The 52329-nt window shown below is 67.4% G+C and carries 61 protein-coding genes and 1 tRNA gene (1 of these 62 only partly in view); 25 read left to right on the top strand and 37 right to left on the bottom strand.

All coding sequences use genetic code 11. The features are described from left to right. The 5 genes from nhaA to hppD form a co-directional block, all read right to left on the bottom strand. Positions 1–854: the 5' portion of a Na+/H+ antiporter NhaA gene (nhaA, locus tag AC3A3Q_RS17870; RefSeq protein WP_487587507.1), read on the bottom strand. 388 nt of this gene lie to the left of the window's left edge; the window shows 854 of its 1242 coding nt (coding positions 1–854); the start codon lies at positions 852–854; the stop codon falls past the left edge of the window. Positions 855–908: 54 nt separating this feature from the next. Then, positions 909–1865 carry a sodium:calcium antiporter gene (locus AC3A3Q_RS17865; protein WP_487587506.1) on the bottom strand — a complete coding sequence of 319 codons (957 nt, stop codon included), beginning with the start codon at positions 1863–1865 and terminating at the stop codon, positions 909–911. A gap of 79 nt (positions 1866–1944) precedes the next feature. Beyond that, positions 1945–2574 carry a hypothetical protein gene (locus AC3A3Q_RS17860; protein ID WP_487587505.1) on the bottom strand — a complete coding sequence of 210 codons (630 nt, stop codon included), beginning with the start codon at positions 2572–2574 and terminating at the stop codon, positions 1945–1947. Between the two features lie 104 nt (positions 2575–2678). Then, entirely contained in the window at positions 2679–3977 is a 1299-nt protein-coding gene (gene hmgA / locus AC3A3Q_RS17855) for a homogentisate 1,2-dioxygenase (RefSeq protein ID WP_487587504.1), read from the bottom strand. 75 nt (positions 3978–4052) lie between these two features. Continuing rightward, positions 4053–5147 carry a 4-hydroxyphenylpyruvate dioxygenase gene (gene hppD / locus AC3A3Q_RS17850; RefSeq protein WP_487587503.1) on the bottom strand — a complete coding sequence of 365 codons (1095 nt, stop codon included), beginning with the start codon at positions 5145–5147 and terminating at the stop codon, positions 4053–4055. Positions 5148–5250: 103 nt separating this feature from the next. On the opposite strand from hppD, the gene AC3A3Q_RS17845 reads away from it, so the two are divergent. Further along, positions 5251–5778, top strand: coding sequence for a MarR family winged helix-turn-helix transcriptional regulator (locus AC3A3Q_RS17845; RefSeq protein ID WP_487587502.1), 528 nt, complete (start codon positions 5251–5253; stop codon positions 5776–5778). Positions 5779–5782: 4 nt separating this feature from the next. Here the strand turns inward: AC3A3Q_RS17845 and AC3A3Q_RS17840 are convergent, their stop codons facing one another. From AC3A3Q_RS17840 to AC3A3Q_RS17825, 4 genes are all read right to left on the bottom strand, one after another. Continuing rightward, positions 5783–7291, bottom strand: a complete 1509-nt coding sequence (locus tag AC3A3Q_RS17840) for a M14 family metallopeptidase (RefSeq protein ID WP_487587501.1) — start codon at positions 7289–7291, stop codon at positions 5783–5785. Positions 7292–7550: 259 nt separating this feature from the next. After that, a complete protein-coding gene (locus AC3A3Q_RS17835; RefSeq protein ID WP_200606972.1) occupies positions 7551–9095 on the bottom strand; it encodes a peptide MFS transporter in 1545 nt (514 codons plus the stop codon). 277 nt (positions 9096–9372) lie between these two features. Beyond that, on the bottom strand, positions 9373–9765 hold the full coding sequence (locus AC3A3Q_RS17830; protein ID WP_487587500.1) for an NUDIX domain-containing protein: 393 nt from the start codon (positions 9763–9765) through the stop codon (positions 9373–9375). A 16-nt stretch (positions 9766–9781) separates the two neighbouring features. Further along, positions 9782–10663: a tryptophan 2,3-dioxygenase gene (locus AC3A3Q_RS17825; protein ID WP_487587499.1), complete on the bottom strand. Its 882-nt coding sequence runs from the start codon at positions 10661–10663 to the stop codon at positions 9782–9784. A gap of 359 nt (positions 10664–11022) precedes the next feature. Here AC3A3Q_RS17825 and pdhA point away from each other — a divergent pair, with 359 nt between their 5' ends. From pdhA to AC3A3Q_RS17795, 6 genes are read left to right on the top strand one after another with little or no spacing between them, the layout of a single operon-like run. Further along, positions 11023–12093 carry a pyruvate dehydrogenase (acetyl-transferring) E1 component subunit alpha gene (pdhA, locus tag AC3A3Q_RS17820; protein WP_487587498.1) on the top strand — a complete coding sequence of 357 codons (1071 nt, stop codon included), beginning with the start codon at positions 11023–11025 and terminating at the stop codon, positions 12091–12093. Between the two features lie 50 nt (positions 12094–12143). After that, positions 12144–13145: an alpha-ketoacid dehydrogenase subunit beta gene (locus AC3A3Q_RS17815; RefSeq protein ID WP_487587518.1), complete on the top strand. Its 1002-nt coding sequence runs from the start codon at positions 12144–12146 to the stop codon at positions 13143–13145. Positions 13146–13159: 14 nt separating this feature from the next. Next, positions 13160–13522 (top strand): SH3 domain-containing protein, encoded by a 363-nt coding sequence (locus tag AC3A3Q_RS17810; protein WP_487587497.1) that lies wholly within the window; start codon positions 13160–13162, stop codon positions 13520–13522. Then, on the top strand, positions 13519–13911 hold the full coding sequence (locus AC3A3Q_RS17805; RefSeq protein ID WP_487587496.1) for a cupin domain-containing protein: 393 nt from the start codon (positions 13519–13521) through the stop codon (positions 13909–13911). Before AC3A3Q_RS17810 ends, AC3A3Q_RS17805 begins: the two co-directional genes overlap by 4 nt. A gap of 42 nt (positions 13912–13953) precedes the next feature. Beyond that, a complete protein-coding gene (locus tag AC3A3Q_RS17800) occupies positions 13954–15354 on the top strand; it encodes a dihydrolipoamide acetyltransferase family protein (RefSeq protein ID WP_487587495.1) in 1401 nt (466 codons plus the stop codon). Positions 15355–15371: 17 nt separating this feature from the next. Next, complete coding sequence (locus tag AC3A3Q_RS17795) at positions 15372–15758, top strand: VOC family protein (protein ID WP_487587494.1); 387 nt, start codon at positions 15372–15374, stop codon at positions 15756–15758. Positions 15759–15835: 77 nt separating this feature from the next. Here AC3A3Q_RS17795 and AC3A3Q_RS17790 read toward each other — a convergent pair whose 3' ends face one another. From AC3A3Q_RS17790 to AC3A3Q_RS17775, 4 genes are all read right to left on the bottom strand, one after another. Beyond that, positions 15836–16942, bottom strand: a complete 1107-nt coding sequence (locus tag AC3A3Q_RS17790; RefSeq protein WP_487587493.1) for a sensor domain-containing diguanylate cyclase — start codon at positions 16940–16942, stop codon at positions 15836–15838. 129 nt (positions 16943–17071) lie between these two features. Next, entirely contained in the window at positions 17072–18007 is a 936-nt protein-coding gene (locus AC3A3Q_RS17785) for an MBL fold metallo-hydrolase (protein WP_487587492.1), read from the bottom strand. Positions 18008–18013: 6 nt separating this feature from the next. Next, on the bottom strand, positions 18014–18325 hold the full coding sequence (locus AC3A3Q_RS17780) for a hypothetical protein (RefSeq protein ID WP_487587491.1): 312 nt from the start codon (positions 18323–18325) through the stop codon (positions 18014–18016). Beyond that, positions 18322–19650, bottom strand: coding sequence for a tryptophan--tRNA ligase (locus AC3A3Q_RS17775; protein ID WP_487587490.1), 1329 nt, complete (start codon positions 19648–19650; stop codon positions 18322–18324). Before AC3A3Q_RS17775 ends, AC3A3Q_RS17780 begins: the two co-directional genes overlap by 4 nt. Before the next feature lie 96 nt (positions 19651–19746). On the opposite strand from AC3A3Q_RS17775, the gene AC3A3Q_RS17770 reads away from it, so the two are divergent. Then, entirely contained in the window at positions 19747–20547 is an 801-nt protein-coding gene (locus tag AC3A3Q_RS17770; protein ID WP_487587489.1) for a hypothetical protein, read from the top strand. Positions 20548–20701: 154 nt separating this feature from the next. On the opposite strand, the gene AC3A3Q_RS17765 is transcribed toward AC3A3Q_RS17770, so the two are convergent. From AC3A3Q_RS17765 to rocF, 4 genes are all read right to left on the bottom strand, one after another. Next, positions 20702–20902, bottom strand: a complete 201-nt coding sequence (locus tag AC3A3Q_RS17765; protein WP_487587488.1) for a CsbD family protein — start codon at positions 20900–20902, stop codon at positions 20702–20704. A gap of 236 nt (positions 20903–21138) precedes the next feature. Further along, a complete protein-coding gene (locus AC3A3Q_RS17760; protein ID WP_200606995.1) occupies positions 21139–21291 on the bottom strand; it encodes an entericidin A/B family lipoprotein in 153 nt (50 codons plus the stop codon). A gap of 201 nt (positions 21292–21492) precedes the next feature. Then, positions 21493–21627: an entericidin A/B family lipoprotein gene (locus tag AC3A3Q_RS17755; protein WP_487587487.1), complete on the bottom strand. Its 135-nt coding sequence runs from the start codon at positions 21625–21627 to the stop codon at positions 21493–21495. A gap of 136 nt (positions 21628–21763) precedes the next feature. Further along, entirely contained in the window at positions 21764–22687 is a 924-nt protein-coding gene (gene rocF, locus AC3A3Q_RS17750; protein ID WP_487587486.1) for an arginase, read from the bottom strand. Positions 22688–22951: 264 nt separating this feature from the next. Between rocF and AC3A3Q_RS17745 the strand changes: the two genes are divergently transcribed. Next, positions 22952–23272 carry a hypothetical protein gene (locus AC3A3Q_RS17745; RefSeq protein WP_487587485.1) on the top strand — a complete coding sequence of 107 codons (321 nt, stop codon included), beginning with the start codon at positions 22952–22954 and terminating at the stop codon, positions 23270–23272. A gap of 48 nt (positions 23273–23320) precedes the next feature. On the opposite strand, the gene AC3A3Q_RS17740 is transcribed toward AC3A3Q_RS17745, so the two are convergent. The 4 genes from AC3A3Q_RS17740 to birA form a co-directional block, all read right to left on the bottom strand. Then, a tRNA-Thr gene (locus AC3A3Q_RS17740) sits at positions 23321–23396 on the bottom strand. Between the two features lie 50 nt (positions 23397–23446). Continuing rightward, positions 23447–24181 carry an SPOR domain-containing protein gene (locus AC3A3Q_RS17735; protein WP_487587484.1) on the bottom strand — a complete coding sequence of 245 codons (735 nt, stop codon included), beginning with the start codon at positions 24179–24181 and terminating at the stop codon, positions 23447–23449. A 10-nt stretch (positions 24182–24191) separates the two neighbouring features. After that, positions 24192–24941 carry a type III pantothenate kinase gene (locus tag AC3A3Q_RS17730; RefSeq protein WP_487587483.1) on the bottom strand — a complete coding sequence of 250 codons (750 nt, stop codon included), beginning with the start codon at positions 24939–24941 and terminating at the stop codon, positions 24192–24194. Further along, positions 24938–25942 (bottom strand): bifunctional biotin--[acetyl-CoA-carboxylase] ligase/biotin operon repressor BirA, encoded by a 1005-nt coding sequence (birA, locus tag AC3A3Q_RS17725; protein ID WP_487587482.1) that lies wholly within the window; start codon positions 25940–25942, stop codon positions 24938–24940. Before birA ends, AC3A3Q_RS17730 begins: the two co-directional genes overlap by 4 nt. 571 nt (positions 25943–26513) lie before the next feature. On the opposite strand from birA, the gene AC3A3Q_RS17720 reads away from it, so the two are divergent. Both AC3A3Q_RS17720 and AC3A3Q_RS17715 read left to right on the top strand, forming a co-directional pair. After that, positions 26514–26783 carry a hypothetical protein gene (locus tag AC3A3Q_RS17720; protein WP_487587481.1) on the top strand — a complete coding sequence of 90 codons (270 nt, stop codon included), beginning with the start codon at positions 26514–26516 and terminating at the stop codon, positions 26781–26783. 33 nt (positions 26784–26816) lie between these two features. Next, positions 26817–27566 carry a M90 family metallopeptidase gene (locus AC3A3Q_RS17715; RefSeq protein WP_487587480.1) on the top strand — a complete coding sequence of 250 codons (750 nt, stop codon included), beginning with the start codon at positions 26817–26819 and terminating at the stop codon, positions 27564–27566. A gap of 65 nt (positions 27567–27631) precedes the next feature. Here AC3A3Q_RS17715 and AC3A3Q_RS17710 read toward each other — a convergent pair whose 3' ends face one another. The 12 genes from AC3A3Q_RS17710 to AC3A3Q_RS17655 all read right to left on the bottom strand — a co-directional run bounded on the left by AC3A3Q_RS17710 (position 27632) and on the right by AC3A3Q_RS17655 (position 36862). Then, positions 27632–29029 (bottom strand): ATP-binding protein, encoded by a 1398-nt coding sequence (locus AC3A3Q_RS17710; RefSeq protein ID WP_487587479.1) that lies wholly within the window; start codon positions 29027–29029, stop codon positions 27632–27634. Positions 29030–29203: 174 nt separating this feature from the next. Then, positions 29204–29887, bottom strand: a complete 684-nt coding sequence (locus tag AC3A3Q_RS17705) for a response regulator transcription factor (protein WP_158733946.1) — start codon at positions 29885–29887, stop codon at positions 29204–29206. A gap of 64 nt (positions 29888–29951) precedes the next feature. Further along, positions 29952–30332, bottom strand: coding sequence for a hypothetical protein (locus tag AC3A3Q_RS17700; RefSeq protein WP_487587478.1), 381 nt, complete (start codon positions 30330–30332; stop codon positions 29952–29954). 144 nt (positions 30333–30476) lie between these two features. Further along, complete coding sequence (locus AC3A3Q_RS17695; RefSeq protein WP_487587477.1) at positions 30477–31388, bottom strand: arginine deiminase-related protein; 912 nt, start codon at positions 31386–31388, stop codon at positions 30477–30479. Next, positions 31385–32395: a tRNA dihydrouridine(20/20a) synthase DusA gene (gene dusA / locus AC3A3Q_RS17690; protein ID WP_487587476.1), complete on the bottom strand. Its 1011-nt coding sequence runs from the start codon at positions 32393–32395 to the stop codon at positions 31385–31387. Before dusA ends, AC3A3Q_RS17695 begins: the two co-directional genes overlap by 4 nt. Before the next feature lie 37 nt (positions 32396–32432). Further along, positions 32433–32921 carry a GNAT family N-acetyltransferase gene (locus AC3A3Q_RS17685; protein WP_487587475.1) on the bottom strand — a complete coding sequence of 163 codons (489 nt, stop codon included), beginning with the start codon at positions 32919–32921 and terminating at the stop codon, positions 32433–32435. Between the two features lie 32 nt (positions 32922–32953). Beyond that, positions 32954–33658 (bottom strand): hypothetical protein, encoded by a 705-nt coding sequence (locus tag AC3A3Q_RS17680; RefSeq protein WP_487587474.1) that lies wholly within the window; start codon positions 33656–33658, stop codon positions 32954–32956. A gap of 196 nt (positions 33659–33854) precedes the next feature. Beyond that, positions 33855–34349: a hypothetical protein gene (locus AC3A3Q_RS17675; protein WP_487587473.1), complete on the bottom strand. Its 495-nt coding sequence runs from the start codon at positions 34347–34349 to the stop codon at positions 33855–33857. 135 nt (positions 34350–34484) lie between these two features. Continuing rightward, positions 34485–35201, bottom strand: coding sequence for an HAD family hydrolase (locus AC3A3Q_RS17670; protein ID WP_487587472.1), 717 nt, complete (start codon positions 35199–35201; stop codon positions 34485–34487). A gap of 194 nt (positions 35202–35395) precedes the next feature. Then, a complete protein-coding gene (locus AC3A3Q_RS17665; protein WP_487587471.1) occupies positions 35396–35773 on the bottom strand; it encodes an EF-hand domain-containing protein in 378 nt (125 codons plus the stop codon). 383 nt (positions 35774–36156) lie between these two features. Then, positions 36157–36345, bottom strand: a complete 189-nt coding sequence (locus AC3A3Q_RS17660; RefSeq protein ID WP_487583572.1) for a CPXCG motif-containing cysteine-rich protein — start codon at positions 36343–36345, stop codon at positions 36157–36159. 43 nt (positions 36346–36388) lie between these two features. Then, complete coding sequence (locus AC3A3Q_RS17655; protein ID WP_487587470.1) at positions 36389–36862, bottom strand: hypothetical protein; 474 nt, start codon at positions 36860–36862, stop codon at positions 36389–36391. A 245-nt stretch (positions 36863–37107) separates the two neighbouring features. Between AC3A3Q_RS17655 and AC3A3Q_RS17650 the strand changes: the two genes are divergently transcribed. Then, the gene (locus AC3A3Q_RS17650) at positions 37108–37605 is read left to right on the top strand and encodes a hypothetical protein (protein ID WP_487587469.1); all 498 of its coding nucleotides are present in this window, start codon (positions 37108–37110) and stop codon (positions 37603–37605) included. A gap of 4 nt (positions 37606–37609) precedes the next feature. Here the strand turns inward: AC3A3Q_RS17650 and AC3A3Q_RS17645 are convergent, their stop codons facing one another. Beyond that, positions 37610–38413 carry a lytic transglycosylase domain-containing protein gene (locus AC3A3Q_RS17645; RefSeq protein WP_487587468.1) on the bottom strand — a complete coding sequence of 268 codons (804 nt, stop codon included), beginning with the start codon at positions 38411–38413 and terminating at the stop codon, positions 37610–37612. Between the two features lie 65 nt (positions 38414–38478). Further along, a complete protein-coding gene (locus AC3A3Q_RS17640) occupies positions 38479–39900 on the bottom strand; it encodes an aminotransferase-like domain-containing protein (protein ID WP_487587467.1) in 1422 nt (473 codons plus the stop codon). 186 nt (positions 39901–40086) lie between these two features. Between AC3A3Q_RS17640 and AC3A3Q_RS17635 the strand changes: the two genes are divergently transcribed. The 12 genes from AC3A3Q_RS17635 to AC3A3Q_RS17580 all read left to right on the top strand — a co-directional run bounded on the left by AC3A3Q_RS17635 (position 40087) and on the right by AC3A3Q_RS17580 (position 49720). Further along, on the top strand, positions 40087–40422 hold the full coding sequence (locus tag AC3A3Q_RS17635; protein WP_487587466.1) for a hypothetical protein: 336 nt from the start codon (positions 40087–40089) through the stop codon (positions 40420–40422). A gap of 13 nt (positions 40423–40435) precedes the next feature. Further along, positions 40436–40642, top strand: coding sequence for a twin transmembrane helix small protein (locus AC3A3Q_RS17630; protein ID WP_158733960.1), 207 nt, complete (start codon positions 40436–40438; stop codon positions 40640–40642). A gap of 175 nt (positions 40643–40817) precedes the next feature. Next, the gene (ccoN, locus tag AC3A3Q_RS17625) at positions 40818–42257 is read left to right on the top strand and encodes a cytochrome-c oxidase, cbb3-type subunit I (RefSeq protein ID WP_487587465.1); all 1440 of its coding nucleotides are present in this window, start codon (positions 40818–40820) and stop codon (positions 42255–42257) included. 7 nt (positions 42258–42264) lie between these two features. Next, entirely contained in the window at positions 42265–42879 is a 615-nt protein-coding gene (gene ccoO, locus AC3A3Q_RS17620) for a cytochrome-c oxidase, cbb3-type subunit II (protein ID WP_200607028.1), read from the top strand. 1 nt (position 42880) lies between these two features. Further along, positions 42881–43024: a cbb3-type cytochrome oxidase subunit 3 gene (locus AC3A3Q_RS17615; protein ID WP_487587464.1), complete on the top strand. Its 144-nt coding sequence runs from the start codon at positions 42881–42883 to the stop codon at positions 43022–43024. Beyond that, a complete protein-coding gene (gene ccoP / locus AC3A3Q_RS17610) occupies positions 43021–43953 on the top strand; it encodes a cytochrome-c oxidase, cbb3-type subunit III (protein ID WP_487587463.1) in 933 nt (310 codons plus the stop codon). The genes AC3A3Q_RS17615 and ccoP overlap by 4 nt, the downstream gene beginning before the upstream one ends. Before the next feature lie 4 nt (positions 43954–43957). Then, positions 43958–44254 carry a hypothetical protein gene (locus AC3A3Q_RS17605; RefSeq protein WP_241918321.1) on the top strand — a complete coding sequence of 99 codons (297 nt, stop codon included), beginning with the start codon at positions 43958–43960 and terminating at the stop codon, positions 44252–44254. A 15-nt stretch (positions 44255–44269) separates the two neighbouring features. Further along, entirely contained in the window at positions 44270–45829 is a 1560-nt protein-coding gene (locus AC3A3Q_RS17600; protein ID WP_487587462.1) for a 4Fe-4S dicluster domain-containing protein, read from the top strand. Continuing rightward, positions 45829–46338 carry a FixH family protein gene (locus AC3A3Q_RS17595; protein WP_487587461.1) on the top strand — a complete coding sequence of 170 codons (510 nt, stop codon included), beginning with the start codon at positions 45829–45831 and terminating at the stop codon, positions 46336–46338. Before AC3A3Q_RS17600 ends, AC3A3Q_RS17595 begins: the two co-directional genes overlap by 1 nt. 55 nt (positions 46339–46393) lie before the next feature. Further along, entirely contained in the window at positions 46394–48823 is a 2430-nt protein-coding gene (locus AC3A3Q_RS17590; protein ID WP_487587460.1) for a heavy metal translocating P-type ATPase, read from the top strand. Beyond that, complete coding sequence (gene ccoS / locus AC3A3Q_RS17585) at positions 48820–49008, top strand: cbb3-type cytochrome oxidase assembly protein CcoS (RefSeq protein WP_487587459.1); 189 nt, start codon at positions 48820–48822, stop codon at positions 49006–49008. The genes AC3A3Q_RS17590 and ccoS overlap by 4 nt, the downstream gene beginning before the upstream one ends. Further along, positions 48998–49720: a sulfite exporter TauE/SafE family protein gene (locus AC3A3Q_RS17580; protein WP_487587458.1), complete on the top strand. Its 723-nt coding sequence runs from the start codon at positions 48998–49000 to the stop codon at positions 49718–49720. Before ccoS ends, AC3A3Q_RS17580 begins: the two co-directional genes overlap by 11 nt. A 6-nt stretch (positions 49721–49726) precedes the next feature. Here the strand turns inward: AC3A3Q_RS17580 and fnr are convergent, their stop codons facing one another. Beyond that, positions 49727–50491: a fumarate/nitrate reduction transcriptional regulator Fnr gene (fnr, locus tag AC3A3Q_RS17575; RefSeq protein WP_487587457.1), complete on the bottom strand. Its 765-nt coding sequence runs from the start codon at positions 50489–50491 to the stop codon at positions 49727–49729. Positions 50492–50704: 213 nt separating this feature from the next. Then, a complete protein-coding gene (locus AC3A3Q_RS17570) occupies positions 50705–51190 on the bottom strand; it encodes a hypothetical protein (protein WP_487587456.1) in 486 nt (161 codons plus the stop codon). Positions 51191–51625: 435 nt separating this feature from the next. Between AC3A3Q_RS17570 and AC3A3Q_RS17565 the strand changes: the two genes are divergently transcribed. Then, the gene (locus AC3A3Q_RS17565) at positions 51626–52159 is read left to right on the top strand and encodes an outer membrane beta-barrel protein (RefSeq protein WP_487587455.1); all 534 of its coding nucleotides are present in this window, start codon (positions 51626–51628) and stop codon (positions 52157–52159) included. Positions 52160–52329: the final 170 nt, after the last annotated feature.

Genomic DNA, 52329 nt, shown 5'->3' with positions numbered 1-52329 from the left:
GCGTACGCCACCCACGGATGCAGCGCGTGTTCGAGCGACTCCAGCGGTGAATGCTCGACCTCGTCGTCGATGCCGTTGCCGCGGTCGACGTGCGGGATCATCAGGCCGGTGACGACGCCGGCGAGCGTGGCGTGCACGCCGGACTTGAGCACGCACACCCACAGCACCACGCCCAGCAGCAGGTACGGCGCAAGGCGGCGCACGCCACGACGGTTGAGCAGGAACATGCCGGCGATGGCCGCGCCGGCCCAGGCCAACGCCACCATCGACAGGCCGTGCGAATAGAACAGCGCGATGATGATGATCGCGATCAGGTCGTCGACCACCGCTATGGTCGACAGCAGCAGCTTCATGCCGCTGGGCACGCGTGAGCCAAGCAGGGCCAGCACGCCCAGGGCGAAGGCGATGTCGGTCGCCGTGGGCACGGCCCAGCCGCGCATGGCTTCGGCGTTGTCGTGGTTGAAGGCGGTGAACAGCAGCGCCGGCACGGCCACGCCGGCGAAGGCGCAGACCATCGGCAGGATCAGCTGCTCGCGGCTGGCGAGCTGGCCGCTCAGCGATTCGCGCTTGATCTCCAGCGCGACCAGCAGGAAGAAGATCGCCATCAGGCCGTCGTTGATCCACAGCAGCAACGGCTTGGCGATGTCGAGCTCGCCCACGCGCACCTGCACCGGCATATCGCGGAAAGCGTCATAGGCCGGGGACAGTGGCGAATTGGCCGCGATCATCGCCAGTACCGCGGCACCGATCAGCATGATGCCGCCGGCCGCTTCGAGGCGGAAGAATTCGCTCAGGGCGCGCAGCCCGCGAGGCGAATTCGCGGGGCGGGCGTGGGCGTGGGCGTTTTCGTTCATCGCGGCAGTATAGCGACCGGCGGTTTGTGCCCCGTCAGCGCCGCTCCGTGAGGATCAGCCGCGCATCACCAGCAGCTCGAAGGCCACCCAGGCCAGGAAGGCGATCATCAGCGCCGCGCCTTCGTTCTTGCTCACGCGCAGGTCGCCGCGCAGCATCGGGTAGAGCATCAGCGCGAACACGCCGGCAGCCGGCAGCTCGAAGCGGACGAACGATTCCGGCAATGCCAGTGAGCCGTCGATGACAGCCATGCCGCCAATCACGACCAACAGATTGAAAAGGCTGGCGCCGATGACGTGACCGGCAACGATGTCGCCCTGGCCGCGTCGTGCCGCGGCGATCGCGGCGGCGACTTCAGGCAGTGCCGTACCGATGGCCACCGGCAGCAGACCGGTCAGCAGCGCTGCCATGCCCAGTCCCTCGCCGATCGTCGGCGCGCTGTCCACGACCAGCTTGGAACCGAAGTACAGCAGCACGGCCGCAATCGCGAAGCGCAGCAGGTTCAGCCACAGGTCGCTGCTAGTGCGCGCGAACGCGGCGATGGCATCCTGCAACTCGGGCGCTTCGCGGCGCGTGCGCGCTGCGGCGAACGCAATCACCGCGACGAAGGCAAGGATCAGGATCAGGCCATCGACTCGCGACAGCACGCCATCCAGGCCCATCAGCACGACGGCCAGCGTACCGGCGAGCAACATCAACAGCAGCGGCGCCAGCGCGCGCCAGCGAAGCACCACCGGCGCGACCAGTGCAGCGGCGCCGAGCGTCAGACCGAAGTTAGCGACGTTGCTGCCGACGGCATTGCCCAGCGCCAGCGCCGGTTGTCCGCGCAGGATCGCCTGCAGGTTGACGGCCAGCTCCGGCAAGGAGGTACCGAATGCCACCAGCACCAGGCCGGCGACGAATGGCGAAGCCCCGATGCGCTGCGCCAGGCCAGAAGCACCCTTGACGATCGAGTCGCCTCCCAGTGCCAGCAGCACCAGCCCCAGTACAAACCAGCCCATGGCCTCAAACATCGCGTCATCCCCCCGGTGTCAACACGACTCGACCGGCGATTCTATGCCTATACGGCCTGCTCGCGTCCAGCAACGCGTCTCAGGAACAGCCTTCCACGTAATCCACCTGCGGCGGCACACCGATACGCCACGAGCTGACCACGCCTTTTGCATCGGTTTCGAAGAGCAGCACACCCGGCCCACCGCCAGCATCGGCAATGCGCAGGTAGTGGCCGCCGTCGACGTACTTGTGCGGCTGCCTGTTGATGCGACCGGCATAGAGCCGGTCGATGTCCTGGGCGCTCATGCCGACCTTGCCTCCGCCCGGCGCCTCGATGTCGACAGCGTCGACATCCACGCGCGCGAAGCGATCGTTCTCGATCATGAAACCCAATCGGTAACCGTTTGCACTGCGCGCTTGCGGCAACAGGTAGTAACAGCCGCCCGGCTCTGCGGGTTTCTCGTCACCCAGGTCAGAGCCCCACGCCATCCGCACCTGCTCGTCGCTGGCGCCGAACTGCGCCGGGCCGAATCCGGCGAAACCAATCGTGCCTGGCGCCGGCATGGCGCCCCGCACCGGGGCGACGGGATCGGGCCTGGGCGCCGCAGCGACTGTTGCCTGCGGTGCAACAGTCGCCGATGAAGCCGGCGCTGCAACGGCAGGCGCCTGCGTGGTGCGTTCGCCACACGCCGCAAGGCCGAGCACCGCCAGGGACAACCACCACTTCACCGTCACTGCTCCACAACCAAACAAGGCAAGTGGGGCAGCCTACGCGTCGGCCGTGAACGTGGCGCATAGGCGCGGCGCATCGAAGCACCGCGCACCACGCGGGATCAGTCCGCGCTGAAGTGCTTCTTCAAGCCAGCCCAGCAGGCCTGGTAATCGCGCTGGCGATGCGCGGCCTGCATGGCCTGCACGGTCGGTCGGATCACTGCACGGGTTTCGAACATGAACGCCATGGTGTCGGCGATCACATCCGGCTTGGCCAGGTCGGCGGCGCTGGCCTTCTCGAACGTCGCCGCGTCCGGGCCGTGCCCGCTCATCGAGTTGTGCAGCGAGGCGCCGCCCGGCGAGAAGCCTTCGGCCTTGGCGTCATAGGCACCGTGCACCAGGCCCATGAACTCGCTGGCGATGTTGCGGTGGAACCACGGCGGGCGAAACGTGTCCTGTGCCACCAGCCAGCGCGGCGGGAAGATCACGAAGTCCAGGTTGCTGGTCCCCGGCGTGTCGCTGGGCGAATGCAGCACCAGGAAGATGCTCGGATCCGGGTGGTCGTAGCTGATCGAACCGATGGTGTTGAAGCGGCGCAAGTCGTATTGGCACGGTGCGTAGTTGCCGTGCCATGCCACCACGTCCAGCGGCGAATGGCCGATGTCGGCGCGCCACAGGTGCCCTTGGAACTTGGCGATCAGCTCGAACTCGCCGTCGACGTCTTCATAGGCGGCGTTGGGCGTAAGGAAGTCGCGCGAATTGGCCAGGCCGTTGCTGCCGATAGGGCCCAGGTCCGGCAACTGCAGCATCGCGCCGAAGTTCTCGCAGACATAGCCGCGCGCTTCTCCGTCGGGCAGCGACACCGCGAAGCGCACACCGCGCGGAATAACCGCGATCTGCTGCGGTTCGATCTCCAGCACGCCCATCTCGGTGGCGATATGCAGGCGCCCCTGCTGCGGCACGATCAACAGCTCGCCGTCGGCGTCGTAGAAGTAGCGGCCCTGCATGTCGCGGTTGGCGGCGAACAGATGGATGCCGACGCCATTCTGCCCGGCCGGCGAGCCGTTGCCGGCCATGGTGAACAGACCGTCGATGAAGTCGACCGGCTGCTGCGGCATCGGCAGCGGACTCCAGCGCAGCTGGTCCGGCGGCACCGGGCCATCGCCGAAGTCGTTGTGGAAGCGTGGCTGCTCGTAGGCCGCAAACGTGCCGTGCATGGCCGCCGGGCGGATCCGGTACAGCCAGCTACGCCTGTTGGCATGGCGCGGCGCGGTGAATGCCGTACCCGACAACTGCTCGGCATAGAGACCGTGCGCGACGCGCTGGGGGGAGTTGCGCCCCTGCGGCAGCGAGCCGGCGACGGCCTCGCTGGCGAACTCGTTGCCGAAACCGGATTGGTAGCCGTTGCTGCGGATGGTCATGCAGGCATCGCTTGGTTGAAGCCCTTCTCCCGCTGGCGGGAGAAGGGTCGGGTTGAGGGCGTGGTCAGCCGAACCTTACAGCACGCCGCGGCGCATCTGGTCGCGTTCGATGCTCTCGAACAGCGCCTGGAAGTTGCCTTCGCCGAAGCCTTCGTTGCCCTTGCGTTGGATGATCTCGAAGAAGATCGGTCCGATCGCGTTCTGGGTGAAGATCTGCAGCAGCTTGCGCTGGTGGGTTTCCGGGTCGGCGTCGATCAGGATCTTGTTGCGCGCCAGACGCGCAACGTCCTCACCGTGGTTGGGCACGCGCTGGTCGATCACGTCGAAGTAGGTGTCGGGCGTGTCGAGGAACTGCACGCCCTGCGCGCGCATCGCTTCGACCGTGTCGTAGATGTTGTCGGTGAAGCAGGCGATGTGCTGGATGCCCTCGCCCTTGTAGGCGTCGAGGTATTCGTTGATCTGCGACTTCGGATCCGACGACTCGTTGAGCGGGATGCGGACGATGCCGTCCGGCGCCGTCATCGCCTTCGACACCAGGCCGGTCTTGGCGCCCTTGATGTCGAAGTAGCGGATCTCGCGGAAGTTGAACAGCCGCTCGTAGTAGTCCGACCACTGCTGCATGTTGCCGAAGTACAGGTTGTGGGTCAGGTGGTCGATGAAGGTCAGGCCAAAGCCCTTCGGGTCCTGGTCGGCGCCCTGCACCGGCAGGTAGTCGTCTGCATACATCGAACCGGCGCTGCCGTAGCGGTCGACCAGGTACAGCATGCAGTCGCCGATGCCCTTGACCACCGGCGCGTCGACGGCGCGGCTGTCAGCCTTGTCTGTGATCGCTTCGCCGCCGTTGCCGACGACCGCGTTGAACACATCGGCGCTGGGCTTCTTGAAGCGGATCGCGAAACCGCAGGCGCTGGGGCCGTGCTTGGCGGCGAAGTCGGCCGCGAAACTGTCCGGGTCTTCATTGACCAGGAAGTTCACCCCGCCCTGGCGGTACACGGTGATCGGACGGGTCTTGTGGTGCAGCACGGCGGTGAAGCCGAGCTTGCGGAAATAGTCGTGCAGCAGCTCGCCCTGGCCGGCCGGGGCGGCGAACTCGACGAACTCGAAGCCGTCGATGCCGAGCGGATTTTCGAACGTGGTGACTTGCATGCCGAGGTTGGGCTGCACATTCATGGCATTGTTCTCAGGTAGCGGCGACGCCCGCTTGGGGACGGCCTGGATCAGAAGAGGCCGTTATAGTTTCAATTGAAACCATAATCAAGGCCCATCGCAACAAATGAACGACCCCACGCAGAATGACCGCTGGCCCGTTCAGCGCCCGACCCGCCCCCAGGTGGGCCCGGACCATGCCCAGCTCGACCTGGAGCATTTCCTGCCGTATCGCCTGTCGGTACTGAGCAACCGCGTCAGCGGCACGATCGCGCGCATCTACACCGAGCGTTTCGCCCTGAGCATTACCGAGTGGCGGGTGATGGCCGTGCTCGGGCGCTATCCGGACCTGTCGGCCAACGAGGTCGCCCAGCGCACGGCGATGGACAAGGTCGCCGTCAGCCGCGCGGTCGCCCGCCTGCTCGAAGCCGGACGCCTGCAGCGCGAGATCCACGGTGACGACCGTCGCCGCTCGGTGCTGCGCCTGTCGGAGGCCGGCTACGGGATCTACGACGAGGTCGCGCCGTTGGCGCTGGAGTTCGAGCGCCGCCTGCTGCAGGGCATCGACGATACCGAGCGGGCACTGCTGTTCCGCCTGCTCGACCGCCTCGACGAACTGGAACTGCGCGCGGACGCGGAGCAGCCGGCGCCTTAGCCTGTCACCCGTGCTCGATCGAAATCACCCGCCACGCCGGGAACTCGCTGCCGACGTCGGGCGTATCGATCCACCCGCACGCCAGCAGCCCGTCATCGCTGCCGGCTTCGCACAGGTACACCGCGACCGCGCCGCGCTGCTGCTCGGTGCGCACGATCGCCCAGCCGGCGGGCAAGGCCCGCTTCTCGCGCCGGTACTCCACGGCCAGGAATGGGGTTGCATCGGCTTCGAGGATCTCGCGGCCCGCCGATGACTCGTGTGCGGTCACCGTGGCGATCTCGGCGTCGAGCTGCGGCGGCACCGGTGGCCGCTCGATCACCAGGCCATGCCCCTCCAGTCGCGCGGCGACCTCGCCCGGCACCGCATACGCCAGTGGCCGGCGTACCGACTGTTCGGCCACGAAGCGGCCGATGTAAGGCACCTTCACGTTGATCGGCTCGCCTTCGAGCATGTACGGCGCGCGCGTGAGCACTTCGACCTCCAGGTCCTCGAAGGCTTCCAGGCGGTAGCGCACTGCGATCTCGTCAGGCGGCATCTCGCAGTTGTCGAGCAGCACGACGATCTGCGCGCCGTTCGCAGCGACATAGGCGAGCGTTTCGCGGACGAACGCGTACGTGGTCAGCACGCGCTGTTCGAAGCTGATGTAGGCGTAGGTTTCCAGCAGCAGGTCGAGGCGGTTGCACAGGCCGCGGTAGTTGCCGCCGAAACGCGGATGGTGGGTGTAGGTGATCCAGCCGCTGCCCTCGCCGCCTTCGTCGCGCAGGAAGTTTCCGTAGTAGAACGTGTCGCGGCCGTCGTTCTCCTTCACCGCCGCGGTCACCGCCGGCAGCAACTGGTCGCGCATGAACTCGATCGGCTCGCTGCGCCCGCTCAGCGCGGTGTGCGGAATGTCGTAAGTCAGGTCGAAACGGTGGATCGACCCGTTGGTGGCGTGGCAGTCGATGCTCAGGTGCGGATTCCACGGGTGCATCACCCGCGTCTGCAGCAGCCGCATCTCCGGCGCCTGCTGGCGCATGTAGTCGCGGTTGAGGTTGATGCCGGCGGCGTTCACGCGGGTGCCGACGCCGCTGTCGGGTCCGAGCTGACCGGTGAAGTGGGCGATGTCGAGGCGGCGGTTTTCCGGATCGATGCGCTCGTTGCCATCGGCGTTGAACAGCGGCACCAGCAGCAAGGTGATGTGCGCCAGCAGATCGCCGTGCGCGCCATCGAGCAGGTCGCGCACGAACATCAGTCCGGCTTCCTTGCCTTCGACTTCGCCGGCGTGGATGCCGCACATCACCAGCACCACGGGCAAACCCAGCTTGCGCGCCTGCTCCGGCGTGGTCACGCCGGTGGCCGAGAGCACCAGCAGCGGCAGCGTGCGCCCCTCCGGGGTCTGGCCGAAGTCGGTGACGTGCAGGCGCGGGTCGTTGCGAGCGGCAAGTTCGTCGATGAACGCCATCACGTCGGCATGGCGCGAGGTGAAGGTGTAGCCGCTGCTTTCGGCGCGGGTCAGCGGGGAGGGCTGCGGCATGTCGGTCATGTCGGGGATCTGGCGGAGCGAAGGCAGCTACCTTACGCGGGTGGGGCTCAATGGGCCGTCATGGCATGGGCCCGTCATTCCCGCGAAGGCGAGAACCCATGGACGTTGTTCCCGCCAAACGAAAACGGCGGCCCGGAGGCCGCCGTTGTGTTTCAACCGCACGCCCGCTGCGCGGGCGCCTGGATCCCGGCTTTCGCCGGGATGACGATTTGGCAAAGCCGTGGCCGCGAAGCGGCCACGGGCCAAATCGTCACTTCACGCCGTGCATCAGCTTCTGCACCAGCGGTGCGATCAGGAACAGCAGCACGCCGGCGCCGACCAGGGCCCAGAAGCCGAAGGTGTAGCCGCTCAGCGCCGATGCCGTGGTCATGCCGCCTTCGCCGCTGACGTGGCCGGCGAAGATGCCCGACAGGTTGTTGCCGATGCCGGTCGAGAGGAACCAGCCGCCCATGCCGAAGCCGACCAGGCGCAGCGGGGCCAGCTTGGTCACCATCGACAGGCCGATCGGCGACAGGCACAGCTCACCCACCGACTGGATCCAGTACACCGCGAACAGCGTCCAGAACGGGATCAGGCCAGCGGCCGTCACCAGCTTCGACAGCGCGAACATCAGCAGCAGGAACGCCAGGCCGTTGAAGATCAGGCCCAGGCCGAACTTGCGCGGGATCGACGGATTGGCGCGGCCCAGCTTGACCCAGCCCCAGGCGATCAGCGGCGCCATGGTGATGATCGCCACCGAGTTGACGCTCTGGAACCAGGCCGTCGGGAACACGCGCTCGCCGCTCAGCGAGTAGACGAGGTTGGCCAGTCCGGGACCGAAGATGTCGCGGTCGACGATCTTGTCGGCGAGGAAGGTGAAGGAACTGCCGGCCTGCTCGAAGAACATCCAGAACAGGATGTTGAAGGTGAAGATGATCAGCATCGCGATGCAGCGGTCGCGCTGGACGGCGCCTTCACGGAAGGCCTCGACCAGCAACATGCCGCACAGCGCCAGGAACATCACCGTCAGCACGCCCTGCAGCGCGCCGGCGCCCATGGCCAGCAGGAAGTACACGACCGGGATCGCGAACAGCGCGCCGATCAGCACGTACAGCACCTTGCGCTTGTCCGCGCCGTCCACCGGCGGACGGCCGATGCCTTCCAGGCCGCGGCGGCCGAACCAGAACCACACCAGGCTGATCAGCATGCCGACGCCGGCGGCCATGAACACGACCTTGTAGGCCGGCATGGTGTCGGTGCCGAAGATCTTGCGCGCCAGGTACTGGGTCAGCAGCGGTGCCAGCATCGCGCCGAGGTTGATGCCCATGTAGAAGATGGTGAAGCCCGAGTCGCGACGTTCGTCACCGACGTTGTAGAGCTTGCCCACCATCGTCGAGATGTTCGGCTTGAACAGGCCGTTGCCGACCACGATCGTTGCCAGGCCGAGCTTGAAGATGGCCTCGTTGGGCAGCGCGATCATGAAAAGGCCGGCGGCCATGATCACCGCGCCGAGCAGGATCGATCGCTGGTAGCCCAGCACCCGGTCGGCTATGTAGCCGCCGAAGATCGCCGCGGCGTAGACCAGCGCCAGGTAGGCGCCATAGACGCGGTTGGCCGGGGCCTCGCCCGCGGCATCGCCACCGTAGAACTGGGCGACGATGTACAGCACCAGTGCCCAGCGGATTCCGTAGAACGCGAAGCGTTCCCAGAACTCCGTCATGAAGAGCATCCAAAGCGGCTTGGGATGGCCCAGGGTCTGCTTGAAGTCTGGAATCGGTGCGGCCTGGCCGGGCGTAGGTATAGCGGTTCCGCTCATGCGGTATCCCCTGGAAATCGATACAAGTACTGAAAGGAAAAAACCCACGCCGGCTGGCACGGGACCGGGGAGATTTACCGGCTGAGGCCGGTCTCGTCAAACCCGCGTGAAGACCGGCCAGAATGTGCTGCGCTGCAGCATTCAAGCTGAATAGCGGTCGCACTTTATGCAGGAAGGGGCTCAGCCTGATGGGGCAATCGATTCCGCCAAATCAGGACAGGGTCGGGGACGGGGGGTTCCGGCCCGGTCGGGCTTCTGCTGCGCTGGGGCTCCCGCGTCAGTCGCCGCCCAGGGCCTGGGCCAGCAAGCGCGGGAAGTCCGGATGCGCGGCGGCCAGGCGCTGCTGCGCCAGTTCCAGGGTGCTCCAGGACAGCGCCGCATGCTCCTGCCGGTTTTGTGGCGAGCCGGTCCAGGCCTCGACGACGTACAGGCGTAACCGCCACGGCTCCGGCACCTCGCCGGCGATGGCATCGAGGTAGCGCATGCGCGTGGGGGCAATGCCCAGCTCCTCGTCGAGCTCGCGTCGCAGCGCCTCATCGGCACTCTCGCCCGGCTCGATATGGCCACCGAACACGTCCCAGGCGCCGGCCAGCCAGTCGCAATCGTCGCTGCGCAGGCCCAGCAGCACCTCGCCATCCTTCACGATGAACGCGCCGACGCAGTCGTGCACGCGCGCCGCCACGTGTTTACCCCGGCGTTGCGCCATAGCTGCCGCCGGCACCGATCACCGTGCGCACGTCGAACAGCTCGGGGAAGAAGGTCAGCTCCAGCGCCTGCTTGAGGAAACCCACGCCGCTGGATCCGCCGGTGCCGCGCTTGAAACCGATGATGCGCATGACCGTGCGCATGTGGCGGAAGCGCCACAGCTGGAACTGGCTCTCCAGGTCGACCAGGTCCTCGCATAGGTGGTAGGCCTGCCAATGCGCGTCGGTGTCTTCGTAGATGCGCTCGAACACCGGCAGCAGGTCCGGGTCGGCGACGTGCGCATGCGACCAGTCGCGTTCGATGTGCCGCTCCGGCACCGCGTGACCGTGGCGGGCCAGGTAGCGCAGGGCCTCGTCGTACAGGCTCGGCGACTCGAGCACTTCGCGCAGGCTCGCCTCGGCCTTGGCGTCATGGGCGAACACCTTGAGCATCGCCGCGTTCTTGTTGCCGAGCAGGAACTCGATGGTGCGGTACTGCAGCGACTGGAAGCCCGACGACGGTCCGAGGATCTCGCGGAACTCCATGTACTCCGACGGCGTCAGCGTCTCCAGCACCGACCACATCTCGGTCAGCTGGCGCAGGATGTTCTTGCAGCGCGCGAAGATCTTCTGGCACTCGCCCAGCCGATCCTCGCGCAGGTGCGCGATCGCCGACTTGAGCTCGTGGATCATCAGCTTCATCCACAGCTCCGAAACCTGGTGCTGGACGATGAACAGCAACTCGTCGTGGTGCGGCGGATTGGACAGGCGCTGCTGCGCCGACAGCAGGGTGTCCAGCTGCAGGTATCCCGAATAGGTCATCCGCCCGGACAGGTCGGTGTGGATGCTCGATTCCAGTTCGCGCTCGTTCTTCTCGACCGTCATTGCAGGCTCGTTGTGGCCGGCAAAGACGCCGGCTGGGGGGCCAAAAGGGTACCGCATCGGCACCCACACCCTGCTCGACCGTCGCCGCCATACCCTGCCGTCCGGCCGTTCCGGGCCGCGGCGCTTACCTGTTTTTCCGCAAAACTTCATGCCGCAGCGCGCAACGGCCCTTAACACTGCGTTGGTTATGATCGTTCGCAAAGCGCGTCGGCCAGGCCTGTGTTCGGGGCTACCAGACGCCGCGGAGCCAGGCCCGGTGCACCTTCCGGGCCCAGCCAACCGATGCGGTGATGCGCCGGCACTGGATCCGGAACGCGACCGATTCGGACTCCCAGCCACACATCATCAGGACTTCCGCGATGACGGTCGCCGCGACCTTCGAAATCGAATACCTGCAATACCTCGGCCCGGACGGCAAGCCGGTGGCGGAGCTTCCTGCCGCACTCCGTGACGCCAGGGCACTGCTGCCGCTGTTCAAGGAAATGCTGTTCGTGCGCACCTTCGACAGCAAGGCGATCGCCTTGCAGCGCACCGGCAAGCTCGGCACGTATGCCAGTTGCCTCGGCCACGAAGCCACGCACATCGGCATCGGCGCTTCGATGCAGCCCGACGACGTGTTCGCGCCGAGCTACCGCGAGTACGGCGCGCAGTTCATGCGCGGCGTGCTGCCGCGCGAGGTGCTGCTGTACTGGGGCGGCGACGAACGCGGCAACGACTTCTCCGGCCCGAAGCACGACTACGCCTGGTGCGTGCCGATCTCCACGCAGTGCCTGCATGCCGCCGGCGCCGCGCTGGCGTTCAAGCTGCGCAAGCAGAAGCAGCTGGCCGTGGCCTGCTGCGGTGACGGCGGTTCGTCCAAGACCGACTTCTATGCCGCACTCAATTCCGCCGGCGCCTACAAGCTGCCGCTGGTGCTGTGCGTGATCAACAACGGCTGGGCGATCTCGGTGCCGCGCTCGGCGCAGACCGGCGCCAAGACGCTGGCGCAGAAGGGCCTGGCCGGCGGCCTGCACTGCCTGCAGGTCGACGGCAACGACCTGATCGCCGTGCTCGAGGGCATGCGCCGCGCCAGCGAGCGCGCCCGCAGCGGTGAAGGCGGCAGCGTGATCGAGTTCATGACCTATCGCCTGCACGACCACACCACCGCCGACGATGCCCGTCGCTATCGCGAGGACGACGAAGTCAAGGCGGCCTGGACACGCGAGCCGATCACGCGCCTGCGCACGTACCTGACCGAACAGGGCGTGTGGAGCGAGGCCGAGGAGAAGGCCTGGGCCGAGGAATGCGGCAAGCGCGTCGACGTCGAGATCAACGCCTACCTGGAAACGCCGGTGCAGCCGGTCGAGGCGATGTTCGATTACCTCTATGCCGACATGCCGCCGGACGTCGCCGCCCAGCGCGCCTACGTGCTGGCGCAGGAGGGTCGCTGATGAGCGTCGAGGATCCCATCAAGACCGCAGCAACCAAGGGTGCGACTGCCATGGCCACCGCTCCGGCAACGCCGACCGCGATCACCCTGATCGAGGCGATCACCCAGGCCCTCGCCTACGAGATGCGCGCCGACGACACCGTGCTGGTGCTGGGCGAGGATGTCGGCGTCAACGGCGGCGTGTTCCGCGCCACTGCCGGCCTGCAGCAGCAGTTCGGCCCCGAGCGCGTGCTCGACACGCCGCTCGACGAAACCACCATCGCCGGCCTCACCGTCGGCCTGGCCGCGCAGGGCATGAAGCCGGTCGCCGAGTCGCAGTTCGACGGCTTCGTCTACCCGATGGTCGACCACATCATCTGCCATGCCGCGCGCTTCCGTTACCGCACCCGCGGCCGCCTGACCTGCCCGATGGTGCTGCGCGTGCCGTGGGGCGGTGGCATCCGCGCCCCTGAGCACCACAGCGAAGCCAACGAATCGATCTTCACCAACGTGCCGGGCCTGCGCGTGGTCATGCCGTCGTCGCCGGCGCGTGCCTACGGCCTGCTGCTGGCCGCGATCCGCGAACCGGATCCGGTGATCTTCATGGAGCCCAAGCGCATCTACCGCCAGTACAAGGAAGTGGTGCCCGACGACGGCGAAGCCTTGCCGCTGGACGTGTGCTACGTGCTGCGCGACGGCACCGACGTGACCCTGGTGACCTGGGGCGCGCAGGTGAAGGAAACGCTCGAGGCCGCCGAGAAGCTCGCCACGCAAGGCATCAGTGCCGAAGTCATCGACGTGGCGACGCTGCGTCCGCTCGACTTCGCCACGATCGCCGAATCGGTCAGCCGCACCGGCCGCTGCGTGATCGTGCATGAAGCGCCCAAGACCGCCGGTTTCGGCGCCGAGATCGCCGCGCGCCTGGCCGAGGAGTCGATGTTCGACCTGGTCGCACCGGTCGAGCGCGTCACCGGCTACGACACGCACATCCCGCTGTTCCGCCTGGAGATGAAGTACCTGCCCAGCGTGGAACGCATCGTCACCGCGGCCAAGCGCACCCTGGCAGCGAGCTGAGGACACAGCCAGGCATGCGCCACGCCCGCGTCGTAGTCGCCCACCGCGCACCGGATCGTCCGGCGATCCGGATCGCACGCGGCGAGGACGTGACGCTGGGCGAGCGCGACCGCGACTGGCCGCAGTTCGTCTGGACGACGATTACCGAAGGCCACGGCGGTTGGGTCCCGGCTGCCCTGTTCGACAGTGAGCAGGGCGTGGCCAAGGCGCTGTCGGACTACGACACGCGCGAGCTCGATGCCCGCGCTGACGAGATCGTCACCCTGCACTACGAACTGGCGCAGTGGTGGTGGGCGGAGAATGCGCTGGGCATGCAGGGCTGGATCCCGGCGCGTGCGCTGGAAATCCTCGACGACGACGAAGGCGAGGACGCATGAACGACGCGTCGGCGCCGGAACAAGCAAAGTCGCAGGCCATCAACCTGGCGGCCAAGCTGGCGCAGTTCGGACAGCACTGGTCGCCGCGCGTGGTCGCGCAGATGAACGATGTGCAGTTCAAGCTGGTGAAGATGCAGGGCGAGTTCGTCTGGCATTCGCACGAGGACACCGACGAGGTGTTTATTGTCGTCAAGGGGCGGATGGAAATCGGCTTCCGCGATCGCGACGTGGTGCTGGGCGAAGGCGAGATGTGCGTCATTCCGCGCGGCGTCGAGCACATCACCCGTGCCAGCGAGGAATGCCACGCGTTGATCATCGAGCCGGCCGGCGTGGTCAATACCGGCGATGCCGGCGGCGAGCTGACCGCGCGCAATGATGTGTGGATCTGAGAATTTGACACCCAAGCGACGCAACCCTAGGGACGACACCGTATGAGCAACAAGACCTTCTTCCTCCCCGACCTCGGCGAGGGCCTGCCCGACGCAACCATCGTCGAGTGGTTCGTGAAGGAAGGCGACACCATCCGCCTGGACGACAACCTGGTGTCGATGGAAACCGCCAAGGCCGTGGTCGAGGTGCCTTCGCCGGTGTCCGGCAAGGTGGTCAGGCTCGCTGGTGCACCGGGCGACGTGATCATCACCGGCAAGATGCTGGCCGAGTTCGAGATCGATCCGTCGATGCCGCAGCGCGCCGAAGGCCAGGACACCGGCCATCACCACGGCGCCGGCAGCCACTCTCCCGAGAACGGCGACAAGGTGATCGCCTCCGACGACGGCGGCACGATCAGCGCCGGCGACCAGGCCGCCGCGCCGCAAGCCGAGACCAAGCGCGACGACGCCGGCACGGTGGTCGGCGCGATGCAGAGCTCCGATGCGGTGCGCAGCGAGCAGGCTGTCGCCGTCGGCGGCGTCAAGGCGATGCCGGCCGTGCGCGCACTGGCACGCAAGCTCGGCGTCGACCTGACGCGCGTGCGCGCGACCGGCGCCGACAGCGTGGTGACGATGGACGACGTCAAGCGCGCAGCCGCCGATGGTTCGGCCAAGGCTGGCGCTGCTCCCGTGGCAACAGCCCCTGCGGCGGCGTCCGCAGCCCCGGCGCCGGCCCGTGCCAGCGCACCCGAAGCGTCCGCCGCCCGCAGCACGCTCTCGCAGGCCGGCAAGCCGGTCCGCACGCAACCGCCGGGCGTCAGCGCCAGCGGCCAGCCGGAGCAACTCAAGGGCGTGCGCCGCAACATGGCGCGGGTGATGGCCGATGCCCACGCCAAGGTCGTCCCGACGACGCTGTGCGATGACGCCGACCTGCACGCCTGGGTCGGCAAGCAGGACATCACCGCGCGCCTGGTGCGCGCGATCGTCGCCGCATGCAAGGCCGTGCCGGCGCTCAATGCCTGGTTCGACGGCGACAACCTCAGCCGGACGCTGCATCCGCAGGTCGACATCGGCATCGCGGTCGACACCGACGACGGCCTGTTCGTGCCGGCGCTGCGCAATGCCGACATGCTCGACGGCGCCGGCGTGCGAACCGCGATCCAGCGCCTGCGCGCGCAGGTCGAAGACCGGTCGATCCCGGCCAGCGAGCTCAGCGGCTACACGATCTCGTTGTCCAACTTCGGCATGTTCGCCGGCCGCTATGCGACGCCGGTGGTGGTGCCGCCGTGCGTGGCGATCATCGGCGCGGGCAAGCTCAGCCACGACGTAGTCGCGGTGATCGGTGGCATCGAGGTGCACCGCCGCATGCCGATCTCGCTGACCTTCGACCACCGCGCCTGCACGGGCGGCGAAGCGGCGCGCTTCCTGAAGGCCCTGCTGGACGACATGGCCCTGCCGGGCTGATTCCAAAGGAGCGGTCCGTGGCCCATCGCAGTCGACTTGCCGGTTTCATCATCGATTGCCAGACCGACGACCTCGCCCCCGCGGCGAGGTTCTGGAGCCAGGCGCTCGGCGCCAGCATCGCCGATCCCGATGCCGGCGATGTTCCCGGCACCTATGCCCAGTTCGGCGACACCCGCGACGGGCTGCACATCGAGGTGCAGAAGGTCGACCATCCATCGCGCGTGCACCTGGACATCGAGTCCGACGACATCGACGCCGAAGCCGCCCGGCTGGAGAAGCTCGGCGCGAAGAAGATCGCCTACGTCAAACGCTGGTGGGTCATGGAAGCGCCGACGGGTCAGCGCTTTTGCGTGGTGAAGATGCATCACCCGGAACTGGGCACACCGCCGACCACGTGGGACTGAAGCGATCTTGTAGGAGCGAGCTTGCTCGCGAAGGGATCACCCACGCGTTTCGCGAGCAAGCTCGCTCCTACACGGGATCAGCTGCCGTGCAGCGGCGTGTCGTCGGCAACCACGCAATTGCGGCCGCGCGCCTTGGCGCGGTAGAGCGCCTGGTCGGCGCGGTCGAACACCTGTTCGGACCAGTCGCGCGTCGGCTCGCCGGCGGCCAGGCCAATCGACACCGTCAGGTCGAACGGCAGCGCCGACTGCGACAGGCGCTGGCGGACACGTTCGGCGACCTGCGTGGCAACCGACAATCGCGTATCCGGGAGCAGCACCAGGAATTCCTCGCCGCCGTAGCGCACGGCGACGTCATCGGTGCGGATCGAAGCCGCCACGGCATCGGCGACTGCACGTAGTGCACGATCGCCCAGCAGGTGGCCGTGACGGTCGTTGACGTCCTTGAAGTGGTCCACGTCCAGCAGCATCAAGGTGTAAGGCGCCCGCTGCAGTTGCAGCATCGCCTCCGGGTTGTCGCGCAGCTGCACGAGCGCTGCGCGATTGAGCAGGCCGGTCAACGCGTCGTGGGTGGCGCTGTGCAGGAGCTGGTCATTGCGCCGCTGCAGATCGGCCCGTGCATCCTCGAGCCGCTGCGCGAAGGCCTCGCGCTCCGACAACAGCCGGCGCTGCTCCATCGCATAGCGGCGCAGCTCGAGCAGGTGCTGGGTCTGTCGCGCGAGCACTTCCAGGCCCTCGCGCTGCGCGCTGGTCAAGGTACGCGGGCGCGTGTCGAGCACGCACACGGTGCCGATAGCGTGACCGTCGGGACTCAGCAGCGGCGTGCCCGCATAGAAGCGCAACGGCTCCTTGCCGATGCGGATATCCGGTCGCGGAAAGAACGAAGGCTGGGTGGAGAGATCCTCGATCACCAGCGTCTGCCCGGGCGACGTGATCGCGCGATCGCAGATCGCCTGGTCACGCGGTGTCTGCCGGGTATCTAAGCCGATCTGCGCCTTGAACCACTGCCGCTCGTGATCGATCAGCGAGATCGCCGCAGCGGGCACGTCGCACAGCGTTACCGCCAGGCGCACGATGTCGTCGTAGGCCTGTTCCGGCACCGTATCCACCACTGCATACGCGTCCAACGCCGCCTGGCGTGGCGCTTCGTCTGGCAGTGGTGGAGGGAGGGGTCGGACGGCGGACATCTGGGGGTGCTGAAAGGCGGCTCAGGCTACTCTCCCGCGCTCTGCGGACCTGTGACGCAGGCCACAGCTGCGTCGATCCGACACCTTGCCTAATCCATTCAGCCAGATCCCATTAATTCTGAATGGGGATCAGGCGGCCTCGCGGTCCAGCCACACTTCCAGGCCCTGCGCGTTGAGTTCGATGTCCATGGCCAGCAACCCGGCCACTTCGGCGTCGTCGAGCGGTGCGCCGTGGGCGCGTGCCCGCGTGAGGAACAGTTGCGTCAGCGATTCCACCAAGCGTGCGTGGCGATCGTCCTTGCCATGGGCAGCGCGCGCGAGCGCGACAATCGCGTCGATCTGCACGATCAGGTCTTCGCCCAGGCGTGCGACATCGCCGACACGTGCGTAGTGCGTGAGGTGCATCGCGACGGGAGCGCGCGCCAGCAGCTTGCGGATGGATGCCTTCAACGGTTCTGGTTCGAACTGCACCGGCGTGGTGGTCGGAATCACGAACGGCGCACCGTCGGCATTGTCGAACTCGCGATACGACAACCCGAACGTGTCGCCGGTGAACCAGCTGCGACTGCGCTCATCCCACACGCACAGGTGGTGGCGCGCATGGCCGGGTGTGTCGATGCACAGCAGCGGGCGACCGGCCAGCTCGATCACGTCGCCATCGGCCAGCACGCGCACGCGCTCTGCGGCGACCGGAACGATGTCGCCGTAACTGCGCGCCATTTCCTCTTCGCCGTAGACCGCGGTCGCACCGGCCACCAGCCGCGCCGGATCGATCATGTGCGGCGCGCCGCGCGGATGCACGGCGAGCATGGCGTTGGGCAACTCGCGCATCAGCGCGCCGGCACCGCCGGCATGGTCCAAGTGCACGTGGGTCAGGATCAGCCAGTCGACCTGCGCCGGAGACAGCCCCTGCCCTGCCAGCGCCGCCAGCATCGCCGGCACCGAATGCTGCGTGCCGCAATCGATGAAGGCGCCGCGACCGTTCTCCACCATCAGGTAGGCGGCGTCGAACGAGGGCCGATGGAAGCCGGTGTCGATGGCGACGATGCCGTGGGCCGGTTTCATGCGTGCTCAGCCCCTGCGCCGCAGCCACAGCCTTCGTACGACGAACGCCACGGTCAGCACCGCCAGGAACACGCCGTACCCCAGCGCCGTGGCGAGTATCTGCTGCCACATCCGCCCGAACGCCGGGTCGGCATGGTCGTGCGACCAGTAGATGCTGAGCAGGAACGCGGTGCCCGCCAGCATCAGCGCCAGCGTGTCGTAAAGCTTGCGCGCCGCATTGCGCGGTTGCCGCGGGAACAGCCAGAACAGCGCGCCGAGGATCGCGAACCACGGCAGGAACAGGATCAGCGCCAGGTTGAGCTCGATCTCCGGGCTCATGCGTCCTCGGCCACCAGTTGCGCCAGCGCTTCGACCACTTCGGCCAGCTCGACGCCTTCGTGCAGGTGCCCCACCAGCTCATCGCCCAGGTGCACGGCCGCGTTGCCCGCGCCGTGCAGGGCGGCGCCGCCCTGCTGCTTCAGGCGTCCGATCAGCTGGCCGGCGGTGCGCGCCGACTCGTGGCCCACGCTCTGCAACAGCAGGCGGTCGCCATCGACGAACTTGAAGTAGAAGCGGCCATCGTTGTCGCGGTACTGCTTGAACAACGGCAGCGATGCCTTCGAAGCCTTCTTCACGGTGCCGGTGCTGGCGCGGGACAGGTCGCGCAGGCCGACGGCTTCGCGCAGGCGTGCCAGCGTCGGCTGTGCGTAGCGCGTGCGCAGTCGGCTGGCGCCGTCGCGCAGAACAGCTTCGATGTCGGCCGGGCGCGCGATCAGTTCCTCATAGCGGGCACGCAGCGGCGCGACCTCGCTGTCGATGCGCTCGAACAGAGCCTGCTTGGCCTCGCCCCAGGCGATGCCATCGGCGAAGGCCTGGCGCATGGCCGCGGTCTCCTGCTCCGAGGCGAAGGCCTGGTAGAGCTGGAACACGTTGGAGTTGTCGGCGTCCTTGGCTTCGCCCGGCGCGCGCGAGTCGGTGACGATGGAATAGATCAGCTTCTTCAGCGCCTCGCGCGGCACGAACAACGGGATCGTGTTGTCGTAGCTCTTGCTCATCTTGCGGCCGTCCAGGCCGGGCAGCGTCGCCACGTTCTCGTCGATCACGGCTTCGGGGAGATCGAAGAACTCTTCGCCATAGACGTGGTTGAAACGCTGGCCGAAGTCGCGCGCCATCTCGATGTGCTGGATCTGGTCGCGGCCGACCGGCACCTTGTTGGCGTTGAACAGCAGGATGTCGGCCGCCATCAGCACCGGGTACATGAACAATCCGGCGTTGATGCCGGCGTCGTCGTCTTCGCCGACTTCGCGGTTCTTGTCGACCGAGGCCTTGTAGGCGTGGGCGCGGTTGAGGATGCCCTTGCCGGCGACGCAGGTCAGGAACCAGGTCAGCTCCTGCGTTTCCGGCACGTCGCTCTGGCGGTAGAACCAGACCTTGTCCGGCTCCAGCCCGCAGGCCAGCCAGGTGGCGGCGATCTCCAGCGTCGAGCGCTGCACGCGCGCCGGGTCCTGCACCTTGATCAGGGCGTGGTAGTCGGCCAGGAAGTAGAAGCTCTCCACGCCGGCGGTGCGGCTGGCCGCCACGGCGGGGCGGATCGCGCCGACGTAGTTGCCCAGGTGCGGGGTGCCGGAGGTGGTGATGCCGGTGAGGACGCGGGTGGGGCTCATCGAACGCTGACGCCGGGGAAAACGGCCCAACAGTGTACCCAACCCCGCCGCCACGACTGATCCGTTCTCCCGGGCGTCCCATCCGGAGAATCGACCATGCGCACCCTGCCCTGCCTGCTTGCCAATCTTGCCGCTGCTGCGGCCCTCGCCTTCGCCGCGCCACTGCCGGCCAGGGAACTGGCCCGGTACCAGCCGGGCGGTCCGGTCGACCTGGCCGTGGTCGACCGCGACAGCGGCCAATGGCTGTCGCCGACGGTCCATCGCGGCCAGCGCTGGATTGCCGGAACCCCGGGGCACCGCTACTCGGTGCGCCTGGCCAACACCAGCGGCCGGCGAGTGCTGGTAGTGCTGTCGGTCGACGGCGTCAACGCGGTCAGCGGGCAGACCACCCACCCGTCGCAGACCGGTTACGTGCTCGCGCCCTGGCAGACGATGGAGGTCGACGGCTGGCGCAAGTCGCTCGACCAGGTCGCCCAGTTCGTCTTCACCGACTTGCCCGACAGCTATGCCGCGCGCACGGGGCGGCCCGACAACGTCGGCGTGATCGGCGTGGCAGTCTTCGAGGAAGCGGGTATGGCGCTGGAGGACAGGCGTCGCGGCGAGGTTCTCGACCGGGTCGAGCATGGCGACGCCGCGAAGAACGCGGCACCTGCGGCACGTGAATCGGACGCGGCAGCGCAATCGATCGGGACCGGCCACGGCCAACGCGAGTGGTCGCCGGCGAGCCACACGCAATTCGTCCGCGCGACGCGCGCGCCGACGCAGGTCAGCGAGTTGCGTTACGACGACTACGACACGCTGGTTGCGCGTGGCGTGCTGCGTCCGTATCCGCGCTACCTGCCCGGTTCGCGTCCGCGTGCGTTCCCCGAAGGCTTCGTCGCCGATCCTCCGTATTGATCAATGATTGCAGCGGGGATTACAGCGGGCGGGCAATGAAAGAACCGGCCTCGCGGCCGGTTCGGATTGATGGAGCCATTGCATCGCGCGCGTCGGTTGCGGCCTTCAGCCGCACCGCCCGACGCGCGCACCGCGTGCGTGGATCGACGGACTGCTAGTTCAGCGTCTTCTCGAAGTCACGCACTTCCTGCTGGGCGCGGTCGCGCTCCCAGCCATACCGTTCCTGCAGTTTGCCGGCGAGATATTCGGCGTTGCCTTCGGCCACGGCGAAATCGTCGTCGGTCAGGTCGCCCCAACGGGCCTGCGCCTGGCCTTTGAGCTGCGTCCACTTGCCAGCAATGATGTCTTTGTTCATCACTCATCCTCGGTTTCGGGTGATGCGACGCATCTGTCAGATGCCGCACGCACAGCATCGCAGCACGTGCATTCGAACGAAGTCGCGATTGCGTTAGTCGAGGATTGATGTCGGTGAATACGATATTCAGCATGCGTGCTTTCGCCGCGCGTTGTTGCAAGCAGTGCATGACGCAAAAGGGAAAGGCCGGATTGCTCCGGCCTTTCCCTTCACAGCTTCGCGCGATCGTCAGTAGATCAGCACTTGCCGTCCTTGCAATCCGTGGCGGCTTCTTCGACCTTCTCACCGGCTCCCTTCACGTCCTTACCGGCGCCCGCCACGGTGTTGCAGGCGGTCAAGGTACCCATCGAGAACAGGGCGAGCAGCATCAGTGCCATCAAACGCTTCATGGAAATCTCCTCAGCTAATGGGAAGCAAGGCGCACGCAAACCGGCTGCATGCGGCGGGACCATCTGACGTGAGGGGATGTGAAGCCGAGGTGGATTTGGGCGAAAAATCCGGCTTCCGATTCAGGCGGCAGCCATGGGCCCGGATAGCCCGAAGGCCGGACTGGCCGGCCTTCGGGGGGCGAACGGTGGTCTGTTCCGCGCTTAGTTGCTGGCCTTGTCCTCAACCTTCTGGCCGAGCTTTTTGACGTCTTTGCCGAGTCCTTCCATGGTGTTGCAGGCGCTGAGCAGGGCCAGCGACAGGGTGGCGAGCAGGAGCATTGCGGCAAAGCGTTTCATCGGGTCCCCGGGGACGTTGGCAGTGGTGGCATAAGGATGGCACGGCGCCGCGCGCGCCGCATCACGCGCCCGGCGGACCAGGTCGCGGCGATGTCAGCCAGAATTCAGGTGGCCGCGCCGGCGCGGACTCGCCGGCTCAGTCGCGCATCAGCGTCGACTTGCCGAACAGGCTCTCGACCAGGTCCACCGCCAGGCGGGCGGTGCGGTTGCGCTTGTCGATGATCGGGTTGAGCTCGACGATGTCGAGCGAGGCCATGCGGCCGCTGTCGGCGATCATCTCCATCACCAGCTGCGCCTCGCGGTAGTTCGGGCCGCCCGGCACGGTAGTGCCCACGCCCGGTGCGATGCTCGGGTCGAGGAAGTCGACGTCGAAGCTGACGTGCAGATGGGTGTTCTCGTCGACGCCTTCCAGCGCTTCCTCCATCACCCGCTTCATGCCGATCTCGTCGATATAGCGCATGTCGTACACGTCCAGCCCGTACTGCTGGACCAGGCGCTTCTCGCCTTCGTCGACCGAGCGGATGCCGATCTGGCGGATCTCGTCCGGACGCAGCGCCGGCGACGAACCGCCCAATTGCGTCAGCGCATCCGGGCCGAGCCCACAAAGGCACGCCACCGGCATGCCATGGACGTTGCCCGAAGGCGTGACCTGGCTGGTGTTGAAGTCGGCATGCGCATCGAGCCAGAGCACGCGCAACTGCTTGCCGGTCTGGCGGCAGTGTTGCGCCACCGCAGTGATCGAACCCAGGCCGAGGCAATGATCGCCGCCGAGCAGGATCGGCAGGCGGCCGTCGGCGAGCTCGGCAGCCACCGCGTCCATCACCGCGCGATTCCAGGCGACGACTTCGGCCAGGTGGCGATAACCCTCGACCGGTTTCTGCCACGGATTGCGCGGACCATCGAGATTGCCGCGATCGATCACATCCACACCACGCTTGACCAGCGCCTCGCCGATGCCGGCAATACGCAGGGCCTCCGGCCCCAGCCGCGCACCGCGGTGCCCTGCACCCACGTCGGTCGGTGCACCAATCAGCGAAACCCCGGGGTAGTTGCGACTCATGCTGTGACGTTCCTGTCTGGTGCCGCTGCCGGCGCAGGGGCCGGTACGAGCGGTTGATTGGGTGGGTTGCCAGCCGGACTCACGCCAGACGCTGGAACCTGGTCCAGCCGAGTTTAGACCGTTGTGATTGCGGTATCCCGCACGACCGCACTGGCGCGTGGCTTTCTTCATATTGACGCCCGCCTGCCGCCGCCAGAACATCCAGGTGCATGCCCCGCTCCGGGGCCGCGGGGGTCAGGGCACGTGGGAACGATTTCGAGTCTGATGGATCGCCTCGCCCGGAAGGCCGCGCCCAACGCACACCCCATCGTGGTCACGGCGTTCGGTTTCGCCATGGGCGAGGACTTCGTCGCCTGGCAGGCGGTCGCCGAGATCTGGGGCCACGACGTGCGGTCCGACCACGGCGACGTGTGCCTGGAATTTTCATGCCACGGCAAATCCGTCTGGGTCGCCCAGCGTCAGGAGGGCTTCGTCGGCCTTGAGCGGGTGATGGTCGCCGTCTTTCCGTCGACTGACGGCTGGCGCCAGTCGGTGATGAATTCCACCCTCGAAGGCTGCAGGACGCTGTTGTTCCGTCGCGCCTGAAGAGTCACGCCGACGTTACGAAAAAGCCCCGCATGGCGGGGCTTTCGATGGTGCCGGCAGTCAGAATCGAACTGACGACCTACCGCTTACAAGGCGGTTGCTCTACCAACTGAGCTATGCCGGCAAGGCTCGCATTCTAGCCTGCCGCGACGGCTGGCGCGCTTGCGATTTCATTCATTGCAGGCGGGCGCAGTCGAGCGGGCGCGGTGCGATCTGCACGGCGGCCTGCGCGCGGGCGGTGTCGAACGACGGGCCCGGAACCAGATCCAGCCAATAACTCGCGCGGCCATCGCCCAACGGTTCGGCACGCGCGGGGAAACCTGCCGCCACAAGCGACTGGGCGCGGCGATTGGCCGAGTCCTCGTTGCGGTAGCGGCCGAGTGCGATCGAGTTGGCTTCGGCACCGTCGCGAACGATGAAGTAGTCGTTGAAACCGGCTGCGGCAATGCGCTGCGCGGTCGCCTGCGCATCGGCCAGGCTGGCCGCTGCAGGCAGCAGCACGCGATAGCCCCGCGACGTCCCGGCGCGCGTCTCGCGCGGGACCACCCTGGTCGCAACCGCCATCAGCACTTCGTGGGCGTTCTTCGCCGCGGCAGCGTCGGCGAACGGGCCGAAGCTGTAGCACTGCGCGGGCATGGCGGCGGCCACCTTCGGCGCGGCGGATTCCTTGGGCGGCACTGCGGCGGGCGCCGGGACCACGGGTGTCGCAACCGGCGGTTTCGCGGCAGTCGATGGCGTCGCGGCAGCAGGCCTGGATGCAGGCTGCACTTCACTGGCCAGTTGCAGGCGCGCCACGCCCAGCGGTTGCTCGATAGCAACCGGTGGCGACGGCGGCGCGCGCAGCGTCCACCACGCGGCGACACCAAGATTGAGCACGATCAGCAGGACGACCAGGGCGCGTATCAGCATGAGATGGATTCTAGTCCGCTCCAGCCACGCTTTCGGCGCCGGCCCACTGCGCCAGGCCTTCGAGCACGAGGGTTGCGACCTGTGTCGCGTTCGGCAGGTGGGCGGCCAGCGCTTCGGCGCCGCCGCCGTGGAGGATCAGTTGAGGGGTGCGACCCAAGCGCTGCCGCGCCGCATCGAAGCTGCGCTCGATCAGCGCGATCGCGGCGCCGTCGCAGCCGGAAGCCAGCGCATCCTCGGTATCGCTGGCGAAGTCGATGTAGTCGCCGCCGTTTTCCGGCAGCTGCGGCGCGCGCTCGTGCAGCGCTTCGCGCATCAGCGTCGGCGAGGGCGCGATGCGTCCGCCGAGATGGCGGCCGTCGGCGTCGATGAGGTCGATCGTGAGCGCGGTGCCGACACCGCAAACGAGCGCGGCGTCGCTGATGCGCGCATGTGCGGCCAGCAGTGCCAAAAACCGGTCGACGCCGAGCTTGCGCGGGTCGGCGTAGGCAATCCGCACCGCGCCCAGTCGTACCTGCGTGCGGGCGAGTGAGATGCGCTGGCAGCGCGCGGTCAATGCATCGAGCACCGCCACGCGCAGCGCCGGATTGGCAACGCTGGCGAGGTAGGCGACGTCGATTCGCCCGGGCAGCAGTTGCGCCAATGCCGCGGCGACGTCGTCCTCGCGGTGCGGCAAGGCGACGGCGTCACCGACGCTGCCATCGGCCTGCAGCGGCGCGCACTTCAGCCGCGTATTGCCCAGATCAAACAACCACGCCGTCATGCCCCGCCCCCTTGCCCTGCGCCACGGCGCACGCTGACTTCACCGGCATGGAAATGCCGTTCCTCGCCATTGTCCATGCGCACCCGCAGCGCGCCATCATCGGCCAGCCCCAGCGCAGTGCCGTGTACCGTCGCCGTGGCGCCGTGCACGCTCACGCCCTGCCCGTCCAATGCGTCGAGCGCGGCGTAGCGTGCGCTGAACGCGGCCAACCCGACCGCATCGAATTCTTCAAGCGCCGGCAGCAATCGCGCCAGCACGGCGGCGGCCAGGGCATTGCGATCCGGCGGAGTGATCGCGAGCGAGGTCAGGTCGCACCAGGGTTGATCGATCTGGGCGGCCGCGGCTGCCGGCATGCGTACGTTGATGCCCAAGCCGATTACCGCGCGAACCGGCCCCGCGTGCTCGCCACCGCCCTCGACCAGGATGCCGCCGAGCTTGCGCAGGCTGCCGTCGGGGTCGCCCACCACCAGGTCGTTGGGCCATTTCAGGCGCACGCCTGCAAAGCCCGCGTCCTGCATGGCTTCGGCCGCGGCGATGCCGGCGACCAGGCTGAGACCGCCGAGACGGGCCAGGCCACCGCCAAACTGGCGCGCGAGCGACAGGTACAGGTGCGCGGCCAGCGGCGACGCCCATTCACGGCCACGACGCCCACGCCCACCGCTCTGGCGTTCGGCCAGCAGCACCAGGGCGCCGCGCTCCGGCGTGGGCCGGCGCAGCAGTTCGGAGTTGGTCGAGTCGATCGTCCAGGCCGTCTCCAGCCCCGCCAGGGCCGAAGCGGCTGCGGCAGGCAGCCGTGAGCGGATCGCGGCCGCATCGAGCAGGTCGATCGGTTGCGCCAGCCGGTAACCGCGTCCGGCCTGGGCCTCGATCGCGACCCCGGCCTCGCGCAGCGCCTCGATCCGCTTCCAGACCGCTGCCCGGGTCTGGCCGCTGGCTTGGGCCAGGGCATCGCCCGAGGCCGGCCCGGCCATCAGCCGCAGCAACAGGGCGCGGTCATCCATCAGCCACGCCCCGGGTGGGCGCGGCGGCGGCGGTCGGGTGGCGACAACAGGAGGGGCAACCGCGGGCGCGGTTGCGGGCGAAGGGCACGCGTCATGGCGCGAATTATGCGCGAGGGTGCCAGCCCGGCGTCAGGCGCTCGCCGACTGAACCGACGCCATCGGGCCGTGGCCGGCGCCGGCAAATCGGGCCGTATCCGCAGGATGCCGGTGTCGAAGGGGCCTGGCCTGGGCAGCCGCATGGGGGGGAAGCAGGCCGCTCCCGCCCCTTCGACACTGGTGGTAGCGGTCGCAACCGGGACCGAATCGGCAGGACGACGCCCCGGCGCGCCGAGCGGTTGCAACCATCCGCCCCGGCGCTGCATCGATAGGAGAAGATAGCCATGCAGCATCACCCGGGGTGTGCCCCGGTGAAGGACCAGAAGCTGCATCCGTTTTCGCGGTACAGACAGGGAGAGTTGCTGCAATGCACCATGGCATCGGCCGCCCAACGGCCAGGAAGACCCACCGTTTTCGCGCTATATTCCAGCATTGCCTGAAGCCGTTGGCTTCAAGCCCGTCCGAGGAATCCGTCATGTTCCGGATCTGCCTGTGCCTGCTGATCGTGGTCGCCAGCTCGACCTCGGCTGCGCGCGAGATCAAGCTCAGCTCCGCCAACAGCGGCAGCTGCCCGGAATCGATCGCGCTCGAGCGCGAAGCTGCACGTCCCGAAGCTCGCGCCGCCGCTGCACCTGCGCGCACGACCAAGGCAAAGCCGGCCCTGCACAGCGACGCCGCCGGCAGCAGCAATGCCCGCATCCAGTCGCCGCGCTGGCACAGCTTCCTGCCGGGCATGTTCCGCTGATCGCGAGCATCCGCTCCACCCGCGCGCCCGACCTTGCTGAGCCTGTTCCGCCGCCTCTGGCGCGCACCTGACACAGTCCCCGACGCGCTCTGGCTGCAAACGCGCGCACGCGTTCCGTGGCTGACCAACCTGGCTCCCGAACGCGAAGCGCGCCTGCGTGAACTCACCGCGCGCTTCCTCCACGAGAAGACCATCAGCCCGATCGGCGAGCTGGTGCTGGACGAGGTCCAGTGCTGCATGCTCGCCGCGCTGTGCTGCCTGCCGCTGATCGAGTTCGGCGCCGAAGGCCTGCGCGGCTGGTCGCAACTGATCGTCTATCCCGATGCCTTCCGCGTGAATCGCAGCCACATGGATGCCGCCGGCGTGCTGCACGAGTGGCAGGACGATCTGATCGGCGAAGCCTGGGAGGCCGGCCCGGTGATCCTGTCGTGGGCCGATGTCGCTGCCGATTGCGCAGACCCGCGCGCGGGGTTCTGCGTTGCGGCGCACGAGATCGCGCACAAGATCGACGTGCTCGACGGCCTGCTCGATGGCACGCCGCCATTGCCGCGCCCCTGGCAGCGCGAATGGGCGCGCGATTTCCAGGCCGCATACGACGCCTTCGCCGCGCGCGTGGATGCCGGGGAGGAAACGGCCATCGATGGCTATGCGGCCGAAGCGCCGGAAGAGTTCTTCGCCGTCGCCACCGAGTACCACTTCAGCGATCCGCGACTGCTCGAAGCGGAGATGCCGGCAGTGGCCGCGCACATGCGCAGGTTCTACGGTCCCTCGCCGTTCGCGTAAACGCTTTGCAGGAGCGAGCTTGCTCGCGACCAGGCCGTGACCGCGGATCGCGAGCAAGCTCGCTCCTACAGACCCGGCGGCAGCACCACTTCGAAGCGGGCGCCACCCAGTTCCTGCGAGCGGCTGACGTCGAGCGTGCCGCGATAGCTGCGCACCACGTCCTGTACGGTCGCCAGGCCAATGCCGTGGCCTTGCACCCGTTCGTCGCCGCGCACGCCACGCTGCAGCACCAGGTCGATCTTGTCCTCCGGCACGCCCGGGCCGTCGTCGTCGACGGCGAGAAGCAGGCCTGGACGGCGGTTGAGCGCGATCTCGCCGCGCTTGGCGGTGAGCAGCACGCGCGTATGCGCCCACTTGAAGGCGTTCTCGATCAGGTTGCCGAGCACTTCCTGCAGGTCGCCCGGTTCGCCGTAGAACTTCACGCCTTCCTCGATATCGAACTCGCACAGCACGCCCTTGGCGGCGTAGATCTTTTCCAGGCTGCGCACGATCTGGTCGGCATACGGTTCTATTTCCAGCGGCGCGGCGAACAGCATGTGGCCCGATCGCGCCGCGCGCGCCAGCTGGTACGACACCAGGTCGCTCATGCGTCGCACCTGGATGTCGACTTCCTCGCGCAGTTCCTCGGCGGAGATGTCCTCTCCTGCGCGTGCGCGCAACACCGCCAGCGGTGTCTTCAGGCTGTGCGCGAGGTCGGCCAGCGTGTTGCGCTGGCGGTCGAGGTTTTCGCGCTCGCTCTCGATGAAGGCATTGATGCTTTCGGTCAGCGGTTCGAGCTCGCGCGGGTGGCGCCCGCTCATGCGCGATGCGACACCGCGCTGCACCTTCTTGAGTTCGTCGATCACGCGCCGCAGCGGACGCAGGCTCCAGCGCAGCACCACGGCCTGCAGCAGCATCAGGATGAAACCCGCGCCGCCGAGGTATCTCCATAGCGCCTGGCGGAACACGCTGACCTGGCGACTAAGAGCGGTGGTGTCTTCGAGGATGTAGATCGTGTACGGGAACTCCGACTTGGCATCACCGCCGGCGCTCCAGATCAGGCCGCGACCATAGCGGTAGGCCTCGCCGGGCTGGCCGTTGATCTCGGTGATCGGCAGGGGCCCTTCGAAGTCTTCCTGGTTGGCCTCCAGCATCTGCCCGGCAGGCAGGGACGGGCCCTGCGCCGAGGCCGAGTCCCAGTGCCCGTTGGGCAGGATCACCTCGGCGTACAGGCCGCTGCCGGGCCGGTCCAGGCGCGGGTCGACCGTTTCGTAGGGCGGGATGAACTCGCCGTTGCGGGCGAACTCGCCGCCGGCGACGTAGGCCAGCGCGAGGCTGCGCAGGCGCTGGCGCATGTTGCTTTCGGCCGTTTCCAGGAAGGCGCGGTCGAGTGCGTAACCGGCCAGCGCCAGGAAGGCGATCAGGCCCAGGCTGGCGCCCAGCAGCTGCCGGGCCTGCAACGAACGCGGCTGGCCCCAGCTCATGGTGGCGGGCTCATGGCTGCGGGCCCATCGTCGGTGCGGGCGGGGAGATGGCGATGGCAATCGTCGGCATGCGCCGCAAGCGTACTAACGCTACCGCGCCTTGGCGATCACTCGCCGCGGCGCGGCGCGCCCCTGTCATCAGACGCCTGTCAGCGGTTGCGTGTGCGGGGCCGATCAGTCCCCGCTGCGCGCGATGGCGAAGCGGTAGCCGCGGCCGCGCACGGTCTCGATCGGCTTGAGCGCGCCGTCGGGATCGAGCTTCTTGCGCAGGCGACCGATGAAGACCTCCAGCACGTTGGAGTCGCGGTCGAAGTCCTGCTGGTAGATGTGCTCGGTGAGGTCGGCCTTCGAGACCAGCTCGCCGGCGTGCATCATCAGGTACTCGAGCACCTTGTATTCGTAGCTGGTGAGGTCGACGTTGCTGCCGGCGACGCTGACGGTCTGCGCGGCAAGGTCGAGCACGACCGGGCCGCACTCCAGGGTCGGCTTGCTCCAGCCGGCGGCGCGACGCACGAGGGCGTTGAGGCGCGCCAGCAGTTCCTCGATATGGAAGGGCTTGACCAGGTAGTCGTCGGCGCCCTGCTTGAGGCCTTCGACCTTGTCCTGCCAGCTCGAACGCGCCGTCAGGATCAGCACCGGGAATTTCTTGCCCTCGTCGCGCAGCGCCTTGATCAGCTCCATGCCGGACATCTTGGGCAGGCCCAGATCGATGATGCCCAGGTCGAACGGCACTTCGCGACCCATGTAAAGGCCTTCCTCGCCATCCTGGGCGGCATCGACCGCGAAGCCTTCCCGCTTCAGGCGGGCTGCCAGGGTCTCGCGCAGCGGAGCTTCGTCTTCGACCAGCAGAATTCGCATGTGGACTCCAATGTCTGTCGTGTCTCGGCCGCATCCCCGGACGGGCTGGCCAGAGCGTGGCGGTTCAGTCGTCGTCGCGGCGTGTAGGTTCGTCACGGTCGCGGCCGCGGTCACGCTGCTGCGGGTCATCCATGTAGATCTTCACCCGACCGCTGGAATCGACCACCTTGACGCGATTCACATCGCGACCATCGTACGGCACCCGCTCCGCGCTCAGCACCTGGCCGCCAGTACTGCGCTCGACCCGGCGCACCGAATCGGACAGTTCCCGGCGATCTGCGCTGCGATCGTGGCCACGGTCCTGGCCACCACGGTCCTGGCCCTGACCACCACGGTCCTGGCCGCGACCGCCACCTTGACCCCGGTTCTGCGCCAACGCGTCGCCGCCTCCAACCACCAGGGTGGCGAGCAGCAGCAAGGCGAAGGGTCGGCGGATCAACGTCATCATGCTCGGGGCGGAGACTTCACTAGGCAATATCGCACGATCGTGCGACTAGAGTGCATTCTCGGAACGATGCAGTGAATCCGGTCTGAACTTTTCCATCACGCCATGGCCGGGATTCAGCCCCACCCCCGTTGCCACTGGCTCTCAGAAGATTTCGCCGACGCAACAGCGCAGCGATCCGCCACCGGCTTCGATGGCATCCAGGCCGACACTGCGCAGGCCGAAGCCGGCCGCGGCCAGGGCTTCCCGGTGGGATCCGCTGAGGGCCGTGGCCGCCTGGGCGCTCATCCACACCGCGTCATCGGACAGGGCGATGGCATTGCCGGCGAAGGCTGCGTGCTCCGCCGGGGACAGTTGCAGTGCGTGCGGCGCGTACAGATCGACGATGGCCGCGACCACCGCCGGATCGGCGAAACCACCGGCGCATACCAGCGCCGCGCGCCCGGCCAGGATCGCGAGCACGACATTGGTGTGGTACTCGCCGGGGGCCAGGTCGAACATCAGGGTCGCGCGCAGGCCGAGGGCTTCGTGCATCAGCCGGGCACCGACCTCGTCGCAGCGCTCGGACAGGCCGCAGAAACCGAGGCCGCGGGCGCGGTCGATGACCAGCGCACCGGTCAGTTCGCACGGGTGCGGCTGGGTCGACAGGTCGATCTCGGCGTAGTCGAGCACGCCGCCGAAGAAGGCACGGATGTCGCCACGCTCGGCCTCGCGCTGGCGCACCGGGTGGCGCATGCGGCCGACCACGTAGCGACCTGCGGCGGTGGCGAAGACGTTGTTGGGGAACAGTGCGTCGGGCGTGTCCGGGTCGCCGGCGAAGCACACCGTCGGCAGCACCTGCGACAGCGCGCGATGCAGCTCGCGGTGTTCGGCGCTGGCGCTGGCCGCATCGAAGGCGGTGGCCTGTGCCATGTAGCGGTTGTCGGCGGCGGACTGCTCGGCGAGGCGGAAGCCGTCCGGCGCGACCAGGAATGCGGCACGCGCCGTCGCGGGGCCGAAGTCGGCGGGCGTGGCGCGGGCGGTTGCGAGGAACGCGCCAATGTCGCGGGTGATCATGCGGCCCCTGCCTGCTCGGCGGCGAAGGATTCGGTCAACGCGAGCGCCTGCTCGATCAGCGACCAGTCCGCGCCCGGCTTGTGGGCGCCTTCGCTGAGCACCTGGCGGAACGCACGACCACCGCGCTCGCCAGCGAATAGCCCGAGCAGGTGGCGGGTGATGTGCTTGAGGTAGACCCCGCGCGCCAGCTGGTCCTCGATGTACGACCGCATAGACCGCAACAGCTCGGCACGGCTGCGCACCTCGCCGCCGAACCAGGCAACGTCGAGCTGATGCAGCAGGTACGGATCGTGGTACGCGGCACGGCCGAGCATCGCGCCGTCGGTGTGCTGCAGATGCGCGGTGGCTTCGGCCTGGCTGGCGATGCCGCCGTTGACGACGATCTGCAACTGCGTCCGCTCGCGCTTGAGCTGGTAGGCCCAGTCGTAGCGCAGCGGCGGCACTTCGCGGTTCTCCTTCGGCGACAGCCCTTTCAGCCACGCATTGCGCGCGTGGATGACGAACATGCGGCAGCCGGCATCGGCGACGGTATCGATGAAGGAAAGGAAGTGGTCCCAGTCGTGGTCATCGTCGACGCCGAGACGGCACTTCACCGTCACCGGCACATCGCAGCTTTCGACCATCGCGGCGACACTGTCGGCGACCAGCCGCGGCTCGCGCATCAGGCAGGCACCGAAGCGGCCGGCCTGGACGCGGTCGGACGGGCAACCGCAATTGAGGTTGACCTCGTCGAAGCCCCACTCGGCCCCGATCTTCGCCGCCTGCGCCAGCAGCTCCGGCTCGCTGCCACCGAGCTGCAACGCCACCGGGTGCTCGATCGGATCCATCGCCAGCAAGCGCGGGCGGTCGCCGTGGATCACCGCATTGGCGTGAACCATCTCGGTGTAGAGCCGGGCGTGCGGGGCTAGCAGGCGGTGGAACACGCGGCAGTGGCTGTCGGTCCAGTCCATCATCGGGGCGACGGAGAGGCGCAGTTGCAGCGGCGGGATGGCGGGCGTGAGAGTCATTGCCGGGCATTGTACGGCGGGGTAGCTGAGCCTCGGCTCAGGGCTTGCCTGGCTCCCACACCATGTACACATCCGCCCGCACGTAGTGCGAGCCCGGTCGCGGTGCCGGGTAATGACGGAAGCCAACGCTTTCGTACAGCGCCAACGCCGGAGCGAGCTTGCTGCTCGACTCCAGGAACAGCTCGTGGCCGCCGCGCGCCTGGAAGGCCTTGATCGCGCCCTGCATCAGCAGGCGGCCGACGCCGGCGCCTCGCATCTCCGGCGTGACAACCATCTTCGTCAACTCGTACACGCCTTGGGATTCGCGCTTGAGCGCGACGGTGCCGACGGCGCGGTCGTCCCCATCGACTGCGAACAGGACGTGGCCGCCGCCAGCGAGGATGTGGGTCTCGGGGTCGCCGAGCACTTCACGGTCGATGGGTTCGACCGTGAACCAGCGCTCCAGCCATTCGATGTTGAGCCGGGCGAAGTCTTCGCGCCAGCGCGCTGCGTAATCGACGATACGGATCGGGGATGGCTCGCTCATGCACCAATGATAGTGCCGTCCATGGCGACCGATCAGTGCTTGTCGTTACCCTTGTCGCTGCTCTTGCCCTTGCCGTTGTCCTTGGCTCCCTGTCCCTTGCCTTGGCTCTGTCCCTGGCTTTGACCTTGACTCTTGCCCTGGTTCTGGCTCTTGCCCTGGCTCGCACCCTTGGACTTGCCGTTGCCCGCAGACGCCTGCGCCGGCTGGGCCTTGCCCGACTTGCCCTGCGCACCCTTGCCGCGGCCCGGGAAGTCACGCTCGAGATCGGAATCGATGGTGATCGTGCGACCCCAGCGATCGTAGCTGGGCACGAAACCCTTCTTCAGGCGATGGAACTCCGCCGAACCGGGCTTGATGCCCAAGCCCTGGGCGACGTTGCCCCAACCCTGGCCATGGTCGCGCTCCCAGATGTCGACGACATAACGACAGGGGCGACCGATGATCGATGCGAGCGAACAGGCGAGATAGACATCGCCCGGCGCCCAGCGCTGATCGACCAGCAGGTTGGTCACCAGGTCACGCGGAGCGCCGTAGTAGCGCACCATCTCGTCGACGAACGGGTCGCGGTAGCGGCTGCCGTAACGGTTCACGTCTCCCGCCCAGGTGTCGACCCAGACGTCGCCGCTGCGTGGATTCCAACCGTAGGTGTAGTCCTGGGCCGAAGCGGCCCCGGCCCCGGACATGCCAACCAGGGCGACGAACAATCCGGCGAATCTGGACTTCCAGGGGGAAGACATGGCGGTGTGCTCTCATCTGCGGATGGCGGCAATGCTGGGGGCGCGGCGGTGAATCGGTTCTGAAACCGCGCCGCCGGCCCGAAAGCTGTTGGCCCGGCATTTATACGAGTTTCCGGAGGGTGGCGTCAGGGGTGGCCCCGGCGCCACATACGCCAACGGCACCGATTCGGTGCCGTTGGCGGGTGCAGCGCGACGATCAATCGTCGTCGTGATGGCGGTAACGACGGTCGTCGCGGTAGCGGTCGTCCTCGTAGCGGACGTAACGGTTGCCGTCGTAGCGGCGATCGTAACGGTCGCGGTCGGAGTAGTAGTAAACGTGGTCACGGCGATGGTCGTAGCGACCGTCGTAGTAGTGCGTCGAGCACTTGCCGTGCTTGTTGCACTTGCCGTGTTTGTAGTGGCCGTTGTTGTAGTAGCCGTAAGCATTGCCATAAGGCGGACCGGCGCGATGGACGCGACGGTAGTACCTCGGGCGGCCGTAGTCGTGGACTACGATCAGGCGGTCGCGGTAACCGCGGTCGTAGCGGGAATAGGGATAACCGCCGTGGTAGATCACGTCGGCAACATCCACCACCACGCGAACCCAGTCGTCGCCATCGCCGGCACGTGCCGGCGTCGGCGCCATCGCGACCGTACCCAGGCCGGCGGCCAACACCACGGTAGCCATCCAACGGGACAGGACGGTAGCCATCTTGATTCTCCTTGTTGCCCACCCCCCGGCGGGCACGACACCAAGATGAGGCGACGCGGGTGAACCGGTTTTTAATGAAACCGGGGCGGCCAGGGAACACTTAACTGGCGTTGGGGTTGGGGCGCGCCCGGGCGATCAGTCCGCGGCCGCCAGTTGCCTGACCATCGCCGGCAGCTGCGCGGCATGCTCGACGCGGCGCAGGCGCGGGGCGTCATCGGCCACGTCGGCTTCGTTCTCGTGCACCCAGTTGGTGTGATACGGCACGTGGATGCCCCACCCGCCCAGTTCCAGCACCGGGGCGATATCCGAACGCAGGGAATTGCCGACCATGACGAAGCGCTCGGCCGGCAGGTCGAATTCCTCGAGCAGGCGCGCGTAGGTGGCGGTGTCCTTCTCGCTGACGATCTCGATGCGGCGGAACAGATCGGCGAAGCCGCACTGCTTTACTTTCGCTTCCTGGTGGAACAGGTCGCCCTTGGTGATCAACACGACGTCGAACTCGGCCGCGATGGCTTCGACCGCTTCGCGGATGCCCGGCAGCAGTTCCACCGGATGGCGCAGCAGATCCTTGCCGAGGGTGACCACGCGATGCAGGTCGTGGGCGCTGATGCGCGCCCCGGTGATGTCGACGGCGGCCTCGATCATCGACAGCACCATGCCTTTGACGCCATAGCCGAAGAGGGCGATGTTGCCCTTCTCGACTTCGTAGAGGCGTTCGTGCACGCGGGCGTCGTGCAGGTCGACGTAGGCGCCGACGATGCGCTCGAAATCGAGCTGGGCCTGGTCGAAGTAGTCCTGGCTGCGCCAGAGGGTGTCGTCGGCGTCGAAGCCGATCAGCTGGATGTCACTCATGTGCGCATTATGAAGGAGGTCGTCATCCCGGCGAATGCCGGGATCCAGTTCGAGCCATCAGGGGCGCAGGGGCGGAAAGCGTGATGGCCTGGATCCCGGCGTTCGCCGGGATGACGGTGCACATGATGACGGTGCCCATAAAGAACAAGGGCGGCCGAAGCCGCCCTTGCAGGGGGAGAGAGCAACGCTGTCGCTTAGCCGCCGCTGGCGTTCTTGCCCGGGGCGGACTGCACCTTGGCGACGTACGCCTTGTACTCGTCGGTGGTCAGCGCGCCATCGGCGTTGGCATCGGCCTTGTCGAACACCTGGCCCAGCGCCGGCACGGTGGCCGCTTCGGTCTTGCTCAGGGCGCCGTCCTTGTTGGAATCGACATCGGCCCAGCTCTTCTTCTGCGGCGCTGCGGTCGGCGCAGCCGCAGCCGGAGCAGCCGAGCTAGCCGGTTCTGCCTGGGCAGCAGCGGCGTCCTGGGCCGGCGCCGGGGACGCCGACTGTTGTGCGAAGGCGAGCGGTGCGGACAGGGCAGCGACGAGGGCGGCAGCGGCGAGCAGCGGCTTGCGGGAATGGTTGGTCATGCGTGTCTCCTGAAGTGGGCGGCCGTGAAGCCTGATCTCTGCGCGGGAGGGGCAACGTTGCCCCCGACGTGCCGCACGACCCCACCTTGCCGGCGCACGCATGAACGCTTCTGCGGCGGCGTTCGTTAAAGCAGCGTTTTCTTAACCACGCTGCAGGCGAATGCCGTTAGCGCGACCCCGTTTGGGTGACCGGTTTTGCGAATGAATGTGACGGGGCCCGAAGTTTCCGCACGCTCGCGCCTGACCGATTCGCTGAACGCAACACAACCTTCACGTATCGCGGCGTCAACCGCTGGGATGGATCAAGTGCGAGGCAAGCGATGCAATGTCGAGACGAGAACATGAAAACGGTACAGCCGCGCTCAGCTGCCAGCGGCTGACTGTCAGGCTTCGTCCTCACCGCGGACATCGGCGTACGGCACGCCCTCTTCGTCGAACTCGACGATCACGGTGATCGGGCGGCAGCAGACCTGGCAGTCCTCGATGTAGTTTTGCGACCCGGCCGAGTCGTCGATCACCAGGGTGATCGTTTCGCCGCAGTACGGGCATTGCACGTCGACGGTGGGAAGCATGGCTTGGCTCCCGCGTGAGAGGGGCTGCAGCCCCTTCCACGTTTCAGGGTTTGGGCAGCGGCTGATCAGGCGCCGGCACCAGTTCGATGTCGACCGGCTCGCCCGGATTGTGGCTGCGGATGTGGAACTGCGAAGCGTCGATCGCGATGATCTCGGTCGGATAGCTGATGCCTTCCTCCACCATTACCAGCGCGCCCTTCTCGTACGACCAGCGGCCGTGCATCGGCGTGCCGTTGGGCGAATCGATGACCAGCGTGCCGTCGGACAGGAAGGTGTAGGTCGTGCCGGCTTCCACCTTGCCCGATGGCTTGACCTTCCAGACCTTGTCGACGAACGCCGTGGGCAGTTCCGCGGTAGCTGACAGAGACAGTGATGCATCTTCCGAAGGCAGCGGCGCGTCGGTCGAGCGCGCGGGCTGCGCGGAGGTGTCGGCGGTGACCTGCGGTGCCGGCGCCGGTGTCGGGGTAGGTTCTGTCGTCGGCGCCTGCGCCTTGCACGCGGCAAGAGCGAGTGTCATCGCGACAAGCAGTGCAGCCCTGGATGTGAAAGCCATCGTTCGATCTCTTCGTGGTTGCCGATGCGTGAAACCTTAGCACCGTCGTCAGCGTGGTCGTCAGCATGGGCTTCGCTTTCCGCCACGCTCATCACGCGCCACTAACCTTGGCACGGCAAAGCTGGCGACCACAGCTGCGAGATGGGCGCCGGTCCGGCCACGCAAGCCTGACCCGCGCGCTCCCGTGACCTTCCGGAGGGAGGGCGACAATGAAGATCCGCCATGTATTCAGCACGCCCGATCTGGGCACCGCGCAAAGGGTGATGGACACCGCGCGCAGCGCCGGCGTCGGCAACGACGACATCCTGCTGGTGGCGCGCTCGGACATCGAACTGGAAGACGTGCCGAACGAACTCAAGGAAGCCGATACCGACCTGATTCCGGCCGCGCTGCGTGGCGCCGGTTATGGCGGTGCCGCGGGACTGCTCGCCGGTCTTGCAGCGGTGGTGCTGACTCCGATCGGACTCACCCTGGCCGGCGCCGCCGCGGCGACCGTGGCGGGCGCGGCGGTTGGATGCTGGGCATCTGCGCTAGTCGGTTCGTCGATTCCCGACCCGATACGGCGCAAGTTCGACGCCGAGATCCAGGCGGGACGCATCCTGGTCGTGCTCGATGGCAAGAAGGAATTCCTCGACCCGCTCGAGCCCACATTGATTGCGGCCGGCGCGACGCCGCTGCCCTACGAGTCGACCAAGGCGATGGCCTGAGCCGTCACGGCACGGCGGCGGAAGCAGGCCGTGCCGACACCGGCTTCTTCGATCCCAACGCAGTGCGATATCGCTCGTGCAGGATCTGCACCTTGGCGACGTACGCCTGCGTTTCGGCATAGGGCGGCACGCCGCCGTAGCGGGTCACCGCGCCGATGCCGGCGTTGTAGGCAGCAGCAACCAGGGTGAGGTCGTTGTGGTAGCGGCGCATGAGCACGCGCAGATGGCGCGCACCGCCGTCGATTGACTGCGCCGACGAGAACGGATCGGCCACGCCGTACTCGCGACTGGTTGCCGGCATCAGCTGCATCACACCCTGGGCGCCCTTGGACGAGACGGCGTTGGCATCGAAGCCGCTTTCGGCATGCGCGATTGCGCGCAGCCAGGCTTCGTCGACACCGGTCGCTCGTGCGGCTGCGCGGAACTGCTTGGGATAGCGGTCGATCTGCGCCGGTCCCACTTCGCCCAGGCCCACGTGCGCGGGCTCGCCGGGCGGCGCCGGCACCGTGAACGCCAGCACCTTCACCGAGCCGGGCAGTTTGCGCGTGCCGTAGACGATCTTGCCGTCCTGCTCGCGCTGGTAAAGCGTGCCGCTGACGGCACCGCTGCCGCCCCACAGGTTGGGCAGCGTGGCGGCGTTGTCGTCGATCTCGCGCGCCTTGCAACGTGAACCGGGCTCCGGCGCGGTCGAGAGGCTGACCGTGCCATCGCGCACGCAGCGGTAGACCTTGCGCGCCTGCGCAGGCGTGGCCACCGACAGCACCAGCACTGCCAGCACGGCAACCACCAGGGGCTGGAACCTGCTCATCCGGCGGATTCTAGGCAGGCCACCTATAGGGGAGATGAAGCCCGGGCGGCTCGCAGCAGCAACCGCTATCCCTGCGAGGTCTGAACGGCCATGGCACCCAGTTGCTGCATCGCCGCTTCTGCGCGCGCGTCGAGCGGGTGGCCGAAGTTGAGCCGCAGGCAATGGCCGAACCCGCGACGCGCGGAAAAGATCGGGCCCGGCGCGATGCTGATGCCATTGCGAACGGCCTGCCGCTGCAACGCCAGCGCATCGCTGCCGTCGGGAAGTTCGATCCAGGCGAAGTAGCCACCCAGCGGTCGCGTGACGCGCGTGCCGGCAGGGAAGTGGCGGGCGACGGCGGCGATGTATTGCTCCTGTTGCAGCGCCAGCGTGGCGCGCAGGCGACGCAGGTGGCGGTCGTAGCTGCCGCGCTGCAGGTATCGCGCGATCGCCAGCTGCGCCGGCACGTTGGTGTTGAGCGTGGTGGTGAGCTTGTTGCGCGCGATCGCCTGGCGGAAGCGTCCCGCCGCGACCCAGCCGATCCGATAGCCGGGTGCGAGGCACTTGGAAAACGACGAGCAGTGCATCACCAGTCCCTCTCGGTCGAAGGCCTTTGCCGGCAGCAACCGCTTCGGACCGAAGTGCAGCTCGGCGTAGACATCGTCCTCGATCAGCGGGATGGCGTGTTCGGCGAGCAGCGCGACCAGTTCGCGCTTGCCGGCTTCCGGCACGGTCGCGCCGAGCGGGTTGTGGAAGGTGGGCATGAGCCAGCACGCACGCGGTGAATGCCGGCGAATCGCCGCTTCCAGCGCGGCCAGGTCGATGCCGTCGCGCGGATGGGTTGGTACTTCTATCGCGCGCAGGCCGTTGCGCTCGAGCGTCTGCAGGACGGCGTAGAAGCAGGGCGATTCCACCAGCACCGCATCGCCGGGCGTTGTCACCGCGGCAATGCTGAGCGTCAATGCTTCCATCGCGCCGTTGGTGATGACGATCTCGTCGGCGGCGACGTCGATGCCGTCGATCAGGTAACGCTGGCTGATCTGCCGGCGCAGTTCGCCCAGGCCCGGGGTGAGGTCATCGACCGTGCTCCACGGGTCGAGCTCGACCGCGGTCGCAGCGACGGCGCGCCCGAGTTTCGGCAACGGGAACAGCAACGGACTGGGGAAGGCCGAACCGAACGGCACCACCTCGCGATCCATCGCCGACTGCAGGACTTCGAAGACCAGTTCGCTGACATCGACGCTGCTCGAGTCACCGTCGGGGCGGGAGGCGACTTCCGGTTCCGGCGGCAACAGGCGAGGGCGTGACGCGACGTAATAGCCCGAGCGGGCGCGCGACTCGACCAGGCCCCGCGCCTCCAGCAGGTAGTAGGCCTGGAACACCGTGGCCGGGCTGAGCTTGCGCGCGGCGCAGGTCTGCCGCACCGACGGCAGGCGCTCTCCGGGGCGGAAGACCCCGGCCTGGATGGAATGGGCGAGTTCGTCGGCGAGGGCCTGGTAGCGCTTCATCTGCGGTGGGAGCGAGCTTGCTCGCGATCGGGCCTTTCAGCGTCGGAGCGCCCTATCGCGAGCAAGCTCGCTCCTACCGGGCGGGCACGAACATCTGATACGGTTTTTTTCACCATTTCTGATTCTATGCCGACTGATACCGTCCGCCTAGACTGCGCGCATTCCCCACCATGAGCCCGACCCGCCATGTCCGCGGACGTGCAGCTGCACCTGGCCCTGATCCTGTTTGCCCCCTGGTTCGCCATCCTTTCGGTCCTGTACTGGCTGTACCCCCGCCAGCCGCGAGGACCGGCGCGGACCCTGGCCGACTCGGCCGCCCTGGCCCTGGCCACGGCCGCCGCCATGGGCGGCATGTACTGGGGCATGCGTAACGCCGACCCCGGCTTCGGCCCGATGTGGAAGCAGGTCCTGGCGACCTCGCTCGCCTACGGGCTCTACCTGGGCGTCATGACCGCGGCCCTGCTCCTGCGCCGGGCCTGGTTCTCGCGCCTGCGTGCCCGCCAACTCCCGGCATCCCCATAAGGCCCCCCGCACCATGAAAACCCTGCTGGTCGTCGCCTTCCTCGGCCTGATCGTCTACAACCTCGGCGCCGCCCTCTATTACATGCTGGTCGATCGCGGGCAGAGCAAACGCGCGGTCAACGCGCTGACCTGGCGCATCGGCTTGTCGATCGCGCTCATCGGCATGGTCGCCGCAGGCATTGCCAGCGGGGTCATCCAGCCGCACGGCGTGGGCACATGACCGTCACCAAATGAAACGGTCTTCACGCGCCGAGCACTAGGCTCGTCAGCGCTGCGCGCAAAGGGGAAACACACCCACCCGCACCGCCTGGGCGCACTTTGATCCAGGTCAAACGCGCCAGGAACGCGCATTCCTAGAATGCGCCCGATCCGCCCAAGCGGAGGGGAAGTCACTCATGCAAGCTCCTGCAGAAACCTATAACGACAAGATCGTGCGCCAGTTCGCCGCGGTGACGGTGCTCTGGGGCATCGTCGGCATGGCGGTCGGCGTGCTCATCGCCGCCCAGCTGTACTGGCCGGCGCTGAACTTCGACACCGCCTGGCTGAGCTACGGCCGCCTGCGCCCGCTGCACACCAATGCGGTGATCTTCGCCTTCGGCGGCTCGGCGCTGTTCGCCACCAGCTACTACATCGTGCAGCGCACCTGCCATGTGCGCCTGTTCTCCGACAAACTCGCCGCCTTCACCTTCTGGGGCTGGCAGGCGGTGATCGTCGCGGCCGCCATCACCCTGCCCATGGGCCTGACCCAGGGCAAGGAATACGCCGAACTGGAGTGGCCGATCGACCTGCTGATCACCGCGGTCTGGGTCGCCTACGGGGTCGTGTTCTTCGGCACCATCGTCAAGCGAAGGGTGCGCCACATCTACGTGGCCAACTGGTTCTTTGGCGCCTACATCATCACCATCGCCCTGCTCCACATCGTCAACAACATGGCGATACCGGTCGGACTGGGCAAGTCGTACTCGATGTATTCCGGCGCGGTCGATGCGATGGCGCAGTGGTGGTACGGACACAACGCCGTCGGCTTCTTCCTGACCGCGGCCTTCCTGGGAATGATGTACTACTTCGTGCCCAAGCAGGCCGGGCGGCCGGTGTACTCCTACCGGCTGTCGATCGTGCACTTCTGGGCGCTGATCGCCATCTACATGTGGGCCGGCCCGCACCACCTGCAGTACACCGCGTTGCCGGACTGGGCGCAGTCGCTGGGCATGGTGTTCTCGATCGTGCTGCTGGCACCGAGCTGGGGCGGCGCGATCAACGGCATCATGACGCTGTCGGGAGCATGGGACAAACTGCGGACCGACCCGATCCTGAAGTTCCTGATCGTCGCGATCTCGTTCTACATGATCGCCACCTTCGAGGGGCCGATGATGTCGATCAAGACGGTCAACTCGCTCTCGCATTACACCGACTGGACCGTCGGCCATGTCCACGCCGGCGCATTGGGCTGGGTGGCGATGATCACGATCGGCTCGCTCTATTCGCTGCTGCCGCGACTGCTGGGACAGAAGGAGATGTTCTCGGTCAGGGCCATCGACCTGCACTTCTGGCTGCACACCGTCGGCGTGCTGCTCTACATCGCCTCGATGTGGATTGCAGGCGTGATGCAGGGCCTGATGTGGCGCGCCACCAACCCCGACGGCACGCTGACCTACAGCTTCGTGGAGGCACTCAACGCGACCTATCCCTACTACCTTGGCCGACTGGCCGGTGGCCTGGTGGTGCTGGCCGGCATGTTCCTCATGGCCTGGAACGTGATCCGTACCTGGCAGCAGGCCGGTGAGCTCGTCGCCACTCCGGTGTTGCCGCCGGACACTGCCAGCGCCCACGCCTGAGGTCGACATGAGTCATTCCCACGAGAAAGTCGAAACCAATGTCGGCCTGATGGCAGTGCTGATCGCAGTCGCCGTGTCGTTCGGCGGCCTGGCCGAGATCGTGCCGCTGATGTTCCAGGCCGAGGCGATCAAGCCACTGCCGGGCGTCAAGCCCTACCCCGCCCTGCAACTGGCCGGTCGCGATGTCTACGTCCGCGAAGGTTGCTACAACTGCCATTCGCAGATGGTGCGCACGCTGCGGTTCGAGACCGAGCGCTACGGCCACTACTCGCTGGCCGGCGAGTCGGTCTACGACCACCCGTTCCAGTGGGGCAGCAAGCGCACAGGTCCGGACCTGGCCCGCGTCGGCGGCCGCTACTCCGACGACTGGCATCGCGTGCATCTGCTGAATCCGCGTGACGTGGTGCCGGAGTCGAACATGCCCAGCTTCCCGTGGCTGGCCGAGAACCGCATCGACGGCGCGGACGTCGAGCGTCGCATGCGCGCGCTCAAGCGCATCGGCGACCCCTACACCAACGAAGACATTGCCGGCGCACAGGCGGCGGTCAACGGCAAGACCGAACTCGAAGCCGTGGTCGCCTACCTGCAAGGCCTGGGCAAGCACGCACCGAGGGGAGGCTGACATGGTTTCCGGAATCGTGACCGCGGTGCTGCTGGTGCTGTTCGTGGCCGGCTGGATCTGGGCCTGGAGTCCCCGGCGCAGGCGGGAATTCGATGCGGCGGCACGCCTGCCGCTGGATGAGCAGGGCAAGGAGACACGGCAATGAGCGCCGGCTGGTCGTGGTATGTCATTGCAATCGTCGTGCTCAACATCGTGGGCTGCGTGTGGCTGTTGTGGTGGACGGGCAAACGCAAGCCCGGCGACCCGGGCCCGACCGAGACCAGCCACTACTGGGACGGCGACATCACCGAGTACAACAAGCCGATGCCGCGTTGGTGGATCAACATGTTCTACCTCACCATCGTCTTCGCCATCGGTTATCTCATCTACTACCCGGGCCTGGGCGCGTTCGCCGGCGTCAGCAAGTGGACATCGATCGGCGAACAGGCGGCCGACAAGGCCCGCGACGACGCCAAGCTCGAGCAGACTTTCGCCCCGTATGCGGGCAAGTCGATCGACGTGATTGCGCGCGACCCGAAGGCGGTGGCGCTGGGCCGTTCGATCTTCAGCAACACCTGTGCGACCTGCCATGGTTCGTCGGCACGCGGCGCGATCGGCTATCCCAACCTCAGTGACGACATCTGGCACTGGGGCGGCTCGCCCGATCGCATCCTGCAGACCGTGCTGGACGGGCGCGAGGGCGTGATGCCCGAGTGGGGCAAGGTGCTGACCGGCATGGGTGGCAACAACGCCGTCGATTACGTCATCGCCTACGTGCGCACCCTGTCGGATCCCGACAGCATGCAGAACAACTACATGGCCGCGCAGGGCAAGAGCCTCTACAACGGCGTGTGCGTGGCCTGCCACGGCGTCGACGGCAAGGGCAACCAGGAACTGGGCGCGCCCGACCTGACCGACGACTACTGGATGTACGGCAACACCACCGAGAGCATGCGCCAGACGATCAGCAGTGGCCGCCACGGCACCATGCCGGCGCACCGCCAGATCATCGGCGAGACCCGTGCACGCCTGGTCGCTGCCTACGTCTGGTCGCTCTCGCACGGCGGCAAGCCCGCCACGACGGCGACGCGGTGACGCGATGCCGGATTACACCGTTCCGCGCTTCGATCATCCGCCCCGACCGCTGGCACAGCGGCTCGGGGCGATCCTGTGGCCGAGTTTCTTCTCGGCCGCGGTGATGACGATGGTGTTTTTCGCCTTCGTCGATCCGCTGGCGCTGCGCGACATGACCTTCCCCGACCTGCCCCTGACACGCACGCTCGGCTACAGCATCGCCTTCTTCATGTTCTGGCTGGCCACCGCTGCCTCCAGCGCATTCACCTGGATCCTGCTTCGCCCTGCCAGTCGCTACAACCGGCCCTTGCCGCCGGAGTGAGCCGAGTACTTCGCAATGACCAAGAAGATCCCCCTCGACCTGCTGGATGACGGCAGCGCGCTGTACGTCAGCGAGCGCAAGATCTACCCGCGCGACGTCGATGGCCGCTTCCAGACCTGGCGGAAGATCGCGGTGGTGGTACTGCTGGGCATGTTCTACGTGTTCCCGTGGCTGCGCTGGGACGGCCGCCAGGCAGTACTGTTCGACCTGCCGGCGCGCAAGTTCTATGTGTTCGGGCTGAACTTCTGGCCGCAGGACTTCGTCTTCCTGGCGATGCTGCTGGTGATCGCCGGCTTCGCGCTGTTCTTCTTCACCGCCCTCGCCGGCCGCCTGTGGTGCGGCTATGCCTGCCCACAGACGGTGTGGACCGAGGTCTTCCTGTGGATGGAGCATTGGACCGAGGGCGACCGCAACGCGCGGATGAAGCTCGATGCCGGCCCGTGGGACCGCAACAAGGTCCTGCGCAAGGGCAGCAAGCACGCGCTGTGGCTGGTGTTCGCGCTGTGGACCGGTTTCACCTTCGTCGGTTTCTTCACTCCGATCACCGACCTGGCCGCGCGCACGCCATTGGTCGGCAACCCTCCGGGCTGGGGCAACTGGGAGCTGTTCTGGGTGCTGTTCTATGCACTGGCCACATGGGGCAACGCCGGCTTCCTGCGCGAGCAGGTGTGCAAGTACATGTGCCCGTACGCGCGCTTCCAGAGCGCGATGTTCGACCGCAACACGCTGATCATCGCCTACGACCCGATGCGCGGTGAACCGCGCGGTCCTCGCAAGCGCGGCATGAAGGGCGCGGTCGAGCGTCGTGGCCTGCTCGATCCGGCCACCGCCTACGACTACGCGATGCGGGCCGCGCACTACGTCATCGGTTCGGTGGTGGCGCCCGGCACGACCGCGGTCACCGACTCCGGCCTCAAGGTCGCGCCGCTGCCGAAGTTCGCGCCGGAGGAACTGGGCGACTGCATCGACTGCACCATCTGCGTGCAGGTCTGCCCGACCGGCATCGATATCCGCAACGGCCTGCAGTACGAGTGCATCGCCTGCGGCGCCTGCATCGATGCCTGCGACGATGTGATGGACAAGATGGGCTACCCGAAGGGGCTCATCCGCTACTCCACCCAGAACGCGATCGACGGCAAGCCCACGCGCGTGCTGCGTCCCCGGGTGTTCGTCTACGGCTTGCTCCTGCTCGCGCTGTGCGCGGGCTGGGCGTGGGGCGTAAGCCACCGCAGCCCGCTGATCGCCGAGGTGCTGCGTGACCGCAATGCGCTGTACCGCGAGACCGGCGACGGCCGGATCGAGAACGGCTACACGCTCAAGCTGGTCAACAAGGACGTCAATGCGCACAAGTTCCGCCTGACGCTGCAGGCTCCGGCCGGGATCACCATGGTCGGCAACAACATCACCGCCGGCACGCAGGTCATCGACGCGCCTGCCGAGCAGGTGCTCAACCTGCCGCTGACGCTGTCCTCTCCGAAGGACGTGCGCGGCAAGCAGGAGATCGTCTTCAAGGTGCAGCGCATCGACGGCGCCGCGCAGGCGGACGTTCCCTCCACCTTCTTCGGGCCGATGTGATGGAACGCACCCGTCCCTTGCGCATGCCGATCATGTGGCTGGTCATCGGACTGCCGATCCTCTCGATCGTCGCCGGCGTCGGCCTGGTGGTGGTGGCCGTGCGCAGTGGCAGCACCGATGCGGTGATCGATCCGGTCCAGCGCACCGCGCAGATCCAGACCACCGAACTGGGCCCGGATGCGCGCGCCAAGGCACTGAAGCTGTCGGCGGTGCTGCGTGTGGGCCCCAACCTGGTCGAGCTGCTGCCGGTCGGCGGCGGCTTTGCCGAGGGCGAGGTGCGACGCGACGAACCGCTGACGCTCACCCTCTCCCACCCCAGCGAGGCGGCGCAGGACCGCACGATCACGCTGATGCCCAGCGAACTGGGCTGGCGCGCCGACGCCGAACCCGCGCCCGACCACGACTGGTTGCTGCAGCTGGCGCCGGCGGACCGCAGCTGGCGGCTCCGTGGCCGGTTGCCGGCCGGACAGCAAGCCGCGCACCTGGCACCGGCGCTGGCGGACGATTGACCACGGCGCCGAGCCATGAGCGATGCAGTGGCGATGATTGGGGGATGATGTCGGCATGAGCGTCACGCAGACCGCGCTGGCTCCAGACGATCGCCACGGCGAAGTCCGCACCGGGGCGATCGCGGGTGTCTGCCACCATTGCGGCGAGGCACTGGCGGCAACGGGCGCGATTCGCTCCGGCGACCATCAGTTCTGCTGCACCGGCTGTGCCGCGGCGGCGAACTGGATCGAGCAGGCCGCGCTGGAAGACTACTACCGCCTGCGCAGCGTTCCGGCCGGCCGCGTCGATGCCGACGCCGGCGACTTCGCCGGCTGGGACCGCGAACTCGTCCTCGCCGAGCACAGCCGCAACGTCCCCGGCGGACGCGAGATCACCGTGCTCACCGACGCGATGCGCTGCGCCGCCTGCGCGTGGCTGGTCGATCGCGCGTTGCACCGCATCCCGGGCGTGCTCGATGCCGGTGCCAACGCGGTCACCGGGCGGATAGTCGTGGCCTGGGACCCACAGACGGTTGCACTGTCGGCGCTGATGTCGCGACTCAACGCCCTGGGTTATCGCCCATGGCTGGCCACCGGCGATGCCCGCGAGCAGGCGCAGAAACACGAGCGTCGACGCTGGCTGATCCGCCTGGGCGTGGCCGGCCTCGGCGCGATCCAGGCGATGATGTTCGCCGAGGCGCTGTACCTGGACACGGCCGGGCAGATGCCGCTGGCCACGCGCGACTTCTTCCGCTGGATCACCTTCCTGGTCTCGACACCGGTGGTGTTCTACTCCGGCTGGCCGTTCCTGGAAGGCATGTGGCGCGAGCTGCGCGGCCGGCGCCTGGGCATGGACACGCTGATCGCGTCCTCGACGCTGCTGGCCTACTTCGCCAGCCTGGTCGAAACCTTTCGCGGCGGGCCCCACGTCTGGTACGACGCCGCGGTGATGTTCGTGCTGCTGTTGCTGGTGGCGCGGATGTTCGAGCAGCGCGCGCGGCGCGTCGCCAGCGCGCAGGTGGATGCACTGGCGCGGGCACGGCCGGTGCTGGCCACCCGCGAGCGCGACAATGGCAGCCGCGAGCAGGTGGCGCTGGGCGAGCTTGCTGTCGGCGATATCGTCCGTGTCGCCTCGGGCGAATCGGTCCCGGCCGACGGCGTGCTGCTCGACCACGCCTGCGGCTTCGACGAAGCGCTCATCACCGGAGAATCGGCGCCCGTGCAGCGCGCGCCTGGCGCGACGGCGCTGGCCGGCAGCATCTGCCGTGAACAGGCCGCGCGCGTCCGCGTGACCCGGGTCGGCAACGACACGCGCTTGTCGCAGCTGACGCGGCTGGTCGAACAGGCGCAGGGCGAGCGCCCGGCATTGGCCCGCGTGGCCGAACGCGTGGCCAGTGGTTTCGTGCTGGTGCTGGTGCCATGCGCACTGGCCGTGTACGCCTGGTGGCAGCAGCACGATCCGTCGCGCGCGCTCGAGGTGACGCTGGCCTTGCTGGTGGTGAGCTGCCCCTGCGCCCTGTCGCTGGCGATCCCGACCGCACTGACCGCCGCACACGGCGCGCTGGCGCGGATGGGCGTGCTGGGCCTTCGCGGGGATGCGCTGTCGGCGCTGGCCCGCGTCGATCGCGTCGTGTTCGACAAGACCGGCACGCTCAGCAACGGTCGCCCACAGCTCGATACCGTCGGCATCTTCAACGGCACCGATCCTGACGATGCGCTGGCGATAGCGGCAGCGCTCGAGCGCGACAGCGGACATCCGCTGGCGCATGCGTTCTCCGACATCCATAGCGATCATCGCGCCGGGCAGCTTCACAGCGTTCCCGGCCATGGCATCGAGGCACGCATCGGCGATGCGAGCTGGCGCCTGGGTCGCGCCGAGTTCGCTGCCGGCGGCGAGGACGACGGCGCACTCTGGCTTGGCCGCGACGGCATGGCTGTCGCGCGGTTCACCGTCAGCGAGGCCATGCGCGAGGATGCGCGCGCGGCAGTGGAAGCCTTGCAGGCGCAGGGCCTGGAAGTCGAACTATGCAGCGGTGATGCGCATGCACCGGTGCGGCGCTTCGCCGCCGCGATCGGCATCGACACGGTGCGCTCGCGGCAGACACCGGAGCAGAAGCTGGCCCACGTCCGTGACCTGCAATCGCGTGGCGATGTCGTGGCGATGGTCGGCGACGGCCTCAACGATGCGCCGGTCCTCGCCGGCGCCGACGTCTCCATCGCGATGGCCGAAGGCGCGGCACTGGCGCAGCGCGCCGCCGACTTTGTAGTCACCAGCCCGTCGCTGTTGCGCATTCCCGAGGCGATCGCCCTCGCCCGCCGCACCCGGGTGATCGTCCGCCAGAACCTGGTGTGGGCGCTGGGCTACAACCTGCTGGCGCTGCCGCTGGCCGCGACCGGCCACGTCACGCCGTGGATCGCGGCGGTCGGCATGGCCTTGTCGTCGTTGCTGGTGACGCTCAATGCGTTGCGACTGGGCCGTCGGCCGGGTGGCGAGGCGCGGCCATGACCATCCTGCTGCTGCTCGTCCCGATCAGCCTGGTCCTGCTCGGCGTGGCGATCTGGGCGTTCGTGTGGGCGGTGCGGCGCGGTCAGTTCGACGATCTCGACACGCCCGCCATCGACATCCTGCGCGAAGACCTGCCGCCTGCCGCACCGAAGACTCCACCGCAGGAAGGCGCGGATGCCGATTGACTGGCTGACCCTCGGCGCGGCCCTGCTCAGCGGTCTGCTGGGCGGCGTGCATTGCGCCGCGATGTGCGGCGGCATCGCCACCGGATTCTCGGCGACGGCGACCGGCCACCCCGCACGCATCGCACTGGAAGCCAACCTCGGCCGTGTCGGTGGCTACGTCATTGCCGGCGCGATCGCAGGCGGCCTGGGCCACGGCATCGTCGAGGTGGCACGAATCGAAGGCCTGGCCATGGCACTGCGCATGCTGGTCGGCGTGGTGCTGGTGATCGTGGCGCTACGCCTGTTTGATCGACAGGGCCGACTGGCCTTCCTGTCACGACCGGGCAACCGGCTGTGGCTGCTGTTGCGGCCGCTGCAGCAGCGCCTGCTGCCAGCCAATACGCGTGCACGCCGGCTCGGCCTGGCGTTGTTGTGGGGCTGGCTGCCGTGCGGCCTGAGCACGACATTGCTGGTGGCGGCATGGCTGCAGGCGAGCGCGATCAACGGCGCATTGACGATGGCGGCGTTCGGCCTGGGAACATTGCCGGTGATGCTGCCGCTGACCATGAGCGGTGCGCGCCTGGGTCGCTGGCTGCAGACACGCTGGCGCAATGCCGCCGCCGCATTGGTGCTGGCAGCAGGCGTGTTGACGTTGACGGCGCCGTGGCTGATGCGGGTGCCGGCGTTGCACTCGCTGCTCGCAGCGCTGGGCTGCGGCAGCCTGCCGGCTTGAGCCGACCTACGAAGCGCTGCGCTGCCGCTTCGGATCGCCGCTTTCGGCACCGTGCGCGAGGCGTTCGAGCAGGTCCAGGTCGAGGATCTCGACGCGCCGTCCGTGCACCGCGATCACGCCATCTTCCTGCAATCGGGTGAAGCCGCGACTGACGGTTTCCAGCGCCAGACCGAGGTAGCGCGCAACGTCCTCGCGGCTCATCGGAAGGCGCAACGCCGACGGTGACTGCCCGATCTGGCGATAGCGTTCGCCCAGACCGTGCAGGAACAGCGCAATGCGCTCGTTGGCCTGGCGCCGGACCAGCATTTCCATGTGGTCATGGTCGCGATTGAGACTGTGGCCGATCACGCGAAGCAGCTGCTGCTGCAACGAGGGCAATTTCGCGGCCACGGCGCTGAGCTCGTCCAGCGGGACGTCGCAGACGTTGGCCGTTTCCAGCGCCACGGCCTCGCAGCGATGCGCGCCTTCGCCGAGTGCATCGAGACCGATCAGCTCGCCGGCGAGGTGGAAACCGATGACCTGTTCTTCGCCGCCCTCGCTGATGCTGACGGTCTTGAAGGCGCCATCGCGGGCGACGAAGACCGAGGCCAGGGGATCGCCAATGCGGAACAGGCGCTCGCCGCGGGCAAGGGTGCGACGACGGCGGACGATCTCGTCGAGGCGGACCAGTTCGTCGGCATCGATGCCGGCAGGAAGGCACAGCTGCTGCAGCGAGCATTGCGCGCAGCTGCGGCGCAGCCGGGCGAGGTCGATGTCAACAGCGTTGTTCATGGGCCGCCATTGTCGCATGGCCTGCCGCGTCGCGGGTTTGCCCGCGCAGTCCCTCAAAGCGAAAGGCGGCCGAAGCCGCCTCTCGCACCACACTCGACGATTGCGCCGCCCTCTTGCGGGGCGTGCCGCGGAGGCCTCTACGGCATCCGCCAGGCGACTATGCCAGCGCCAGCATGAACGCTTGCGACATCACGGTCACCGCAAATCACCTCATCAAAGGCCGCGAGTGGACGTGTTGTCGTACTGCGGCGTAATGCGACGGCCTTCCATCGCCTTCTCCGCCTTTTCCCGTGCCTCACGCTTCTGCTGGGCGGTCATGCAGACCCGCTCGACACGATTGGTGCCCGACTTGCGGGTACGCTCGCAGATCAGGCGCTCGTCGGCGACCTGGCGGGTAACCGAATCGATCCAGGCGATCTCGCTCGATGCCTGCGCGCGCTCTTCAGCGCTCAGCTCGTCGTAGCGGCGACCATCGATGATCCCGATCAGGGCGTCCTGGCGATCCAGGAGCTCGCGACGCTTGTCGGTGGACAGCGAGCTGAATCCGGCTGCATTTGCCGATACATCGCGACGGATGCGGTCCTGCTTTTCCATCACCGCGACGGTATCGAACGGCTTTTCGTCCGCCGCGTTCGCCGCGGGCATGGCCAGGCAGCTGCCCGCCAGGACGACCGCCAACACCAGATTCCTTGAAAACATACGCATGGCTCCCTGCTTTGACTTGTCCGAAGATTGGGGGGATTGATCGGGGCAATGCTGCGGCGGCGCAGCCAGTTACTGGCTCCGCTCGCGACGATGGACACAACCCCCGGATCGCGCCCGCGACGGCAACCAGACGAGGTTCACAGTTCCGCCGCGGACGTGTCGATCGTATTGCGACCCGGGCGATTTCACGGCGACCCGTGACCATTCCGCCAGATTGGGAAAAGTCCCATCGGCGCGGGGCCGCGCAGCGCATATGTTCCAGACGCGGGACAGTGAATCCCCGGACCTGGCCCTTGGGCCGCGCGTACGCAGACCCACTTATCCCGTGCAGCGAAGGCTGCCCAGGCATTCCGCCGGGGCCCGTCGCAGACACGCCACCGCTCCCTCCCCCGATTGGTCGCGGTGACCGTTGCAGGAGTCAGTACAGCAATGAGCAAGAACAAGATGCTTTCCCGCGCCCTCATCGCCGTCCTCGCCGGTGCCGCCGCTTTCGGTGCGCAGGCCGCAGACAAGGGTTTCTACGCCGGTGCCGGCGTCGGCCAGGTGTATGTCGATGAAGGCAACTACGACGACGACGACACCGCGTTCTCGCTGTTCGGCGGTTATCAGTTCAATCGCTATTTCGGCCTCGAGGCCGGCTACGCAGACTTCGGCAAGCTCGAGCCGCGCGGCAATGGCGCCGACCTTGAAGCCAGTTCGGTCTATCTGACCGCCGTTGGCACGGTGCCGATCACCGACAAATTCTCGGCCTATGCCAAGGCCGGTCTGCAGCGTTGGGACCTGGACCGGGCGATTCCGAGCCTGGTCGGCAACGCCGATGACAGCGGCACCGACGCGACCTACGGCGTCGGCGTGCAGTACCGCTTCACCGACCATGTCGCGCTGCGTGGCGAGTACAGCCGCTTCGAGATCGAAGACACCGACCTCGACCTGGCGCAGGTCCAGGTCCGCTACGACTTCTGATCGCGGCGTTCTGTGTGATGACGAAGCCGCCGGTGGAAGCCGGCGGCTTTTTTTGTGCGTGGTGCGTGGTGCGTGGTGCGTGGTGCGTGGGTCGGGGGAGGAGGTGGGGTGTATTCCGCGAACCTCCGCTTCGCTCCGTTTATTGTTCGCGAAATACACCCCACCCCCTC

The organism is Lysobacter sp. Soil_C_59 (genome assembly GCF_057656415.1).
The sequence above is the reverse complement of the archived record's forward strand: the minus strand, read 5'-3'. Positions and strand labels throughout refer to the sequence as shown.

What these genes read in the sequence shown, in the direction of transcription:
- AC3A3Q_RS17865 (WP_487587506.1), bottom strand. Translation starts at nt 1,865, where the DNA reads ATGTTTGAGGCCATGGGCTGGTTTGTACTGGGGCTGGTGCTGCTGGCA.
- hmgA (WP_487587504.1), bottom strand. Translation starts at nt 3,977, where the DNA reads ATGACCATCCGCAGCAACGGCTACCAATCCGGTTTCGGCAACGAGTTC.
- hppD (WP_487587503.1), bottom strand. Translation starts at nt 5,147, where the DNA reads ATGAATGTGCAGCCCAACCTCGGCATGCAAGTCACCACGTTCGAAAAT.
- AC3A3Q_RS17845 (WP_487587502.1), top strand. Translation starts at nt 5,251, where the DNA reads ATGAACGACCCCACGCAGAATGACCGCTGGCCCGTTCAGCGCCCGACC.
- AC3A3Q_RS17840 (WP_487587501.1), bottom strand. Translation starts at nt 7,291, where the DNA reads ATGCCGCAGCCCTCCCCGCTGACCCGCGCCGAAAGCAGCGGCTACACC.
- AC3A3Q_RS17835 (WP_200606972.1), bottom strand. Translation starts at nt 9,095, where the DNA reads ATGAGCGGAACCGCTATACCTACGCCCGGCCAGGCCGCACCGATTCCA.
- AC3A3Q_RS17825 (WP_487587499.1), bottom strand. Translation starts at nt 10,663, where the DNA reads ATGACGGTCGAGAAGAACGAGCGCGAACTGGAATCGAGCATCCACACC.
- pdhA (WP_487587498.1), top strand. Translation starts at nt 11,023, where the DNA reads ATGACGGTCGCCGCGACCTTCGAAATCGAATACCTGCAATACCTCGGC.
- AC3A3Q_RS17815 (WP_487587518.1), top strand. Translation starts at nt 12,144, where the DNA reads ATGGCCACCGCTCCGGCAACGCCGACCGCGATCACCCTGATCGAGGCG.
- AC3A3Q_RS17810 (WP_487587497.1), top strand. Translation starts at nt 13,160, where the DNA reads ATGCGCCACGCCCGCGTCGTAGTCGCCCACCGCGCACCGGATCGTCCG.
- AC3A3Q_RS17805 (WP_487587496.1), top strand. Translation starts at nt 13,519, where the DNA reads ATGAACGACGCGTCGGCGCCGGAACAAGCAAAGTCGCAGGCCATCAAC.
- AC3A3Q_RS17800 (WP_487587495.1), top strand. Translation starts at nt 13,954, where the DNA reads ATGAGCAACAAGACCTTCTTCCTCCCCGACCTCGGCGAGGGCCTGCCC.
- AC3A3Q_RS17790 (WP_487587493.1), bottom strand. Translation starts at nt 16,942, where the DNA reads ATGTCCGCCGTCCGACCCCTCCCTCCACCACTGCCAGACGAAGCGCCA.
- AC3A3Q_RS17785 (WP_487587492.1), bottom strand. Translation starts at nt 18,007, where the DNA reads ATGAAACCGGCCCACGGCATCGTCGCCATCGACACCGGCTTCCATCGG.
- AC3A3Q_RS17780 (WP_487587491.1), bottom strand. Translation starts at nt 18,325, where the DNA reads ATGAGCCCGGAGATCGAGCTCAACCTGGCGCTGATCCTGTTCCTGCCG.
- AC3A3Q_RS17775 (WP_487587490.1), bottom strand. Translation starts at nt 19,650, where the DNA reads ATGAGCCCCACCCGCGTCCTCACCGGCATCACCACCTCCGGCACCCCG.
- AC3A3Q_RS17770 (WP_487587489.1), top strand. Translation starts at nt 19,747, where the DNA reads ATGCGCACCCTGCCCTGCCTGCTTGCCAATCTTGCCGCTGCTGCGGCC.
- AC3A3Q_RS17765 (WP_487587488.1), bottom strand. Translation starts at nt 20,902, where the DNA reads ATGAACAAAGACATCATTGCTGGCAAGTGGACGCAGCTCAAAGGCCAG.
- AC3A3Q_RS17760 (WP_200606995.1), bottom strand. Translation starts at nt 21,291, where the DNA reads ATGAAGCGTTTGATGGCACTGATGCTGCTCGCCCTGTTCTCGATGGGT.
- AC3A3Q_RS17755 (WP_487587487.1), bottom strand. Translation starts at nt 21,627, where the DNA reads ATGAAACGCTTTGCCGCAATGCTCCTGCTCGCCACCCTGTCGCTGGCC.
- rocF (WP_487587486.1), bottom strand. Translation starts at nt 22,687, where the DNA reads ATGAGTCGCAACTACCCCGGGGTTTCGCTGATTGGTGCACCGACCGAC.
- AC3A3Q_RS17745 (WP_487587485.1), top strand. Translation starts at nt 22,952, where the DNA reads ATGGATCGCCTCGCCCGGAAGGCCGCGCCCAACGCACACCCCATCGTG.
- AC3A3Q_RS17735 (WP_487587484.1), bottom strand. Translation starts at nt 24,181, where the DNA reads ATGCTGATACGCGCCCTGGTCGTCCTGCTGATCGTGCTCAATCTTGGT.
- AC3A3Q_RS17730 (WP_487587483.1), bottom strand. Translation starts at nt 24,941, where the DNA reads ATGACGGCGTGGTTGTTTGATCTGGGCAATACGCGGCTGAAGTGCGCG.
- birA (WP_487587482.1), bottom strand. Translation starts at nt 25,942, where the DNA reads ATGGATGACCGCGCCCTGTTGCTGCGGCTGATGGCCGGGCCGGCCTCG.
- AC3A3Q_RS17720 (WP_487587481.1), top strand. Translation starts at nt 26,514, where the DNA reads ATGTTCCGGATCTGCCTGTGCCTGCTGATCGTGGTCGCCAGCTCGACC.
- AC3A3Q_RS17710 (WP_487587479.1), bottom strand. Translation starts at nt 29,029, where the DNA reads ATGAGCTGGGGCCAGCCGCGTTCGTTGCAGGCCCGGCAGCTGCTGGGC.
- AC3A3Q_RS17705 (WP_158733946.1), bottom strand. Translation starts at nt 29,887, where the DNA reads ATGCGAATTCTGCTGGTCGAAGACGAAGCTCCGCTGCGCGAGACCCTG.
- AC3A3Q_RS17700 (WP_487587478.1), bottom strand. Translation starts at nt 30,332, where the DNA reads ATGACGTTGATCCGCCGACCCTTCGCCTTGCTGCTGCTCGCCACCCTG.
- AC3A3Q_RS17695 (WP_487587477.1), bottom strand. Translation starts at nt 31,388, where the DNA reads ATGATCACCCGCGACATTGGCGCGTTCCTCGCAACCGCCCGCGCCACG.
- dusA (WP_487587476.1), bottom strand. Translation starts at nt 32,395, where the DNA reads ATGACTCTCACGCCCGCCATCCCGCCGCTGCAACTGCGCCTCTCCGTC.
- AC3A3Q_RS17685 (WP_487587475.1), bottom strand. Translation starts at nt 32,921, where the DNA reads ATGAGCGAGCCATCCCCGATCCGTATCGTCGATTACGCAGCGCGCTGG.
- AC3A3Q_RS17680 (WP_487587474.1), bottom strand. Translation starts at nt 33,658, where the DNA reads ATGTCTTCCCCCTGGAAGTCCAGATTCGCCGGATTGTTCGTCGCCCTG.
- AC3A3Q_RS17675 (WP_487587473.1), bottom strand. Translation starts at nt 34,349, where the DNA reads ATGGCTACCGTCCTGTCCCGTTGGATGGCTACCGTGGTGTTGGCCGCC.
- AC3A3Q_RS17670 (WP_487587472.1), bottom strand. Translation starts at nt 35,201, where the DNA reads ATGAGTGACATCCAGCTGATCGGCTTCGACGCCGACGACACCCTCTGG.
- AC3A3Q_RS17665 (WP_487587471.1), bottom strand. Translation starts at nt 35,773, where the DNA reads ATGACCAACCATTCCCGCAAGCCGCTGCTCGCCGCTGCCGCCCTCGTC.
- AC3A3Q_RS17660 (WP_487583572.1), bottom strand. Translation starts at nt 36,345, where the DNA reads ATGCTTCCCACCGTCGACGTGCAATGCCCGTACTGCGGCGAAACGATC.
- AC3A3Q_RS17655 (WP_487587470.1), bottom strand. Translation starts at nt 36,862, where the DNA reads ATGACACTCGCTCTTGCCGCGTGCAAGGCGCAGGCGCCGACGACAGAA.
- AC3A3Q_RS17650 (WP_487587469.1), top strand. Translation starts at nt 37,108, where the DNA reads ATGAAGATCCGCCATGTATTCAGCACGCCCGATCTGGGCACCGCGCAA.
- AC3A3Q_RS17645 (WP_487587468.1), bottom strand. Translation starts at nt 38,413, where the DNA reads ATGAGCAGGTTCCAGCCCCTGGTGGTTGCCGTGCTGGCAGTGCTGGTG.
- AC3A3Q_RS17640 (WP_487587467.1), bottom strand. Translation starts at nt 39,900, where the DNA reads ATGAAGCGCTACCAGGCCCTCGCCGACGAACTCGCCCATTCCATCCAG.
- AC3A3Q_RS17635 (WP_487587466.1), top strand. Translation starts at nt 40,087, where the DNA reads ATGTCCGCGGACGTGCAGCTGCACCTGGCCCTGATCCTGTTTGCCCCC.
- AC3A3Q_RS17630 (WP_158733960.1), top strand. Translation starts at nt 40,436, where the DNA reads ATGAAAACCCTGCTGGTCGTCGCCTTCCTCGGCCTGATCGTCTACAAC.
- ccoN (WP_487587465.1), top strand. Translation starts at nt 40,818, where the DNA reads ATGCAAGCTCCTGCAGAAACCTATAACGACAAGATCGTGCGCCAGTTC.
- ccoO (WP_200607028.1), top strand. Translation starts at nt 42,265, where the DNA reads ATGAGTCATTCCCACGAGAAAGTCGAAACCAATGTCGGCCTGATGGCA.
- AC3A3Q_RS17615 (WP_487587464.1), top strand. Translation starts at nt 42,881, where the DNA reads ATGGTTTCCGGAATCGTGACCGCGGTGCTGCTGGTGCTGTTCGTGGCC.
- ccoP (WP_487587463.1), top strand. Translation starts at nt 43,021, where the DNA reads ATGAGCGCCGGCTGGTCGTGGTATGTCATTGCAATCGTCGTGCTCAAC.
- AC3A3Q_RS17605 (WP_241918321.1), top strand. Translation starts at nt 43,958, where the DNA reads ATGCCGGATTACACCGTTCCGCGCTTCGATCATCCGCCCCGACCGCTG.
- AC3A3Q_RS17600 (WP_487587462.1), top strand. Translation starts at nt 44,270, where the DNA reads ATGACCAAGAAGATCCCCCTCGACCTGCTGGATGACGGCAGCGCGCTG.
- AC3A3Q_RS17595 (WP_487587461.1), top strand. Translation starts at nt 45,829, where the DNA reads ATGGAACGCACCCGTCCCTTGCGCATGCCGATCATGTGGCTGGTCATC.
- AC3A3Q_RS17590 (WP_487587460.1), top strand. Translation starts at nt 46,394, where the DNA reads ATGAGCGTCACGCAGACCGCGCTGGCTCCAGACGATCGCCACGGCGAA.
- ccoS (WP_487587459.1), top strand. Translation starts at nt 48,820, where the DNA reads ATGACCATCCTGCTGCTGCTCGTCCCGATCAGCCTGGTCCTGCTCGGC.
- AC3A3Q_RS17580 (WP_487587458.1), top strand. Translation starts at nt 48,998, where the DNA reads ATGCCGATTGACTGGCTGACCCTCGGCGCGGCCCTGCTCAGCGGTCTG.
- fnr (WP_487587457.1), bottom strand. Translation starts at nt 50,491, where the DNA reads ATGAACAACGCTGTTGACATCGACCTCGCCCGGCTGCGCCGCAGCTGC.
- AC3A3Q_RS17570 (WP_487587456.1), bottom strand. Translation starts at nt 51,190, where the DNA reads ATGTTTTCAAGGAATCTGGTGTTGGCGGTCGTCCTGGCGGGCAGCTGC.
- AC3A3Q_RS17565 (WP_487587455.1), top strand. Translation starts at nt 51,626, where the DNA reads ATGAGCAAGAACAAGATGCTTTCCCGCGCCCTCATCGCCGTCCTCGCC.